The 56390-nt window shown below is 59.0% G+C and carries 52 protein-coding genes, 2 tRNA genes and 2 pseudogenes; 23 read left to right on the forward strand and 33 right to left on the reverse strand.

Annotated features, from left to right (window positions below; all coding sequences use genetic code 11):
• The first annotated feature begins 143 nt into the window (after positions 1-143).
• From AC3ZVB_RS09275 to AC3ZVB_RS09285, 3 genes are read left to right on the forward strand one after another with little or no spacing between them, the layout of a single operon-like run.
• Positions 144-803, forward strand: coding sequence for a paraquat-inducible protein A (locus tag AC3ZVB_RS09275; protein WP_162439713.1), 660 nt, complete (start codon positions 144-146; stop codon positions 801-803).
• Positions 790-1407, forward strand: a complete 618-nt coding sequence (locus AC3ZVB_RS09280) for a paraquat-inducible protein A (RefSeq protein ID WP_162439712.1) — start codon at positions 790-792, stop codon at positions 1405-1407. Before AC3ZVB_RS09275 ends, AC3ZVB_RS09280 begins: the two co-directional genes overlap by 14 nt.
• Complete coding sequence (locus AC3ZVB_RS09285) at positions 1400-3703, forward strand: PqiB family protein (RefSeq protein WP_490146360.1); 2304 nt, start codon at positions 1400-1402, stop codon at positions 3701-3703. The genes AC3ZVB_RS09280 and AC3ZVB_RS09285 overlap by 8 nt, the downstream gene beginning before the upstream one ends.
• A gap of 65 nt (positions 3704-3768) precedes the next feature.
• On the opposite strand, the gene mksF is transcribed toward AC3ZVB_RS09285, so the two are convergent.
• Genes mksF through mksB form a run of 3 tightly spaced genes read right to left on the reverse strand, consistent with a single transcriptional unit; the run spans position 3769 to position 8574 of the window.
• Positions 3769-6609 (reverse strand): Mks condensin complex protein MksF, encoded by a 2841-nt coding sequence (gene mksF / locus AC3ZVB_RS09290; protein WP_194692755.1) that lies wholly within the window; start codon positions 6607-6609, stop codon positions 3769-3771.
• A complete protein-coding gene (gene mksE / locus AC3ZVB_RS09295; protein ID WP_162439709.1) occupies positions 6606-7307 on the reverse strand; it encodes an Mks condensin complex protein MksE in 702 nt (233 codons plus the stop codon). The genes mksF and mksE overlap by 4 nt, the downstream gene beginning before the upstream one ends.
• The gene (gene mksB / locus AC3ZVB_RS09300; protein WP_162439708.1) at positions 7297-8574 is read right to left on the reverse strand and encodes an Mks condensin complex protein MksB; all 1278 of its coding nucleotides are present in this window, start codon (positions 8572-8574) and stop codon (positions 7297-7299) included. Before mksB ends, mksE begins: the two co-directional genes overlap by 11 nt.
• 207 nt (positions 8575-8781) lie before the next feature.
• On the opposite strand from mksB, the gene AC3ZVB_RS09305 reads away from it, so the two are divergent.
• Both AC3ZVB_RS09305 and rimI read left to right on the forward strand, forming a co-directional pair.
• Positions 8782-9522, forward strand: coding sequence for an energy transducer TonB (locus AC3ZVB_RS09305; protein ID WP_162439716.1), 741 nt, complete (start codon positions 8782-8784; stop codon positions 9520-9522).
• Positions 9515-9967 carry a ribosomal protein S18-alanine N-acetyltransferase gene (gene rimI / locus AC3ZVB_RS09310; protein WP_162439707.1) on the forward strand — a complete coding sequence of 151 codons (453 nt, stop codon included), beginning with the start codon at positions 9515-9517 and terminating at the stop codon, positions 9965-9967. The genes AC3ZVB_RS09305 and rimI overlap by 8 nt, the downstream gene beginning before the upstream one ends.
• A 123-nt stretch (positions 9968-10090) precedes the next feature.
• On the opposite strand, the gene AC3ZVB_RS09315 is transcribed toward rimI, so the two are convergent.
• Positions 10091-10495 carry a serine kinase/phosphatase gene (locus tag AC3ZVB_RS09315; RefSeq protein ID WP_194692754.1) on the reverse strand — a complete coding sequence of 135 codons (405 nt, stop codon included), beginning with the start codon at positions 10493-10495 and terminating at the stop codon, positions 10091-10093.
• A gap of 152 nt (positions 10496-10647) precedes the next feature.
• Between AC3ZVB_RS09315 and can the strand changes: the two genes are divergently transcribed.
• Complete coding sequence (gene can, locus AC3ZVB_RS09320) at positions 10648-11292, forward strand: carbonate dehydratase (protein WP_162439705.1); 645 nt, start codon at positions 10648-10650, stop codon at positions 11290-11292.
• A 5-nt stretch (positions 11293-11297) separates the two neighbouring features.
• On the opposite strand, the gene AC3ZVB_RS09325 is transcribed toward can, so the two are convergent.
• Together AC3ZVB_RS09325 and AC3ZVB_RS09330 are read right to left on the reverse strand one after the other, a co-directional pair.
• Positions 11298-11822 carry an SET domain-containing protein gene (locus tag AC3ZVB_RS09325; protein WP_162439704.1) on the reverse strand — a complete coding sequence of 175 codons (525 nt, stop codon included), beginning with the start codon at positions 11820-11822 and terminating at the stop codon, positions 11298-11300.
• Positions 11823-12046: 224 nt separating this feature from the next.
• A complete protein-coding gene (locus AC3ZVB_RS09330; protein WP_162439703.1) occupies positions 12047-13465 on the reverse strand; it encodes a short-chain fatty acid transporter in 1419 nt (472 codons plus the stop codon).
• Between the two features lie 181 nt (positions 13466-13646).
• On the opposite strand from AC3ZVB_RS09330, the gene AC3ZVB_RS09335 reads away from it, so the two are divergent.
• A complete protein-coding gene (locus tag AC3ZVB_RS09335; RefSeq protein WP_490146361.1) occupies positions 13647-15044 on the forward strand; it encodes an aminotransferase-like domain-containing protein in 1398 nt (465 codons plus the stop codon).
• On the opposite strand, the gene panB is transcribed toward AC3ZVB_RS09335, so the two are convergent.
• Positions 15029-15847: a 3-methyl-2-oxobutanoate hydroxymethyltransferase gene (gene panB / locus AC3ZVB_RS09340; RefSeq protein WP_490146362.1), complete on the reverse strand. Its 819-nt coding sequence runs from the start codon at positions 15845-15847 to the stop codon at positions 15029-15031. The two genes, AC3ZVB_RS09335 and panB, sit on opposite strands and share 16 nt — an antisense overlap.
• Positions 15848-16016: 169 nt before the next feature.
• On the opposite strand from panB, the gene AC3ZVB_RS09345 reads away from it, so the two are divergent.
• From AC3ZVB_RS09345 to AC3ZVB_RS09360, 4 genes and pseudogenes are all read left to right on the forward strand, one after another.
• Positions 16017-17330, forward strand: coding sequence for an MFS transporter (locus AC3ZVB_RS09345; protein ID WP_194692751.1), 1314 nt, complete (start codon positions 16017-16019; stop codon positions 17328-17330).
• A 219-nt stretch (positions 17331-17549) separates the two neighbouring features.
• Positions 17550-18236: pseudogene (locus AC3ZVB_RS09350) on the forward strand (PAS domain-containing protein); the annotation flags it as partial.
• 102 nt (positions 18237-18338) lie between these two features.
• A pseudogene (locus AC3ZVB_RS09355) lies at positions 18339-18776 on the forward strand (methyl-accepting chemotaxis protein); the annotation flags it as partial.
• A 55-nt stretch (positions 18777-18831) separates the two neighbouring features.
• Complete coding sequence (locus AC3ZVB_RS09360; protein ID WP_490146363.1) at positions 18832-19425, forward strand: flavin reductase family protein; 594 nt, start codon at positions 18832-18834, stop codon at positions 19423-19425.
• 42 nt (positions 19426-19467) lie between these two features.
• Here AC3ZVB_RS09360 and AC3ZVB_RS09365 read toward each other — a convergent pair whose 3' ends face one another.
• Complete coding sequence (locus tag AC3ZVB_RS09365) at positions 19468-19836, reverse strand: cupin domain-containing protein (protein WP_162439697.1); 369 nt, start codon at positions 19834-19836, stop codon at positions 19468-19470.
• Positions 19837-19912: 76 nt separating this feature from the next.
• Positions 19913-20725 (reverse strand): AraC family transcriptional regulator, encoded by an 813-nt coding sequence (locus tag AC3ZVB_RS09370; protein ID WP_490146364.1) that lies wholly within the window; start codon positions 20723-20725, stop codon positions 19913-19915.
• A gap of 153 nt (positions 20726-20878) precedes the next feature.
• Between AC3ZVB_RS09370 and AC3ZVB_RS09375 the strand changes: the two genes are divergently transcribed.
• Positions 20879-21520, forward strand: a complete 642-nt coding sequence (locus AC3ZVB_RS09375) for a LysE family translocator (RefSeq protein ID WP_162439695.1) — start codon at positions 20879-20881, stop codon at positions 21518-21520.
• A gap of 10 nt (positions 21521-21530) precedes the next feature.
• Positions 21531-22625: a D-alanine--D-alanine ligase gene (gene ddlA, locus AC3ZVB_RS09380; protein WP_490146365.1), complete on the forward strand. Its 1095-nt coding sequence runs from the start codon at positions 21531-21533 to the stop codon at positions 22623-22625.
• A 54-nt stretch (positions 22626-22679) separates the two neighbouring features.
• Here the strand turns inward: ddlA and ggt are convergent, their stop codons facing one another.
• Complete coding sequence (gene ggt, locus AC3ZVB_RS09385; protein WP_490146366.1) at positions 22680-24509, reverse strand: gamma-glutamyltransferase; 1830 nt, start codon at positions 24507-24509, stop codon at positions 22680-22682.
• Positions 24510-24673: 164 nt separating this feature from the next.
• Here ggt and AC3ZVB_RS09390 point away from each other — a divergent pair, with 164 nt between their 5' ends.
• Entirely contained in the window at positions 24674-25783 is a 1110-nt protein-coding gene (locus AC3ZVB_RS09390; protein WP_490146367.1) for a DUF2817 domain-containing protein, read from the forward strand.
• 107 nt (positions 25784-25890) lie between these two features.
• Here the strand turns inward: AC3ZVB_RS09390 and AC3ZVB_RS09395 are convergent.
• Both AC3ZVB_RS09395 and AC3ZVB_RS09400 read right to left on the reverse strand, forming a co-directional pair.
• Positions 25891-25967 (reverse strand) — tRNA-Met (locus tag AC3ZVB_RS09395).
• Between the two features lie 116 nt (positions 25968-26083).
• Positions 26084-28279, reverse strand: a complete 2196-nt coding sequence (locus AC3ZVB_RS09400) for a methyl-accepting chemotaxis protein (protein WP_490146368.1) — start codon at positions 28277-28279, stop codon at positions 26084-26086.
• Positions 28280-28463: 184 nt separating this feature from the next.
• Between AC3ZVB_RS09400 and AC3ZVB_RS09405 the strand changes: the two genes are divergently transcribed.
• Positions 28464-29681 carry an MFS transporter gene (locus AC3ZVB_RS09405; RefSeq protein ID WP_490146369.1) on the forward strand — a complete coding sequence of 406 codons (1218 nt, stop codon included), beginning with the start codon at positions 28464-28466 and terminating at the stop codon, positions 29679-29681.
• A gap of 84 nt (positions 29682-29765) precedes the next feature.
• Here the strand turns inward: AC3ZVB_RS09405 and ychF are convergent, their stop codons facing one another.
• From ychF to AC3ZVB_RS09445, 8 genes are all read right to left on the reverse strand, one after another.
• Positions 29766-30866 (reverse strand): redox-regulated ATPase YchF, encoded by a 1101-nt coding sequence (ychF, locus tag AC3ZVB_RS09410; protein ID WP_162439689.1) that lies wholly within the window; start codon positions 30864-30866, stop codon positions 29766-29768.
• Positions 30867-30888: 22 nt separating this feature from the next.
• Positions 30889-31473, reverse strand: a complete 585-nt coding sequence (gene pth, locus AC3ZVB_RS09415) for an aminoacyl-tRNA hydrolase (protein ID WP_008037207.1) — start codon at positions 31471-31473, stop codon at positions 30889-30891.
• 166 nt (positions 31474-31639) lie between these two features.
• Positions 31640-32242: a 50S ribosomal protein L25/general stress protein Ctc gene (locus AC3ZVB_RS09420; RefSeq protein ID WP_162439688.1), complete on the reverse strand. Its 603-nt coding sequence runs from the start codon at positions 32240-32242 to the stop codon at positions 31640-31642.
• Positions 32243-32383: 141 nt separating this feature from the next.
• Entirely contained in the window at positions 32384-33325 is a 942-nt protein-coding gene (locus AC3ZVB_RS09425; RefSeq protein WP_003208392.1) for a ribose-phosphate pyrophosphokinase, read from the reverse strand.
• A gap of 45 nt (positions 33326-33370) precedes the next feature.
• Positions 33371-33445: transfer RNA gene (locus AC3ZVB_RS09430), tRNA-Gln, on the reverse strand.
• A gap of 36 nt (positions 33446-33481) precedes the next feature.
• Positions 33482-34333, reverse strand: a complete 852-nt coding sequence (ispE, locus tag AC3ZVB_RS09435) for a 4-(cytidine 5'-diphospho)-2-C-methyl-D-erythritol kinase (protein WP_490146444.1) — start codon at positions 34331-34333, stop codon at positions 33482-33484.
• Between the two features lie 2 nt (positions 34334-34335).
• Positions 34336-34953 (reverse strand): lipoprotein insertase outer membrane protein LolB, encoded by a 618-nt coding sequence (lolB, locus tag AC3ZVB_RS09440; protein WP_490146370.1) that lies wholly within the window; start codon positions 34951-34953, stop codon positions 34336-34338.
• 4 nt (positions 34954-34957) lie between these two features.
• A complete protein-coding gene (locus tag AC3ZVB_RS09445) occupies positions 34958-36682 on the reverse strand; it encodes a tetratricopeptide repeat protein (RefSeq protein ID WP_194692743.1) in 1725 nt (574 codons plus the stop codon).
• A 336-nt stretch (positions 36683-37018) separates the two neighbouring features.
• Here AC3ZVB_RS09445 and hemA point away from each other — a divergent pair, with 336 nt between their 5' ends.
• The 6 genes from hemA to AC3ZVB_RS09475 all read left to right on the forward strand — a co-directional run bounded on the left by hemA (position 37019) and on the right by AC3ZVB_RS09475 (position 42391).
• On the forward strand, positions 37019-38308 hold the full coding sequence (hemA, locus tag AC3ZVB_RS09450) for a glutamyl-tRNA reductase (RefSeq protein ID WP_162439685.1): 1290 nt from the start codon (positions 37019-37021) through the stop codon (positions 38306-38308).
• Positions 38305-39387 carry a peptide chain release factor 1 gene (gene prfA, locus AC3ZVB_RS09455; RefSeq protein ID WP_162439684.1) on the forward strand — a complete coding sequence of 361 codons (1083 nt, stop codon included), beginning with the start codon at positions 38305-38307 and terminating at the stop codon, positions 39385-39387. The genes hemA and prfA overlap by 4 nt, the downstream gene beginning before the upstream one ends.
• A complete protein-coding gene (gene prmC / locus AC3ZVB_RS09460) occupies positions 39388-40218 on the forward strand; it encodes a peptide chain release factor N(5)-glutamine methyltransferase (protein ID WP_162439683.1) in 831 nt (276 codons plus the stop codon). It begins immediately after the preceding gene.
• Positions 40212-40967: a molybdopterin-synthase adenylyltransferase MoeB gene (locus tag AC3ZVB_RS09465; RefSeq protein WP_490146371.1), complete on the forward strand. Its 756-nt coding sequence runs from the start codon at positions 40212-40214 to the stop codon at positions 40965-40967. Before prmC ends, AC3ZVB_RS09465 begins: the two co-directional genes overlap by 7 nt.
• The gene (gene murI / locus AC3ZVB_RS09470; RefSeq protein WP_490146372.1) at positions 40960-41751 is read left to right on the forward strand and encodes a glutamate racemase; all 792 of its coding nucleotides are present in this window, start codon (positions 40960-40962) and stop codon (positions 41749-41751) included. The genes AC3ZVB_RS09465 and murI overlap by 8 nt, the downstream gene beginning before the upstream one ends.
• Before the next feature lie 121 nt (positions 41752-41872).
• Positions 41873-42391, forward strand: coding sequence for an acyloxyacyl hydrolase (locus AC3ZVB_RS09475; RefSeq protein ID WP_490146373.1), 519 nt, complete (start codon positions 41873-41875; stop codon positions 42389-42391).
• 58 nt (positions 42392-42449) lie between these two features.
• On the opposite strand, the gene AC3ZVB_RS09480 is transcribed toward AC3ZVB_RS09475, so the two are convergent.
• From AC3ZVB_RS09480 to AC3ZVB_RS09530, 11 genes are all read right to left on the reverse strand, one after another.
• Complete coding sequence (locus AC3ZVB_RS09480) at positions 42450-42755, reverse strand: YkgJ family cysteine cluster protein (RefSeq protein WP_490146374.1); 306 nt, start codon at positions 42753-42755, stop codon at positions 42450-42452.
• 53 nt (positions 42756-42808) lie between these two features.
• Positions 42809-43312 (reverse strand): DUF2878 domain-containing protein, encoded by a 504-nt coding sequence (locus AC3ZVB_RS09485; RefSeq protein ID WP_490146375.1) that lies wholly within the window; start codon positions 43310-43312, stop codon positions 42809-42811.
• Positions 43305-44576 carry an SAM-dependent methyltransferase gene (locus tag AC3ZVB_RS09490; RefSeq protein WP_162439677.1) on the reverse strand — a complete coding sequence of 424 codons (1272 nt, stop codon included), beginning with the start codon at positions 44574-44576 and terminating at the stop codon, positions 43305-43307. The genes AC3ZVB_RS09485 and AC3ZVB_RS09490 overlap by 8 nt, the downstream gene beginning before the upstream one ends.
• On the reverse strand, positions 44563-45378 hold the full coding sequence (locus tag AC3ZVB_RS09495) for a DUF1365 domain-containing protein (protein ID WP_490146376.1): 816 nt from the start codon (positions 45376-45378) through the stop codon (positions 44563-44565). The genes AC3ZVB_RS09490 and AC3ZVB_RS09495 overlap by 14 nt, the downstream gene beginning before the upstream one ends.
• Positions 45375-46622: an NAD(P)/FAD-dependent oxidoreductase gene (locus tag AC3ZVB_RS09500; protein ID WP_490146377.1), complete on the reverse strand. Its 1248-nt coding sequence runs from the start codon at positions 46620-46622 to the stop codon at positions 45375-45377. The genes AC3ZVB_RS09495 and AC3ZVB_RS09500 overlap by 4 nt, the downstream gene beginning before the upstream one ends.
• Positions 46619-47401, reverse strand: coding sequence for an SDR family NAD(P)-dependent oxidoreductase (locus tag AC3ZVB_RS09505; protein ID WP_194692737.1), 783 nt, complete (start codon positions 47399-47401; stop codon positions 46619-46621). The genes AC3ZVB_RS09500 and AC3ZVB_RS09505 overlap by 4 nt, the downstream gene beginning before the upstream one ends.
• A gap of 13 nt (positions 47402-47414) precedes the next feature.
• Positions 47415-48848: a deoxyribodipyrimidine photo-lyase gene (phrB, locus tag AC3ZVB_RS09510; protein WP_490146445.1), complete on the reverse strand. Its 1434-nt coding sequence runs from the start codon at positions 48846-48848 to the stop codon at positions 47415-47417.
• Between the two features lie 32 nt (positions 48849-48880).
• Positions 48881-49822 (reverse strand): MerR family transcriptional regulator, encoded by a 942-nt coding sequence (locus AC3ZVB_RS09515; RefSeq protein ID WP_490146378.1) that lies wholly within the window; start codon positions 49820-49822, stop codon positions 48881-48883.
• The gene (locus AC3ZVB_RS09520) at positions 49822-50781 is read right to left on the reverse strand and encodes a YbgA family protein (protein ID WP_162439672.1); all 960 of its coding nucleotides are present in this window, start codon (positions 50779-50781) and stop codon (positions 49822-49824) included. The genes AC3ZVB_RS09515 and AC3ZVB_RS09520 overlap by 1 nt, the downstream gene beginning before the upstream one ends.
• 112 nt (positions 50782-50893) lie before the next feature.
• Positions 50894-51109 carry a TIGR02450 family Trp-rich protein gene (locus AC3ZVB_RS09525; protein WP_162439671.1) on the reverse strand — a complete coding sequence of 72 codons (216 nt, stop codon included), beginning with the start codon at positions 51107-51109 and terminating at the stop codon, positions 50894-50896.
• A complete protein-coding gene (locus AC3ZVB_RS09530) occupies positions 51106-52092 on the reverse strand; it encodes an NAD(P)/FAD-dependent oxidoreductase (RefSeq protein ID WP_490146379.1) in 987 nt (328 codons plus the stop codon). The genes AC3ZVB_RS09525 and AC3ZVB_RS09530 overlap by 4 nt, the downstream gene beginning before the upstream one ends.
• 196 nt (positions 52093-52288) lie before the next feature.
• Between AC3ZVB_RS09530 and AC3ZVB_RS09535 the strand changes: the two genes are divergently transcribed.
• Positions 52289-53191, forward strand: coding sequence for a TIGR01777 family oxidoreductase (locus tag AC3ZVB_RS09535; RefSeq protein WP_194692732.1), 903 nt, complete (start codon positions 52289-52291; stop codon positions 53189-53191).
• Between the two features lie 13 nt (positions 53192-53204).
• Positions 53205-54230, forward strand: a complete 1026-nt coding sequence (hemH, locus tag AC3ZVB_RS09540) for a ferrochelatase (RefSeq protein WP_162437173.1) — start codon at positions 53205-53207, stop codon at positions 54228-54230.
• A 159-nt stretch (positions 54231-54389) separates the two neighbouring features.
• Here the strand turns inward: hemH and AC3ZVB_RS09545 are convergent, their stop codons facing one another.
• Entirely contained in the window at positions 54390-55664 is a 1275-nt protein-coding gene (locus AC3ZVB_RS09545) for a uracil-xanthine permease family protein (RefSeq protein WP_162437174.1), read from the reverse strand.
• 2 nt (positions 55665-55666) lie between these two features.
• Positions 55667-56305: a uracil phosphoribosyltransferase gene (gene upp, locus AC3ZVB_RS09550; RefSeq protein WP_162437175.1), complete on the reverse strand. Its 639-nt coding sequence runs from the start codon at positions 56303-56305 to the stop codon at positions 55667-55669.
• Positions 56306-56390 lie beyond the last annotated feature (85 nt).

Here is a 56390-nt window from a genome sequence, read left to right on the forward strand (position 1 = left end):
CCGAAACCCCTGTTTGCTAACGCGAACAGGGGTTTTGTTTTGTCCGCAGGAAAGTACTACGAAAGCGTCGGTACAAATTTGCACAGTTATTTTTGAATAAGAACACTAGAATAGGCCCAACTTTTTCGAAGTCAGAGTCTTTTATGCCAGATCCGGTTGACGCCTCAGGGCTGTCAGAATTACCACTGGACGACTTGGTGGCGTGTCATGAGTGCGACTTGCTGATGCGCAAGCCAGCACTCGCACACGGCGAGAAAGCGTTGTGCCCTCGCTGCGGTTACGAACTCTATGCCAATCGTCATAATGTCGTGCAACGAAGCCTCGCCTTAGTCATCGCCGCCCTGCTGCTTTATATCCCTGCGAACTTTCTACCCATCATGGAGCTCAATTTACTCGGGCAGTCGTCCCATGACACGGTCTGGAGTGGGGTTGTTGGCCTGTTTGATACCGGCATGCAAGGTGTAGCTGTCGTGGTGTTCCTCTGCAGCATGGGAATTCCACTGGCCAAGTTACTCTGCCAATTGGCCGTGCTATTGAGTATCCGCTTCGATATAGGTCGAAGTTACGGTTTGTTGCTCTACCGCATTTATCACCATTTGCGAGATTGGGGAATGCTTGAGGTCTACCTGATGGGCGTACTGGTGGCGATTGTAAAACTGGCAGATATGGCAGCTATTACCGTGGGCCTTGGCCTGGTGTGCTTTATCAGTTTGTTGTTGGTCCAGGTCTGTTTGGAGGTCGTCATGTCGCCTCATCAAATCTGGCAGGCGTTATCGGGAGAAGATGCTCATGCGGGCGATTGATGCGGGCATTCTGATTTGCATTGAATGCCATGAGTTGAATAAGCAGGAAGCTGACGAGCAGATTTGCACCCGTTGCGGTGCGCTGGTACATGCCCGTCGCCCGAACAGCCTGGTACGTACCTGGGCGTTGCTGATCACGGCCGCGATTCTCTACATACCAGCCAACCTGTTGCCGATCATGACTGTCAACTCGCTTGGCCAAGGTGACCCCAGCACCATCATGTCGGGTGTCATCCAGTTGGTTCAGCACGGCATGATTCCCATTGCGGCGGTGGTTTTTATCGCCAGCATTCTGGTACCGACATTCAAACTGGTGGGCATCGCGCTACTGCTGTTTTCCGTACAAAGGCGCCAGCCTCTTTCGGCCCGGCAGCGCATTGTGATGTACCGCTTTATCGAGTTCATCGGCCGATGGTCGATGCTGGATATCTTTGTGATTGCCATCCTCGTGGCAGTAGTCAATTTCGGACGGCTTGCCAGCATTGAAGCCAATCTTGGCGCCATCGCCTTCGCCAGTGTGGTGATTCTGACGATGCTTGCCGCAGTAACTTTCGATCCCCGACTGATTTGGGATAACACGGAGTCGGACGACGACCATGACTGATTTGCCTACAGCGAAAACCCGACCGGCCTCCAACTGGTCTGCTATTTGGGTATTGCCCCTGATCGCTCTGATCATTGGCGGCTGGCTCGGATGGAGGGCTTACAACGAAACTGGAATCGAAATTCTGGTGCGTTTTGAAAGTGGTGAAGGCATCCAGGCCAACAAGACCGAAGTCGTCTACAAGGGGATGTCGGTCGGTAAGGTCAAAACCCTTAAACTCGACGACGAAGGCTCTTCCAAAGGTGTGATAGCCACTGTCGAGATGAACAAGGATGTGGAGCAGTATCTGCGCACCAGCACTCGATTCTGGCTGGTCAAGCCGAGCGTGACCCTGGCCGGTATCACCGGTCTTGAAACCCTGGTTTCGGGCAACTATATCGCTGTCAGTCCCGGTGAGGGCGAGCCCACTCGCAAGTTCAAGGCACTGGCTGAGGAACCGCCATTATCCGACGCCAAGCCTGGTCTGCACCTGACGATCAAGGCTGATCGCCTCGGCTCGCTGAACCGCGGCAGCCCCGTGTTCTATAAACAGATCAAGGTCGGCCAGGTCAAAAGCTACCTGCTTTCCGAGGACCAAAGCACCGTTGAACTCAAAGTGTTCATCGAACCCACTTATGCCAATCTGGTGCGCAAACACACACGTTTCTGGAATGCCAGCGGCATCAGCATCGACGCGAATCTGTCCGGTGTAAAAGTGCGCAGCGAATCCCTTGCCAGCATTGTCGCGGGGGGTATCGCTTTCGCCACACCAGAAAACCGCAAGGACAGCCCGCCTACTGATCCAAGTTTGCCGTTCCGTCTCTACGAAGACTTCGACGCGGCTGCGGCTGGTATCCGCATCAAGGTCAAACTCAGTGATTTTGAAGGTCTGCAGGCAGGTCGTACGCCGGTTATGTACAAAGGAATTCAGGTTGGTAATCTGAAGGCGCTCAAGGTCGATCCGGACCTGACTGCTGCCACTGCAGAACTCACTTTGGACCCATTGGCCGAAGACTATCTCGTCGACGGCACGCAGTTCTGGGTCGTCAAACCCTCGATCTCGCTCGCTGGCATCACCGGCCTAGAAGCCCTCGTGAAGGGAAACTACATTGCCATCCGTCCCGGTGACAAAGGTGCCGCGCCGCAACGAGAGTTCGTAGCACGACCCAAGGCCCCCCCTCTGGACTTGCGTTCACCGGGTCTGCATTTGGTGTTATTCACCGAGAACCTGGGTTCGTTGGAAGTCGGTAGCCCGATTCTCTACAAACAGGTCAAGGTAGGTTCCGTCCAGAGCTATCAGTTCTCTAAAACCAAGAAGCAATTGGTAATCGGTGTACACATCGAGAAAGAGTACGAAGGCTTGGTTAACGCCTCTACACGGTTCTGGAACGCCAGCGGTATTACGCTCACAGGCGGATTGACCGGTGGCATTCAGGTGAAAAGCGAATCCCTGCAAAGCCTGATGGCGGGCGGCATCGCTTTTGAAACCCCTGAAGCCAAAGCGCCGCTGCAGAAGCGTATTCCACGGTTCCGTCTGTTCGCCAACCATGATGAAGCGAATCAGAAAGGCACTGTAGTGACCATTAAGGTGGATCGCGCCGATGGTTTGCGCAGCGGTACTCCGGTCCGTTTCAAAGGTTTGGATGTCGGCAAGATTGAAGACGTTGATCTGACCGATGACCTCCAGTCCGTGATGCTCACCGCGCGTATTACCGAGGTGCCCGAGCGCATCGCTCGGGCCGGCAGTCAGTTCTGGGTGGTCAAACCGGAGTTGGGTTTGATCAAGACGTCCAACCTCGAAACCCTCGTGACCGGCCAGTACATCGAAGTACAGCCAGCGCTGAAAAACCTGGGCCCACAGAAAAACTTTGTAGCCTTGTCCAACCCGCCAGAAGCGGTGAAGCAGGAACCAGGGTTGAGTCTGGTACTCAGCGCGGCTCGTCGCGGCTCGCTGAAAACCGGCGTCCCGGTGACCTATCGCGAAGTGACCGTAGGCAAGGTGACAAGTTATGAACTGGGGCAGACGGCTGATCGCGTCCTGATACATATCCTGATCGAACCGAAGTACGCGCCACTGGTGCGTAGCGGTACGCGCTTTTGGAACTCCAGTGGATTCGGTTTCGACTATGGCCTGTTCAAAGGCGCGACCATGCGCACCGAATCTCTGGAAACGTTGATCCAGGGCGGCATCGCGTTCGCAACACCGGATGGCGATCGCATGGGCAATCCTGCGCGTCCGGAGCAGACGTTCCCCATGTTCGATAAATTTGAAGACGAATGGCTGACCTGGGCGCCAAAAATCCCCCTCGGTAAATAAGCCCGACAAAAAAGGCCGCGATCCATTGGATCGCGGCCTTTTTTACGCCCATCGATTAACGCAAATCAGACTGCATCCAGCGCAGCCTCATCCGCTTCAACGCTAATGACAGCCTTCACTTCATCGTGACGACGGATGTACTTCCAGTCCGCTTCATCGATATAGATTCCGTTCGGCCCGCTACCACCTTCAAGGTCAATCGCCACACTGGCGCAGACCTGCGGCTTGACGCTCGCCAGAATCGGCACAAAGCCCAGTTGCAGACTTGTTTCGAGTAGCGCTGCCTGGTTCTTCTCGTCGATGTCAGCAGCTTCATCGAGGTAGTAAGGCAAGCGCACGCGACCGGCCTGGTCACGGTCCATCAAGTGCAGCAACAAGTACATGTTGGTCAGCGCTTTGATGGTCATGGTCGTGCCGTTGGACGCGGCCCCGTCGATGTCGGTGTGAATCACCGGTTGACCATTGACCTTGGTGATCTCGAAGGCAAGTTCAAACAAGTCCTTCAGACCCAGCTGGTTGTGGTTCGCCGCTACCAGGCGTGCCAGGTATTCCTTGGCCTCTTCGTTCTTGTTGTCCTGATCGGCACTTTGGCTCAGGTCAAAAACGGAGAGCGTCTCGCCTTCTTCGTACTGGCCGGCGCTGTGGATAATCTGATCGATGTGTTTGAGCGCTTCCTTGTTCGGCGCGAGCACGATGCGGAAGCTCTGCAGGTTGGAGACCTGACGCTTGTTGATCTCGCGGTTGAACAGCGCCAGTTGGTGCTCAAGGCTGTCGTAGTCGCTGCGGATATTGCGCAGGGTTCGGGCGATATCTGTCACGGCCGCACGGCGAGCCTTGCCGAGGGTCAGCGCTTCATCAGTGCGATGCGCGTACGCGTTGATCAGCAGCTGCAGGCGACGCTCCATATCGTCTTCGCTGTCGAACTTGGCCACGCCCTTCAGACGGACCTGAGCGTAAAGCGCCTCGATCTGGCCATCGCTGCGCTGCAAGCCCTGCCAGCTGTCCTGATAGTCATTGAGCAGCGGCAGCAGGTTGTCCATGGAATCGTCGATCGGGTCCATGAATGGCGTACCGAACGGCAGATCTGCCGGCAACAACTGGCGGCGGCGCAGGGCGTCGTCGAGGGTGCGTTGCTTGGCTTCCATGTCACCGATCTGACGACCGACCAGTTGCAGCTTGGCCGACAGTTGCTGGACGCGTTCGGTAAACGCATCGCTGGAGCGTTTCAGCTCGTCCTGCGCCGCTTCCATCTGCGCCAGTTGCTCAAGCTTGTCACCTTCTTCGGCACTCAAGGTTTGTGCGCGACGGAAATCTTCCAGGGCTTTCTGCGCATCCAGCACCTGCTGGTACAACGCTTCGGTCTGGGTCTTGCTGGCCGCGCGGTCGGCCGCGACGGCTTGCTGTGTCTTGAGTTGCTTGAGTTCTTTATCCAGACGCTCTTTCTGGTCCCGCAATGCGGCGCGATCGGCCAGCGCCTGCAGGGCTGGCGGTTCGATGTGCGACAGGTCGATGGAAAGCCCCGGCACTTCGAAGCGCTCACCCTTGAAGCCATCAAGAATCAGCTCCATGGATTTGACCCACTGACCGTCTTCATCCAGCGCGATGCCATGCTCGCCCAGCGGCAAGCTGAACAGCGCGCTGTTGAACAAGCGCATCAGGCGTTCGACATCCTGCTGAGAGAACTCTTCGCGCAGTCGGGCATAGCTGTTGTTGTCAGCGTGATCGAGCTGCTGCTTGACCGACTTCAGGCGTTTCTCCAGGTCGCGCAAACGCTCTTCAAGGTCTTCGGCGCTGAACTGCCGCGATTGTGCCAGCGCACCGGCCAGCTCATCGTGCGCGTCCTTGGCAGCCAGCAATTGCTGCTCCAGGACTTTGACGTCATCAACCAAAGCAAAGCGATGCTTGAGTACCGACAGTTCTCCGAGCCAACGCTGGATGCCGGTGATTTCCCGCTCCAGGCGCATCAGCTCCTGTGTGCCGCCACGCTGATCGTTTTGCAGCGCGTCCTGTTCATTGCGGTAGTGTTCGGCCTGAATCGTCAGCTCTTCCTTGCGTGCACCGGCGTAGTCCGCCCAAGTGCCCAGCAGGGAATCGAGCAGCGGCGAGATCCGGTGCAATTTGCCGCGCAGGATATTGCGCTGGGTAACCCCTGCGGCGAGCGCTTCAACCAGCGGACCGGCCGTCACCAGCGAGTTGTAGTCCTGCTCCATGCGTCGAACATCACGAAACGCTTCTTCGCACGCCGCGATGTAATCGACACTGCCCGAACGCAAGCTGTGTTCGAAGGCATCGAGGAACAGTTGCTTGAGCTTGGCTGCCGTGATTTCGCGCATGTGCAGCAGGTTGATGAACAATGCGCGGAAGGTCTTCAGGCTCTGCTCGCTGGTGGAACGCAACGGGATCAGCGTCAGGTCGAGCGGAATCGAGGTGTGGCCGCCGACGAGCAAACGCCGCAGTTCATCGGGCTTGAGCTCGTAGGCTTTGAGGCCTTCACGTTCAAGGTTGGTGAACAGTTCTTTCTGGCGCAGGCAGGTGTCGTTTTTCTGGTAGTGGGCCAGATCCAGTTTGCCGGCGTAGGCGAAGAACTGGTGACCGAAACCACCGCCCGGGCCGCGACCGACGACACCGATCACGTGTGGCCCATGAGGCAGCGAAACTTCGACCAGGATGTAACTGGTGTCCGACGCGAAGTAGAAACGGCGGGACTGTTCGAGGCTGTACTTGCCGAAACTCATGTCCGACATGCGCGCCAGAATCGGGAACTGCAAGGCGTTGATCGAGGCAGATTTACCGAGGTTGTTCGCGCCGTAAACCGACAGTGGTTCTTCCAGCGGGAACAGGCCGAGGCTGTAACCGGCGGTGTTCAAAAGGGCAAAGCGGCGAATGCCGTAGCGTTCCTTGCTCATGCGTCGGTCTCCTGTTCTTCGGCAATGGCGCGGGCCAGCGCGTCTTCTTCGCTGTCTTCCGCGAAGTCACTCAAGTCCAGCGGGTCATCAGTTTCCAATAGCTTTTCGTCGCTGTCGTCATCGATCAAGACCGGGACCGGCAATGGCAGCACGCTGTGCAGGCTGGCCGCCAGATCGCGGTCTTGCTGGACCGACAGGCAGACATCGAGGAATCGGTGCATCGGTGGCAGGAAACGGTAGATGCCGTTTTCTTCGCCGGCAAAACCGAGTTGGGTCATGCGACGCATGATTTTTTCTTCGAGTTCTTCGACGGTCTGCACTTCTGCCTGAATAAACAGGTCGCGGTACTTTTCAAGCAGCGAAGGCAATTCATCACGGCCGAGGCTGCCGCCATCCAGCACGGCAACCGGGTCGCGCCCCTGGTCGGCCAGATGCTCGACGAGGATAAAGGTGAACAGCGCCAGTCGCTGCGCAGTCTTGTTCACCGCCGCAGCGGCGAGGTCCGGCACGAAGTAATAGAAACCACGGGTGTCGCAGACCAGTTCAAAACCCAGCGCCTTGAACAGCGTGCGGTACTGATCCTGGAAATTCGATAATTGCGCATACAGTTCCGGGTCGCGGCGGCTGACGTGATAGCCCTTGAACAGCTCGCGGAAGATCGGCGCCAATTGAGACAGTTCGGATAAATCAAGATGCATGTGGGGTGCTCGCAGAATCCTCGGCGGCGGTATCGCGGGCCGAGAGCAGGGCGAAGGAGCGCAGGCTGACCTGGTGCTCATGAGTGTGGTAATCGCGGCGCTCCAGGCGCTCACGTGTGAAGCGTTTTTCCCGCGACAGGCGCGAGAACCAATACAGCAATTCGTCGGTGGCGCCGTCCGGTTCCTGCTCCAGCAACCAGGTCATCAGGTCCGGCATCGGCAGTGCATCTTCGCAGCGTTCGAGCATCTCCCGAACCGTGCGTGGCGCGCGCGGCGCTTCGCCTTTCTGGGTCTTGTGGGCCTTGGGGAAGCGCGCAGGTTTCGGCTCGAATCGGGCCAGCGCATAAACGTAGGCTTCGACCTGACTGGCGCTGCCGAGGAAGGTGCTTTGCGGGCGGGTGAACATCGGCATGGCTGCTTGCGGCACTGCATCGATGCCTTTACGCCGGATGGCCGCGAGGGCCAGCGCCGCGCCACGGGTCACGGCGTTGTGGCGACGGGCTTCTTCACGCAGTGGCAACAGCAGTTCGCGAGCATGACGCAATGTCAGCTGGGCACTGGTCTGCATTTCCAGGATACGTGCGTGGGTGCGCAGCAGCATGTCGTCGTCGACCAGGTGACCGATGCGTTGCTGCTCGGAGAGCATTCTCAGTAAAACATTTTCGACCTTGCGCACGCCTTGTTCGAAGGCGCCATCGGCGTTCACCAACTGGATCATCGGCTCGACGTATTCGTCCCACGTCGCCAGCACTTCGGCGTAGCGCTGGCGCAGCGGGATTTGCCGGTCGCTGGTCTTGGCGCGTTCGGCCACGGCCACCAGGGCCTGTTCGTCGTTGGCGAGTTTCTTCAATACATCTCGTACACGCATGTCGAGCAGGCGCAACTGGCGCGCCAGGTCGCTGCCGTCACGAATGTCGAAGGCATCCTGGATATAACCGGCGAGGCGCTCGAGGTGCCGCAGATAGGCCTCGATCTCCAGGCACAGACCCAGACGGTGCTCACGACGCAGGTACGCGAGGAAGTCGTGAATCTGCGCGTTGAGTTCGAACCGGTTCGGGCTTTTTGCCACGGGAACCAGAATGTCGAGACGGATCCACACATCCAGCAGGCTGGTGATGTCCTGCGGCGTACTGTCAAGTTGCTGGGCGCCCAGTTGTGTGCGCAGTTCGTTGAGGCTCAAGGTGCCTTGGTCGAAGTGCTCGCACAGTGGCTCCAGAAGTGCCCAGTGTTCAGCGAGGGCGCGCAAGACGCGCTTGGGTTCGATCATCGGAATGGCCGGCTGGTTGGCGAATAAAAGCAGCGATTGTACTGCATCACGTTGGTTGCGATTCACTCTCAAGACGGACAGTCGGCTTTCTGTCGATCAACAACGGGCGATCTTGGACGAAGGGCGGTAGAATCACCGCACTCTCAGTTATCCACAAGTGGCCGACCTTTGCTAATCGAGTCTCGTCGCCGCGCTTACTTGACCGCCATGCAGGTGGTCAACTGGCTGCCGCGCACTGAATTGCCTTTTGCTGCGCCTTCGCGGCCCGAGCTGTTGGAGCTGCCTGAGCCTTTGGTCGAGGCCCCGATTGTTCAGGCTCCCGTGGTGGACGCGCCGGTAGAACCCACGATAAAGCCCGCCGAACGGGTAAAAATCGAGGTGCCGCGACCTTCGTTGGCCAGCACTCGCACGAACGCGAAAGTTGAGGAAGAGGAGGCGCCTGCCGCCATCAAGGCGCCGGTTGTGCCGCCTCCGCGGTTCGCCCTGCAGTTGCTGCGCGCCGGTCGTTGCCTGTTGCTGGTCGAGTTACCCACAGGCGAAACGTTTCAAACCCGCGACCCTGCGTACCTGTTGCTCAAGGACATGTTGCGCGCCGCCGGCCTGCCGGACAGCCCGCAAATCGTCGGCGAGCCGGTGCGTTGGCCGCTGTTGGTGCGTGGCACCATGGACCAGGGTCCTGAAGCGGCTCGTGATTTTGTACAAGGATTTCTCTCGGCCCGACTGGAAGACGCACCCTGCGTCTGTGTGTGGCTGATTGGCTTGCCGGCAGTTCGTTTCGCCGGTGAGGCGAATGCCGAATCCTTCAACCGTGAACTCCAGGTCGAAGGCCTGGGCTCGGTCTGGGCCCTGCCGGGTCTGGAACTTTTAATGGAAGAGCCACAGCGTAAGGCTGATGTCTGGCAAGCCATGCGTCGGCTGATGGCGCGCTGGAAAGAATCAAATGAGTGACGCTGTAACGTTCCGCCCGATGGTTGAAGCGGACATGGACGCTGTCCTGAAAATCGAATACGCGGCGTATAGCCATCCCTGGACCCGCGGGATTTTTCTGGACGGGCTGGGCAAGTACCAGATCTGGCTGATGTTCGAAGGCCAGCAGCAAGTGGGGCACGGCGTTGTGCAGATCATCCTCGATGAAGCGCATCTGCTGAACATCACCGTCAAACCGGAGAATCAGGGCCGAGGCCTGGGGTTGACGCTGCTGGAGCATCTCATGTCGATTGCCTACAAGGCTGAGGCGCGTGAGTGTTTCCTGGAAGTGCGCGATAGCAATCGTTCCGCATTTCGGTTGTATGAGCGCTATGGATTCAACGAGATTGGCCGTCGCCGGGATTACTACCCGGCGGTGGGCGGGCGCGAAGATGCGGTAGTCATGGCCTGCACGTTGGTCGATTGAACAAAGCCCCGTAGGAGCTGCCGAAGGTTGCGATCTTTTGATCTTCTGAGCCGCAACCTCTCCAACATTAAAAGATCGCAGCCTTCGGCAGCTCCTACAGGGAAGTCTGGTCAGTCGAGTTGATCAGCGATTCCCATCCAGCGGATCGCGCTTCGCCAATTCAGCTTCATCCAGACCGTTACCGCCGCCAATGTCGTCTTCATCGACAATGCTCAAATCCCAATCCGCCTGACCCCCTTCACCCGCTTCCTTCGCATCACGGGCACCGTCCTCACGAATCAGCGTCTCAGGGCTCATGTCATCATCTGTGGATTCGTGGTCATCGGTGGAAGCCCCGGTCATGCCGGCTTCGCGCACACGCTCGCGGGGCATCAGTTGCTCACGCTCGTTTTCCGGAATTTCTTCGCCAATTTTTGCGCTGGGTTCATCGTCGTCGAAATCCAGCTCATGCATCGAACCCATGCGGTCTTCGTTATCATCGATGGGCTCTGGCTGTGTCGCATCGAACGGACGTCGTGAATCAGTCATGGTAATTCCTCATACTGTGGGCCTTACTAGGGTGGACCCACAGGGCTCATGAGAATTCCGCCGGCGTGCAACACCGGCTATCTGCATCTCGCGCGTGACCCCGACGGATGGTTGTCTGTCATAGAAGCGCATCATTCTCGAGGCTTCATTGCATGAACGAATTACAAGATCTGATTAATAACAACGAGCGCTGGGCTGACGCGATCACCAAAGAAGATCCTGACTTCTTCGCCAAGCTGGCCCGTCAGCAAACGCCAGAGTACCTGTGGATCGGTTGTTCCGACGCCCGCGTACCGGCGAACGAGATCGTTGGCATGCTGCCCGGCGACCTGTTCGTCCACCGCAACGTCGCCAACGTCGTGCTGCACACCGACCTCAACTGCCTGTCAGTGATTCAATACGCAGTGGACGTGCTCAAGGTCAAACACATCCTCGTCACCGGCCACTATGGCTGCGGCGGCGTGCGTGCCTCGATGCAGGACCGCCAGTTAGGACTGATCGATGGCTGGCTGCGCTCGATTCGCGACCTTTACTACGAAAAGCGCGAAGAACTGGCCAAGTTGCCGACCGAAGAAGAGCGGGTCGACCGTCTCTGTGAACTCAACGTCATTCAGCAAGTGGCGAACGTCGGTCACACCAGCATTGTGCAAAACGCCTGGCACCGTGGACAGAAACTGTCGATTCACGGCTGCATTTACGGCATCAAGGACGGCCGCTGGAAAAGCCTGAACGCGACCATCAGCGGGTTCGAGCAGTTGCCGCCGCAGTACCGCCTGCGTCCGATCGAGGCGCAGTAACGGCCTCACTCGAGCGTTCTTCGACGCCAGTGTTGGAGGAACTCTCGGCCATTGTCGTTCGGCGATTCATCGTAACCGGTGATCCAGCCACGGCAATCGGGACTTGCGCAGCGGCAGGCAAACTGTCGCTGCAGTCGGTCTTCCGTCGCGGCGAAGTCCATCGTCAGGCGATCACCTTTCCTGAGGTCCTTGAGTGCCCATAACCACAGCTCGCTCATGTCGAGAAAGACGTTAGGGTCGCAGGAATGGCTCAGCAAGCCACAGAAGCGCGGGTCATAGATATGAATCCCCGGCGCCAGCTGGCGGGTGTTTCGCGAGCGATAGGGTAGAAGTTGCCCCGAGACCCGACAGATGCGAGTGATGCGTGGAAACTCCCGTAAAACTGCGACAGCCACGGCTGATCCCTCTGCGCAGTGGATGATTTCAAAGTCGTTTCTGGACGGGAATCCAAGGCGAAGTGGCAATTCTACGAAGGGGTAGATGCCTGGGTGTGATGGCGGGGGCAATCCATGTTCGGCGAGGGTTCTCATAACATTCCTTGTCTGTTGAGTGCCGCGACTTCCACCTGCCGACTTCTTGTCAGCCCTGCTGCACGTGGGTACGTCTCAAGTCTTTAGCAAAACAATCAAACGGTCTACTGACACAAATGACAGAGGAAATGAGCCATTTTCCGCGTCAGCCTGGGCTTACGCGGCAATGCTCCTTCGACTTTGATGTGACTGCACCTACCTCACAGCAGGTGCAATCAGTGGCGTTACGGCATCACCGGCGCCGTATACACCAGCGTCGTCCCCAGCGCCCACAGCAGAAACAGCACGATCGGCGTGTGTACGAGCAGTTGCACGAACGAGAACCCGATCAAATCCCGAGCCTTCAACCCCAGCACACCCAACAGCGGCAGCATGTAGAACGGATTGATGAGGTTCGGCAGGGCTTCGGCGGCGTTGTAGATCTGCACGGCCCAGCCCAGATGGTAATTAAGGTCCGTGGCCACCTGCATGACGTACGGCGCTTCGATGATCCATTTGCCGCCACCGGAAGGAATGAAGAACCCCAGGATCGCCGAGTACACCCCCATCAACAGCGCGTAAGTGTCGTGGGACGCAATACTGACGAAGAAGGTTGAGATGTGATGAGCCAGGGTCTGGGCGTCCGTGCCTTTGACAGTGGTCATCAGCGCAGCGATCGAGCCGTACAACGGAAACTGGATCAGCACGCCCGTAGTGGTCGGCACCGCCCGTGCGACCGCGTCGAGGAAGCTGCGGGGCCGCCAATGCAGCAAGGCGCCGAGCATCAGGAACAGGAAGTTGTAGGTATTCAAGCCGGAAATCGCGCTGATCGCCGGTTTAGTCGAAAACTCATGGAACAGCCACCCCGCAGCCAGCAGCGCCAGCAGAATCGTCAGCAACGGGCTGTGCTCCAGCCATTCACCGGGACGGGTGCGCGGTTGCAGGGGGGGCAGATTGAAACTCGGGTCGATGCCGCACGCTTTCGCATCACGTGCGGTGTTCGGGCCGGGGGCGGTGGCGTAGGCAATGATCAGCGAAATAATGATCAGCGCCAGCAACAGCACGCCGGACTGCCAGAGAAAGATTGTCTGGGTAAAGGGAATCACGCCGGTGATCGACAGGATCGAGGGCGGCAGGCTGGCCGGGTTGGCCTGCAATTGCGCAGCGGATGACGAAAGACCCAGAGCCCACACTGCGCCAAGGCCCAGATAGGCAGCTGCACCGGCGGCGCGGTAGTCCATTTTCAGATCGGTGCGGCGGGCGAGGGCGCGTACGAGCAAACCGCCAAACACCAGCGACAAGCCCCAGTTGAGCAACGAGGCCACCATGGAAATCAGCGCCACCCAGGCCACGGCGGAACGGCCGTTTTTCGGGATGCGCGCCAGTCGGTCGATCAGTTTCACCGCGGGTGGCGAACTGGCGACCACATACCCGCCGATCACCACAAACGCCATCTGCATGGTGAACGGGATAAGACTCCAGAACCCGTCACCGAAGGCCATGGCAGCGTCGGTCGGTTTGGCGCCCATGGCCATCGTGGCCACGGCGACAATGATCACCGCAAGGGCGGCGAACACCCAGGAGTCGGGAAACCAGCGCTCGGCAAAGCTCGAGCAACGAAGGGCAAAGCGGGCATAGCGGCTATCGTCGATTTCAGCGGCCACGAGAGAACCTCGAATTTTTATGTTTATTGTGGTCTTCAGGGCTTCACAGGCCCGTCTGGACAGGTGCCAACAGTAAATCAATCGAGATGTTTATGCGGCGCTGTTTTGCTCTTTGGAGCGATTGCGTCGGGTCCGTCTTGGGAGGATGCTGCGCCGTGCCTCCCTCAAGGAATGACTGCGATTGAACAAGGACAGCACTTTTGCCTATCAGGCCGTGTATCGCTACCTGGTCGAGCTGATCGACTCAAGCGCAGCGGATGGCGAGATGAAACTGCCGTCACTGCGACAGTTGGCGTTGCGCCTGAGCGTCTCCGTGTCCACCACCAAATATGCGTATGCCTTGCTCGAAGACGAGGGGCGAGTTTATTCCCGACCCAAGCTCGGTTACTTCTATGCGCCGGCATCCTTCGCGCAGCCGCTACCGTCAACCAACCTGCTCGACAATGTCTACGCCAGCGCGCGTCAGCCCGGCATGCTGGCGCTGTGCAGCGATGCACCGTCGATGTTGTTGTCGCTGGAAAATCCGCTGCTGATGATGGAACGCGAGCTGTTGCGGCAATATCCGCGCACGGCGGTGCCGTTGTATCAGCCTTTCGGCGAGATCGAGTTGCGCACCGCGCTGGCTGAGCGATACACCCGATCGACCGAGCATTATTGGCGCCCGGAGCAGGTGTATATCGGTGCCGATGTGCGCAGTGTTTTGCAGATGTCGCTGGCCGCACTGCAATTGTCCGGGACAGCGGCACTGGTCGAGTCGCCGTGTTCCTGGGTGATCCTGCGGCAGTTGCAGGCGGCGAACATTCGGGTGATTGAGGTGCCTCTGCAGGCGGATGGACGCTTGGACCTGCAACGTGTCCACGAGGTATTACAGCGTGAAAACGTGGCGCTGGCGGTGTTCTCATCGGCGGTGAGCACTCCCCATGGCAGTCTGATGCCCGCTGCGGACAAACAGCAGCTGTGCAACTGGCTGAGCGAGCGGGGTGTCTGGCTGTTCGAAAACGACAGCTACGGCGAGTTCGGTTTTCACGCAGACCCGTCGCGTATGCGCGATTTTGCCGACCTCGACAGACTGCTAGTGTTTTCCACCTTCGATAAGGTGATCGGCCCGGAAGCGCCCTTTGCCTACGTGCTGGTGCGTGGGCAAGAGGTGGCAATGCAACGCCAGTGCCTCGACCGGGCGTTTCGCCTCTCGCCGATTCGGCAAAAAGCGCTCGCCCGTTTGTACAGTTCACGACGGGTCGATCAGCACACTCAGGTCGTGCGAGGTCTGCTGAGCGAGCGCATGACGCAGATGACCGGGTTGCTTCGAGCGCATGCCGCCGACCAGCTCAATGTGGTGACAGCGGCCGGGGGCGCGACGCTTTGGGCGCAGTCCGTACACCCGGTGGATATGCGCCGGGTGTACGAGCGTCTGCTGGCCAGAGGCATTGTGATCGCGCCCGGCGAGTTGTTCAGTGCGCAGGGGCTGTGGCGTGATTGCTTGCGCCTGAGCTACACCGTGGACTGGAGCAAGGACATCGGTTTGGCCGTGAAAATGCTCGCCGAGGCCATTGATCAGGAACGTCAGCTGACGCCATAGCAGTGCTGCATCTGTGGAAACTGGCCGTTGCGCACTTCGTCGGCAAAACACTCGAATGCCTGGCTGATCAGGGCACCGACATCCGCATAGGGTTTGACGAAGCGCGGCACATGTTCGCCGCCGAGTCCCAGGATGTCCTCGGTAACCAGCACTTGCCCGTCGCAGGCCGGTGAGGCGCCGATGCCAATGGTCGGCATCGCTGAAAAATCGCTGATGCGCCGCGCCAGAGGTTCGGCGACACCTTCCAGCAACAGACTGAAAGCCCCCGCCGCGAGGTGTGCGCGCGCATCTTCCTCGATGGCGGTGGCAGACGCCTCGTTCAGGCCCTGAGCCTTGAAACCGCCCATGACGTTCACGTACTGCGGCATCAGGCCAATGTGCGCCATCACTGGAATGCCACGCTGCACCAGAAACTCAACGGTGCTGGCCAAGGCCTTGCCACCTTCAAGTTTGAGCGCATCGCAGCCGGTCCGCGCCATGACTTCGGCACAGTTGCGGTAGGCCTGTTGCGGTGATTCCTGATAGCTGCCGAACGGCATGTCGGCAATCACACAGGCCAGCCGAGTGCTGGCGACGACCGCACGGGTATGGCCGATAATTTCTTCCAGGCTCATGTCCAACGTCGAGGTGCGGCCATAGCCAACCATGGCGGTTGAGTCGCCGATCAGCACGAAGTCGACGAAGGGGTCCATCAACTGCGCCATCGAGCGGCTATAGGCCGTCAGCGAAACGATCTTCTGCTGGCCTTTCATGGCCACCAACTGTGGAACGGTCAGGCGTCTACTGCGTGAATGGCTGCTCATGGCGGCTTCCCTGTGGGTTGGAAAGCGCTCGATTATTAGCTTCACGAACGCGAATTCAATGCACAGAGCACGGCTAAAAACCAACCCAGAGGGCAGTTCGGGTTGTCCGTGAGCGCTTTTGCGTAGACCATGGGCGCCTTGGTTTTTGCCTATGCCAGAGTTCTTTTACATGACTGCCCAAACCGATTCGCGCCCGACGCCCTTCACCCGTTCGGATTACAAGACCCTCGGCCTTGCAGCCCTGGGTGGCGCGCTGGAAATCTACGATTTCATCATTTTCGTGTTTTTCGCCCTGACCCTCAGCCAGCTGTTCTTTCCGCCGGAAATGCCCGAGTGGCTGCGCTTGCTGCAAAGCTTCGGGATCTTCGCTACGGGCTACCTGGCACGGCCGTTGGGCGGCATTCTGATGGCGCATTTCGCCGACAGAATGGGGCGCAAGAAAGTCTTCAGCCTGAGCATCCTGATGATGGCGCTCCCGTGCCTGCTGATCGGGATCATGCCCACCTATGCCCAGATCGGGTATTTCGCGCCGTTGCTGCTGTTGGCCCTGCGGATCCTGCAAGGCGCGGCGGTGGGTGGTGAAGTGCCGAGCGCCTGGGTGTTTGTTGCCGAGCACGCACCGGCCGGGCACCGCGGTTATGCGCTGGGGTTCCTGCAGGCGGGACTGACGTTCGGCTACCTGCTCGGTGCGCTCACGGCGACGATTCTGGCGCAAACGTTCACCCCGGCAGAAATTCTCGATTTCGCTTGGCGTTATCCGTTCCTGCTCGGCGGAGTCTTTGGTGTGATTGGTGTGTGGTTGCGCCGCTGGCTCAGCGAAACGCCGGTGTTCATGGCGATGCAAGCCAAGCGGGATGCCGCGGTCGAACTGCCGTTGCGCACGGTCCTGCGTGAACATCGTCTGGCGATGCTGCCGGCGATGATCCTGACCTGTGTACTGACGTCGGCGGTGGTGGTCTTCGTCGTCATCACCCCGACCATGATGCAGAAAACCTTCGGCATGACCGCCAGCTATACCTTCGGGCTGAGCGCCCTGGGCATCGTGTTCTTGAACATCGGGTGTGTACTCGCCGGGTTGTTGGTCGATCGCATCGGCGCCTGGCGCACCGTCATGCTGTATAGCCTGCTGCTGCCGATGGGGATCGGCGTGCTCTACGCCTGCCTGATCACCGGCGCAAACTGGACAGGGCTGGCATACGCGATTGCCGGTCTGTGTTGCGGGGTAGTGGGTGCCGTGCCGTCAGTGATGGTCAGCCTGTTCCCTGCGCGGGTTCGCGTCTCCGGCATTTCCTTCACCTACAACATTGCCTACGCCGCATGGGCGAGTATCACACCGTTGTTGCTGATCGGCTTGATGCCCTGGAGCCCATGGATCTGCGTGATCTTCAGTGCAGTAATGGGAACAGTGGGCGTGATCAGCGCCGCGTATTTCGGTGCGCGAATGCCGAGTGTCGGACGTTGCCCGGCGGCTGGTGCGGCGTAAACGGAGAAGGCGCCTCACGGGCCGCAACTATTTTTGCAGGAGCCCCCTGAAACGCTCTTCAGAAAATATCTCCAAAGCCGATGGCTAGGGCTGCAGTTCGCTTTCTACCCCTGTCCATCGGTGCATTCCATGTTCAATAAACGCATGAAGCAGGAGCTGTCGGCTCTTCGTGAAGAACTCTCCAGCCTTCAGCAAGTGAAGGACAGTCTGGAAAGCGAAATGCTGGTCCTGGCACTCGATCCTGACGGGCGAATTCAATCGGCCAACCCGAATTTCATTGATGAGATGCTCTACAAGGGCCACGACCTGATCGGTCGACACATCGACGACATCGTGCCAGCCCACGTGAAGTCGGACGAGTTCCACCACCGTTTCAAAAACGCGCTCACCCGTGGCGAGCATTTTGCCGGCGCGGTGCGTTTGTTGCGCGGTGATGGTCAGGAAGCCTGGCTGCGTTCGATCATGCAGCCGATTCGTTCCGCGGACGGTCGGATCAGGCACTTCTCGATTTTCTCCAGCGACCTGACCCGCACCATCGAGGCGTCCCGTGAACATGAAAACCTGATCGGCGCGCTGGTGCGTTCGACGGCGGTGATCGAGTTCGATCTCGCCGGCAACGTGCTGACGGCCAACGACCGGTTTCTCAGTGGCATGGGTTACAGCCTGGCGCAGATCAAGGGCAAGCATCACCGCACATTCTGCGTGCCCGAGGAGTACAACAGTGCCGGGTATCAGGACTTTTGGCGCCGCTTGAATGCGGGCGAATTCGTGGCTGACCGCTTCAAGCGCATCGACAGCCATGGTCGTACAGTCTGGCTGGAGGCGTCCTACAACCCCGTGGTCGATGCCAACGACAAGCTCTACAAAATTGTGAAATTTGCCACGGTGATCACCGATCTGGTGAACCAGGAACAAGCCGTCGCAGAAGCCGCAAACATTGCCTATAGCACCTCCCAGCAAACGGACCACAGCGCCCAGCGCGGTAACGCCGTGGTGACCCAGGCGGTTGACGTGATGCGCGACCTGGCCAAACACATGCAAACCGCCAGTGAAGGTATCGAAGCGCTGAACGATCAATCTCTAGTCATTGGCACCATTGTCAAAACCATCAGCGGCATTGCCGAACAGACCAACCTGCTGGCGCTGAACGCGGCGATCGAAGCCGCGCGCGCCGGTGAACAGGGCCGGGGTTTTGCGGTAGTGGCGGACGAAGTTCGTCAGCTGGCTTCACGCACCAGCCAGGCCACCGATGAAATCGTCGGCGTGGTACGGCAGAACCAGGACATGGCGCGTAACGCCGTTGCCTTGATGACCGAAGGCAAGCTCCAGGCGGAACAAGGCCTGGCGCTGGCGGCGGAGGCGGGCACGGTGATCGTCGAAATCCAGGACGGTGCGAAGAAAGTGGTGAGCGCGGTGGGGCAATTTGCCAATCAGCTGGCGACTTGATCGCGACAGGACAGGACCCGCTACAATCGGCGTTTTTCTTCTGGAGCAGACAACCATGACCGCTTCTCATCGCCAACCGGTTGCCCTGTCCAAAGCCTATCGCCTGCTCAACCACGGCCCGACCGTGCTGGTCAGCGCAGCTCACGACGGGCAACGCAACATCATGGCGGCGGCCTGGGCCATGCCGCTGGATTTCGAGCCGCCAAAAATTGCCGTGGTTCTGGACAAGTCCACCTGGACCCGGCAGTTGCTGGAAGCTTCGGGGACGTTTGTGCTGAACGTTCCTTGCGCGGCCCAGGCCGATATCGTCCAGACCGTAGGCTCGACGTCAGGCCTGGACATCAACCGGGACCAGGGAAAGGACAAGTTCCAGGCCTATGGCTTGCCGACCTTCAACGCTGAGTTGATCGACGCTCCGATGCTCGAAGGTTGCGTCGCCTGGCTTGAGTGCCGGCTGCTGCCAGAACCCGGAAACCACGAGCGGTACGATCTGTTCCTCGCCGAAGTCATCGCCGCTCAGGCCGATGAGCGTGTGTTCAGCGACGGCCGCTGGCACTTTGAGGGGCATGACGCCTTGCGAACCTTGCACCATGTGGCAGGCGGGCACTTCCTGACCATTGGCGACCCGGTAGTCGGCAAGACGCTATAAGCAAACGATGGGCACCAACCCGCTTGCTTCTACCGGGGACTCTTATACCCAAACGTCATTCTGAGCCGTGCGTTCACCCCCTTTGTCACCCGTGTTGAGCACGCCCTTGGGTTCGATCAGCAGGAGCTTCACCTCCTGCTCCGCGAACGGCTTGTGCTCGACGCCTTTGGGCACCACATACATCTCGCCAGCATTGACCAGCACGTGGCCATCGCGAAAATCGATGCGCAGCCGGCCTTCAAGAACAATGAAGGCTTCATCGGTATCGAAGTGGTCATGCCAGATGAAATCCCCTGACAACTTCACTACCTTGAACTGGTAATCGTTCATTTCGGCGATGACCCGAGGCGTCCAGTGCGGGCCAATTTGGGAGATTTTTTCGGCGAAGTTCAGGCTTTTGTAAGCGTTCATGAAGCAACTCTCGTGATTGATCGTGAAGCCACGATAACCAACGTATCAGCCTGCTTCTTGTACGATTGTGCGTGGCTCAAGGCCGATGCATTTTCATCCAGCGGGCCGGCGACAATCCGAAGGTTTTGGCGAAGTGACGGGTCATGTGACTCTGATCGGTGAAACCGGCAATCAACGATGCACTCACCAGTGACTGGCCCTGAATCAACAGCGAGCGCACCAGGTCCAGGCGCCGCATGGTCAGGTATCGATAAGGGCTGGTGCCGAACAACAGGCGAAAATCCCTCGATAGACTCCAGCGATCCCGACCGCTGTGGTGGGCCAGTTCGTCCAGTGTCACCGTCCGATCCAACGCGCTGTGCATGTATTCCCGCGCGCGTTCCGCTGCCACATAGTCGAAGGTGGGGCGTGTGGTGGTGGAGACTCCGGCGGCATTGTTCAGGGCTTGTGCAAGGTCGAACAGCGCGTCCAGCTCTTCCAGCGGATCGAGGGGGCAAGCCAGACTGCGCAGCAGCACTTGCGTAGCCGCGAACAAGCGCGGGTCGGTCGACAGCCCATCTTTGATGAACGGCAGTGGCTGACCGCCCAGCATCTGCTGGATCATCGCCGGCTCGATGTACATCATTCGGTATTGAAACCCGATCTCGGTCCCTGCCTCGCCATCGTGTACCTCGTCCGGGTGCAGCACCATCGTCCCGCCGGGCAGGCTATGACGCCAGCCTCCGCGGTATTGAAAGCGCTGCACACCGGCCAGTGTATTGCCGATGGCGTAAGTATCGTGACGGTGCAGCTCGTAGCCATGGCCCGCAAAAAACGCCTCGAAACGCTGAAGCCCGCCGACATCGGGGGCCCGGTGAAACCAGTCATTGTGAGGTGGGGGGCTGGCCATGGTCACGTTGTCTCAAGCTCGATGCAGAACACGTTAACCCAGTGACCGGCCAGCTGTCTTCTGGCCGATGGCTGGCTCCAATTGAGTGGAAAACCCAAGGTAATTGTTGCAATGTGTTGCGCATCCGATGAAGCCACGAAGGCGACCCACCTCATGGAACTGTCCCCCCTGAGCTACACCTCTGCGCTGTTGTCGCTTGCACTGTTGTGGACGGTTGCGGTGGTGACGCCGGGGCCTAATTTTTTCAACATCGCGCAATTGGCCGCCAGTCACTCCAAGCGCCACGGCATTGTGGCCGCCCTGGGAGTCGCGACAGGCACGGTACTTTGGGGGCTAGCGGGCGGGCTGGGAATCAAATCGCTGTTCAGCATGGCGCCGACGCTCTACCTGAGTTTCAAGATTGCGGGTGGCTGTTATCTGATCTATCTGGGCCTGAAGCAGTTCAAGCGTAAACCGCCATTGGTTACGGGCGAAAATGGCTCACCTGGCGAGGCAGTGCGCACGTTGCTGTCGGTCTATGGCCAGGGATTTTTGGGCAACATGACCAATCCAAAATCAGCCCTGTTTGTTGCGACGATCTTCGCGACCGCAATGCCCGCGTCCGTACCAACGACGTTGCTGGCGCTGGCTGTGCTGACCATGGCGACCTTGTCTTTCACATGGTATTGCAGCGTGGCGTTGCTGTTTTCCAGCCGCCGGATGGCCCGAGGCTATAACCGTTCACGTAAATGGCTGGATCGCTTTGCCGGCAGTTGTTACCTGCTGTTCGGTGCGCATCTGGTGGCGAATCGTTGAGGAGTTCCGAATGAGCAAACTGCGGGTAGGTGTTATTTTTGGTGGCCGTTCGGCTGAGCACGAAGTGTCGTTGCAGTCGGCGAAAAACATCGTCGATGCACTGGATCGTTCGCGTTACGAGCCGGTGCTGATCGGTATCGACAAGCAAGGCCACTGGCACCTCAATGACCCTTCGAATTTTTTGCTTAACCAGGAAAATCCGGCGCTGATTGCGCTCAATCAGTCCAACCGTGAACTGGCCGTCGTGCCCGGCAAGGCCCGCCAGCAACTGGTCGAAACCTCCAGTCAGGAACTGCTGGGGCATGTGGATGTGATCTTCCCGATCGTCCACGGCACCCTCGGTGAGGATGGCTGCCTGCAAGGTTTATTGCGCATGGCGGACCTGCCTTTTGTCGGCTCCGACGTACTCGGTTCGGCCGTGTGCATGGACAAGGACATCAGCAAGCGACTGCTGCGCGATGCCGGGTTGGTGGTAACACCCTTCGTGACCTTGACCCGTGCCTCCGCTGCGCGCACCGGTTTCGCCGAAGTGCAGGACAAACTGGGACTGCCGCTGTTCGTCAAACCGGCGAATCAGGGATCCTCCGTGGGCGTGAGCAAAGTCAGCGATGAAGCCGAATACACGGCTGCCGTTGAGCTGGCGCTGGGGTTTGATGAAAAAGTGTTGATCGAATCCGCCGTCAGCGGCCGCGAGATCGAGTGCGCCGTGCTCGGCAACGAGGACGCGATCGCCAGTGGGTGCGGCGAGATCGTCGTGCGCAGCGGTTTTTACTCCTACGACAGCAAGTACATCGATGCTCAGGCGGCTGAGGTGGTGGTGCCTGCCACTATCAGTGTCGAGGCCAGTGAGCGCATTCGCGCGATGGCGGTCGAGGCATTCCACGTGTTGGGCTGCTCCGGGCTGGCGCGGGTCGATGTGTTCCTGACCGATAACGGGGAAGTGCTGATCAACGAGATCAATTCCCTGCCAGGCTTCACCCGCATCAGCATGTACCCCAAGCTGTGGCAGGCCACGGGCATGACCTACAGCGAGCTCGTCAGCCGATTGATCGAGCTGGCGCTGGAGAAGCACGAAGCACGGCGGGCTTTGAAGATTTCCAGATAGTAAAAAACCCGGAGGCGTTTTTCGTCCTCCGGGTTTCCCGCGTGCTGCTTCAACTCAATCCCCCAACGCTTCCCCCTCGCGCCGTGGATCAGCCCCGCCCGCCCAAGATACGTTGCCCTGCGCATCCCTGACCCGAACAATCGCCTGGGTCCCGCTGGTCATGTCGATCTCGTTGACGCTGTGACCTTTGGCCTTCAACGCCTGAATCAGCCCAGCGCTGAATTGTCCCTGTTCCAGCTCCGTCGGGCCGTTACGGCTGCCGAAGTTAGGCAGGCTGATGGCGGCTTGCGGGTCGAGGTTCCAGTCGAGAAGGCCAATGGTGGTCTTGGCGACGTACTCGATGATTTGCGAGCCCCCGGGGGACCCGAGGGTGGCCACGAACTCGCCGCTCTGGCGATCAAAGATCAACGTGGGCGCCATGGACGAGCGGGGACGTTTGCCGGGTTCGACGCGGTTGGCGACTTTCTGCCCGTTCTCTTCGGGGATGAACGAAAAATCGGTCATCTGGTTGTTCAGCAGAAAGCCTTGCACCATCAGGTGTGAACCGAAGGCGGACTCCACGGTGGTGGTCATGGACACCGCACCGCCCTGGTCATCGACGGCCACGACTTGCGAAGTGGAGATTCGCAGTGGTGAACGGTCTGGCGCGTAGGCGACCTGTATGCCGGGTGGCGTGCCCGGTTTGGCCGTGCCCATGCTCCGATCACCGATCAGGGCCGCCCGGCTGGTCAGATAAGCCGGGTCCACCAGGCCTTTGACGGGGACGGGCACGAAGTCTGTGTCAGCGACGTATTGCGCGCGGTCGGCATAGGCCAGTCGCTCGGCTTCGGAGATCAGGTGCACGGCGTCAGGGGTGGGTTCGATACCCGCGGGTGCGGCGGTCTCAAGCGGTTTCATCGGCGCCAGGGCGAAGCGTTTATCACGAGATTCCAGGGCCTCCAGCGTGCCCAGGATTTGCGCGACGGCAATGCCTCCCGACGAGGGAGGGGGCATGCCGCAGACTTGCCAGCGTTTGTAATCGGTGCACAGCGGTGTACGTTCCTTGGCGCTATAGCCTTTGAGGTCGTTCAGCGTCAGGCTGCCGGGGTTGGCGTGCCCCTGAACCTTGGCGACGATCTCTTCGGCGACGGGACCTTTGTACAGTGCGTCCGGCCCTTCGTGGGCAATGCGTCGGAGCACGCCAGCGAGCGCCGGGTTTTGCAGTCGCGTACCAACGGCTTTCGGGCTGCCATCGGCATTCAGGAAATACGCCACCATCTCCGGTGATCGGCGAAGGGACGAATCCGCAGCAATCAAACGGTGAAGTCGCGGCGAGATGGCAAAGCCTTGCTCTGCAAGTGTGATGGCCGGCTCGAACAGCTTCGCCCAAGGCAAACGACCGTGCTTCTGATGCGCCAGTTCAAGCGCGCGCAACACGCCAGGCGTCCCCACGGAACGACCACCAATCTGAGCCTGGGTGAACGGCATCGGTGTGCCATCGACTTGGAGAAACAGCTTTTCGGTCGCGCCGGCGGGTGCGGTTTCGCGACCGTCATAGGTACGCACGTTCTTGCCGTCCCACAACACGATCAACGCACCACCACCGATGCCCGAGGATTGTGGCTCGACCAGGGTCAGCACGGCCTGCATCGCAATGGCGGCATCAATGGCCGACCCCCCTTGGCGCAACATGTCCCGGCCGGCTTCGGCTGCCAGCGGATTCGCCGCAGCGGCCATGTGTTTTGTCGCGTGGCGGGTCTGCAGGTCGGTGCGAAAACCTGAGGCGGCTTCCGGGGCGAGGGGCAGTGTTGATGAGGGTGGGGCGCAGGCGACCAGCGTCAGTGCAGTGACAATCAATGACAACGCTGAAAGGCGATAGCGGCTCAAGTGGAAAACTGAAGACACGTGGGGCACTCCGTCCGTGGGAAAAGATCCGGGGACTGTATCGACCGACATCCGGTGAAGCAAACCAAGGCCTACAGTAAAGACGCTTTTGTCCTTCATGAACCGAGCTATTTTCTGTAGGGTCGAGTTCATCAGACTGACCAGAAGATCAACAAGAGGCAGGCATGCACACCGAATTTCCCTCCCAGCCAGGCTATCGCACGCTGCGTGAACAATTCCTCGCGGCAGCGAACTCCGCCGGCGCAACGCTGACCGAGTACCCGCATCCTCTCAAGGGGCCGTTCGGTGAGCCGCTCAGCACCGATGTAGCGATACTCGGCGATCCGCACGCCAAGCGCTTGCTGATCGCGCTGAGCGGCACCCACGGCGTTGAGGGGTTCTACGGTTCGGGCTGCCAGACTCGATGGTTGCAGGAACTGGGCAAACGCTCACTGCCTGCTGATGTGGCGGTGGTGATGGTTCATTTGATCAATCCCTGGGGCACCGCATGGTTGCGTCGGGTCAACGAAGACAACATCGACCTCAACCGCAATCACCTGAACTTCGAGCGAGCGGTTCCAGACAATCAGGCCTATGCCGCGCTGCATGAGATCTATGCCTGCACCGAGCTCGAAGGGCCCGAGCGTGATCGCGCCGATGAACTGCTCGAAAAGAACATCCGCGAACACGGCTGGCCAGCGGTGATGTCGATTGTCGAAGGCGGGCAGCACCGTCATCCCGATGGTCTGTTTTATGGCGGGCTGGCACCGAGCTGGTCAAACCGGACGTTGCACCAGATCCTCCAGAAACACATCAGTCATGCCGAAGTCGCCATGTGTTTCGACTTGCACACAGGCGCCGGCGAGTATGGACATCCGATGTTGCTGACCATCACCGAAGCGGCTTACCCGGCCCTTCCCGATGCCCAGGCGATCTACGGCCCCTGGCTTTACACCCTGCTGACCGGTGCCGACACGTTGAGCGAAACCGGCGTTGCAGCAACGGCCACCGGCTATACCTCTCAAGCGCTGATCGATGCCTTGCCGAAGGTGAAGTTGATGCCTTTTGTGATCGAGTGCGGGACGTATCCGGGGCCTGAGGTTCATCGTCATTTGCGCGATGATCATTGGCTGCATCTGCATGGCGACCCGAGCGACAAGACAGGGTGCGAGATCAAACTGAATTTGCTGGAACAGTTCTATCCCGCTGACAGCGACTGGCAGGCGATGGTCTGGCTGCGGACCTGGCAGATATGGGAGAAGGCGTTGGCAGCACTGCCGACGATTCGCACCTGAAGGGAAGTGTTCGAGCCGGAGCGGGCAACGTCCGCTCCAGGTTTTACCGGGACTTTTCTCGAGGCATAAAAAAACGGCCTACCTTTCGGTAAGCCGTTTTTAGTACTTGGTGGCTACACAGGGACTTGAACCCCGGACCCCAGCATTATGAATGCTATGCTCTAACCAACTGAGCTATGTAGCCAAGTGGCGCGCATTATTCACCGGTAATGGGGATGCGTCAAGCGTAAATACAAAATATTTCTCTACGCTTTCAACCGCTTATCCTCCTGGCCCGTAAAATCGGACCGGGGGAGGGCATCAACCGAGCTGAAATCTCCCTGTATTGGCACTCAATGCCTTGCTGCCTTGACTCAAGGTGTCCGCCGCGAGGTTCACGGCTCGTGCGCCTTCAAGCAACCTGACTGCCGCCTGATCAACCTGCTGAATGTTGCCGCTGACTTCATCGGCGGTGCTGGCCTGTTCTTCCACTGCGGTTGCGATTTGCGCCAGTGTGTCGGTTACACCCTGGACGGCTTGGGCGATTTCTCCAAGACGTTCGCCCAGACCGGTGACCGATTGCGCATCACTCTGGGCCTGGCTGCACGCCGCTTCCATCAGACTCACCGCTTCATTCACCGTGTTGCGCAGGCTGTCGACCGTGTTGGCGATCTGCGCGGTTGATGATTGAGTGCGTTTTGACAGGCTGCGTACCTCATCGGCTACGACTGCAAAACCGCGACCCTGGTCACCGGCACGCGCCGCTTCGATGGCGGCGTTGAGTGCCAGCAGATTGGTCTGTTCGGCGACGCCGCGAATGGTGTCCACCACCAGCTGGATCTGCTGCCCTTGCTCGCTGACCCGACCGAGGGCTGCGGCAGTGTCGCTCAAGCGCTGATTGAGTTGCTGGATGCTCGCCGTGGTGCGTTGGCTGTCCCGGCTGCTGTCGGCGGCAATGCGCTGCGTGTGCTGGGCGCTGCCGGACGCCTGTTCGCAACTCTGGGCGACGCCTTGCGAGGTGGCGGCCAATTGCGTGGCGGCGGCGGCGATCTGGCTGATCTGCAGTTGTTGCGCTTCGACTTCGCCCAAGGCTCCGCTGGAATGTTGATTAAGCATTCGCACCGTGTTGCCCAGTTGCAAGGTTTCGTGATCGACCCCCAGCAGGCTGTTGCGCAACTGCACCACCGCGACGTTGAGCGCGGTGCTGATGGCCGCGAGTTCGTCGCGACCTTGCACCGGCACCTGCAGGCTCAAGTTGCCATCACGCAACGCTTCGGCCAACAGGGTGATACCGCTGGTGCTTCGACGGATCGAGGCCTGCAGGCAGACGAACAGATACAGCGCTGCCAACAGCAAGCAGCCGAGGATCGTAGCCACCACAATGAACTGGCGAATCGCCGAGCCATGGTAGTCGTCCAGCCGTTGATCCAGCGTCAGCAGTGACTGTTGGCGCAGCGCGGCGAGATCGGCAAGCAAGGCATCCAGGTTGCGCTCGAAGTCTTCCGGCTTGAGGGTGATGCTGCCACCGAACACGCCGTCATCGAGCACCTTCAACGTGGTATCCAGATGCTTGAGGCTGTCATGGTATTGCCCAGCCCAATTCTGCGAGGCACTGGGCAGGCGCGCCTCCAGCAGGCTTGCGGTCTTGACCAGTTGCTCATGGGCGTCGCCGATGCGGCTGCGCAAGTCGCGCAGTTGCAGACGGCTTTGCAGGGTGAACTGCCCGGAGACCACTGACGCCTGGCCGACGCTGGCAAGGCGACCGATCCGTTCGATCAGGTCCGGTGCGTGCTGGGTGGAGATCTGCGTGAGCAGATAGGTTTCCAGCCAGGGAGCGAGCGTCAGGCGGGTGTCCATGGCGATCTGTTCGCGCAGAGCCTGCAAGGCGCTCAGGGCGTTGGTGAAGCGGTCATAACCGTCCGGCCACCAGCCGACGCTGCTCAGGCTTTTCGAGTCCAGGCCGTTAAGTGCGGCTTGCAGCGCTTGATACCGGGCTTGGGTCTCGTCCTTGGCACCTTCGGCCTTCAGCGCGCTCCCCAACTCCGAGGCCGCTTGGCTGACTGCCGGTTGAGCCGCGTCAAACCCGGCCACGGCAGCGAGCGTCGCCGGGGTCGGCTGGCGATTGGTTTCCGTGGCGCGCCAACGGGCTGCGCGATCGCGTTGGGCGGCCAGCAGATTGTCCAGCGTATCCAGTGCGAGCAATTGACGAACCCCGGCGCGTTCACCAGAAATCAGGCTCAATTTGTCGCGATAATCCAGCCCGATCATCCACAGGCTGCCCGCCAGGGGCAAAATAAACAGCAAAAACAACAGCTGAAATTTGCGTGCGAAGCCAAACCGCCCCAGCAAACCGATCCCCGGTGATAAAAATGCCTGCATGCCCCATGACTCCCCTGGGCACCACGCACTATTGGCGTGCGTCGAGACCGCTGGGGTCGCGACTTGTGCCCCTTTTAAAGGCCTCGAAAGTCCACCCTCGCCAGCTCTGTAGGCCGACTCTGTAGCGAAACTTCCCATTCTCGGTCCCCTTTGTAAGAGGCCGCGTTGATGGGGTTGGTTAACGCAAGATTCAGACCATGGCGATGCGCTATTACTTTCTATTTAAGGTCGTTAGCAGGCTAAGGGGATGGCGCGGACGCACTGAAAAATGGCACATTGGCGCACCTGCCTGTTTGCACCCATTTGTAGTACGGAAACCCTTATGGCTATCAGCAATGCCCAGACCGGCACCCCGCCGGCATCAGCGACCCCGCAAAGCAGCCCATTGGTCATGCGCATCATCGGCGCGGTGGCGCTGGCGCATTTGATCAACGACCTGATTCAGTCGGTTCTACCGTCGATCTATCCGATGCTCAAAGCCAACTACGGTTTGACCTTTACGCAAGTCGGACTGATTACCCTGACTTTTCAGCTGACCGCCTCGCTGCTGCAACCGTGGGTCGGATATCACACTGATCGCCATCCCAAACCCTGGCTACTGCCGGCCGGGACCGTGTGCACGTTGATTGGCATCCTGATGATGTCCGTGGTCGGCAGCTTTCCGATGATTCTGCTGGCGGCGGGGCTGATTGGTATCGGTTCTTCGACCTTTCACCCGGAAGCTTCTCGCGTTGCGCGCCTGGCCTCTGGCGGGCGTTTCGGGTTGGCACAATCGACTTTCCAGGTGGGCGGTAATGCGGGCTCGGCCTTCGGTCCTTTGCTGGCTGCGGCGATCATCATTCCGTTCGGTCAAGGCTACGTCGCCTGGTTCGGACTGTTCGCGGTGTTTGCGCTGTTCGTGCTCTATCGGATCAGCCGTTGGTACGCCAACCACTTGAGCTTGTTCAAGCTCAAACAGGGTCAGGCAGCCACCCATGGTTTGTCGAAGGGAAGAGTCACCAGCGCGCTGGTGGTCCTCGGGCTGCTGGTGTTTTCCAAGTACTTCTACATGTCCAGTCTTACCAGCTACTTCACCTTTTACCTGATCGAGAAATTCGATCTCTCGGTGGCCAGTTCGCAGCTGCATTTGTTCCTGTTTCTGGGCGCGGTGGCGGCGGGGACGTTCTTTGGCGGGCCGATTGGCGACAAGATCGGGCGTAAAGCGGTGATCTGGTTTTCGATCCTTGGCGTCGCGCCGTTTACCTTGCTGCTGCCTCACGTCGATCTGTTCTGGACCAGCATCCTGAGCGTGGTGATCGGTTTCATCCTGGCGTCGGCATTCTCGGCCATCGTCGTGTATGCGCAGGAGCTGGTACCTGGCAATGTCGGAATGATCGCCGGTGTGTTCTTCGGGCTGATGTTCGGTTTTGGCGGGATTGGTGCGGCGCTGCTGGGGCATTTGGCGGACATACACGGCATCGAGTACGTGTACTTCCTGTGCTCGTTCCTGCCGTTGTTTGGTGTGCTGGCAATCTTCCTGCCGAGAACCAAAAAGGGCTGAACACTCCTACCCGAATCACGGGCACAAAAAAGCCGCGTATCAAACGCGGCTTTTTATTGGGCGGGTGCTACATCCCGAACAAACTCAGACGTTGAAGCGGAAGTGCATCACGTCGCCGTCTTTAACGATGTAATCCTTGCCTTCCAGACGCCATTTGCCCGCTTCTTTGGCGCCGGCTTCGCCCTTGTACTGAATGAAGTCGTCATAGGCGATGACTTCGGCGCGGATGAAGCCTTTTTCGAAGTCGGTGTGGATTACGCCTGCGGCTTGTGGCGCAGTAGCACCGACGCGGACAGTCCAGGCGCGAACTTCTTCTACACCGGCAGTGAAATAAGTCTGCAGGTGCAGCATTTCGTAACCGGCGCGAATAACGCGATTCAAGCCTGGCTCTTCAAGGCCCAGGGCTTCGAGGAACATGTCTTTCTCTTCGCCGTCTTCCAGCTCGGCAATTTCAGCTTCGATCTTGTTGCAGACCGGAACCACCATGGCGCCTTCTTCTTCAGCGATGGCCTTGACGATGTCCAGCAGAGGGTTGTTCTCGAAACCGTCTTCAGCGACGTTGGCGATGTACATGACCGGCTTGGTGGTCAGCAGGTGGAAACCACGAATTACCGCTTTGTCGTCGGCACCCATGTTCTTCATCAGCGTGCGCGCTGGCTTGCCGAGCGTGAAGTGAGCGATCAATTGCTCCAACAGGCCTTTCTGAACTACCGCGTCCTTGTCACCACCCTTGGCGTTGCGCGCGACTTTCTGCAGTTGCTTCTCGCAGCTGTCGAGGTCGGCGAAGATCAGTTCCAGGTCGATGATTTCGATGTCGCGTTTCGGGTCGACGCTGTTGGAGACGTGGATCACGTTCTCGTCTTCGAAGCAGCGGACCACGTGAGCGATGGCATCGGTCTCGCGGATGTTGGCGAGGAACTTGTTACCCAGGCCTTCACCTTTCGAGGCGCCGGCAACCAGGCCTGCGATGTCGACGAATTCCATGGTGGTCGGCAGGATGCGCTTTGGATTGACGATGGCAGCCAGGGCTTCCAGTCGTGCATCCGGCATCGGCACGATACCGGTGTTCGGCTCGATGGTGCAGAAGGGGAAGTTCTCGGCCGCGATCCCGGATTTGGTCAAGGCGTTGAACAGGGTGGACTTGCCGACGTTAGGCAGGCCGACGATGCCGCAATTGAATCCCATGGTGTTTCCCCTCGGATAAGAGTCAGGCCTTTTGGCTGTGCAGGTTTTTCATCGCGCGGTTCCATTCACCGGCGAGGATATCCGGCAGCACGCCGAGGGCAAAGTCGATGCTGGCATCGAGTTTTTCCTGTTCGGCGCGTGGCGCACGACCCAGGACGAAATTTGAAACCATACTGGCAACGCCTGGGTGGCCAATGCCAAGCCGCAAGCGGTAAAAGGTATTCTGATTGCCCAGTTGCGCAATGATGTCGCGCAACCCGTTGTGACCGCCGTGGCCGCCGCCCTGTTTGAGTTTGGCAACGCCCGGAGGCAGATCCAGTTCGTCATGCGCCACCAGGATTTCTTCAGGCTTGATGCGGAAGAATCCAGCGAGTGCCGCGACGGCCTGGCCGCTGCGGTTCATGTAGGTGGTGGGAATCAGCAGGCGAACATCCTGACCCTGATGCGAATAGCGTCCGGTCAGGCCGAAATATTTGCGATCCGCCACAAGATTTACGCCTTGTGCGTTCGCGATGCGCTCAACAAAAAGGGCCCCTGCGTTATGCCGGGTCTGTTCGTATTCAGCGCCTGGATTTCCCAGGCCAACGATCAGTTTGATGGCAGTCACGATAGGGGCCCTTCCTTGGAGTGGTGGTTAACATCGCCGCAAGCATGTGCGGCGAAAGTGGACGACAAGTGCTCATTTACCATTATGTAAACTCCGCGTTCTCGCCCGCTTTCTCGCTACGTACTAGTCCGCGATGTTACCGGTCACTCCGGCGAACAGAGTGAAATTACTCTGCTTCGCCTTCTTCAGTAGCTTCTGGAGCAACACGTGGGGCGTGAACGTTGGCAACTGCCTTGTCATCACCGTGTGCCAGAGCAACAAACTCAACGCCTTTAGGGGCTTTGAGGTCAGACAGGTGAATGATCGAACCGATTTCGGCGTCAGCCAGATCGACTTCGATGAATTCAGGCAGGTCTTTTGGCAGGCAGGTCACTTCGATTTCCGAAACAACGTGCGAAACTTCGCCGCCTTTCTTGATCGGAGCTTCTTCACCAACAAAGTGTACAGGCACGATAGCGGTCAGTTTCTGGCCAGCTACAACGCGTACGAAGTCAGCATGCAACACGTGGCCTTTGGCCGGGTGACGCTGCAGAGCTTTGATGATTACGTTTTGCTTGGTGCCGCCAACGTTCAGCTCGATGATGTGGCTGTAAGCCGCTTCGTTTTCGAGCAGTTTGGCAACTTCTTTAGCCAGCATGCTGATGGATTCAGGGGCTTTTTCGCCACCGTAAACTACAGCAGGTACCAGGCTTGCGAGACGACGCAGGCGGCGGCTCGCACCTTTCCCCAGGTCGGAACGCACTTCAGCATTCAGAGTAAAATCGTTCATGTTGTATCTCCAAAATAACCACATTCGCCCCAGCGTTTGCGACCAGCGCTAAAGGCGATATGGGCAAAAAAGCCCCGCCCCGACAGGAATGCCGGGGCGGGGCGCTTTTCGTCAACGAGACATTCGAGAAGGGCAGGGCCCTTAGCGGAACATCGCGCTGATCGATTCTTCATTGCTGATGCGGCGGACCGCTTCGGCAACTACCGGCGCGATATCCAGTTGACGGATACGCGAGCAGGCTTGAGCAGCAGCGGACAACGGGATGGTGTTGGTCACCACCAGTTCGTCCAGCATGGAATTTTCAATGTTTTCGATCGCCCGACCGGACAGCACAGGGTGTGTGCAGTAGGCGAAAACCTTGGCAGCGCCATGCTCTTTCAAGGCCTTGGCCGCGTGGCACAGAGTGCCGGCGGTATCGACCATGTCATCGACCAGAATACAGGTACGCCCTTCGACATCACCGATGATATGCATCACTTCAGAGTGATTGGCTTTCTCACGGCGTTTGTCGATGATCCCGAGATCAACACCCAGGGATTTGGCAACGGCACGTGCACGCACGACGCCACCAATGTCCGGGGATACAATCATCAGGTTTTCGAAGCGCTGATCTTCAATGTCATCCACCAGTACCGGGGAGCCGTAGATGTTATCTACCGGAATATCGAAGAAACCCTGGATTTGGTCAGCATGCAAATCAACCGTGAGAACACGATCGATGCCGACTACGGTAAGCATGTCAGCGACGACTTTCGCGCTGATAGCCACACGTGCGGAACGCGGACGGCGATCCTGACGGGCATAACCAAAGTAAGGAATTACAGCAGTGATACGAGTAGCCGAGGAGCGGCGGAAGGCATCAGCCATCACTACCAGTTCCATCAGGTTATCGTTGGTCGGAGCGCAAGTCGGCTGAATAATGAAAACATCTTTACCGCGGACGTTTTCATTGATCTCGGCTGTAATTTCGCCGTCGGAAAACTTGCCGACAGAGATGTCACCGAGAGGGATATGCAGCTGACGTACGACACGTCGAGCCAGATCGGGGTTAGCGTTCCCCGTAAAGACCATCATCTTGGACACGCGCAGTACCTAGAGGCTGAGGGTAACCTGGATGAGTATAGAAAATGGCAGGGGCGGCTGGATTCGAACCAACGCATGGCAGGATCAAAACCTGCTGCCTTACCGCTTGGCGACGCCCCTGTATCTGTTGCAACGAGTACCCAGTACTCGATTCCTTTAGAGCAGACTTTGCAGCTTGCGATGCAACATCGAAACGTTGCTTCCTTTCGCTACAAACCCTGTAAGGGTCTCTGTAAGAAGGGCCGAGACTTTATCAGCTTCAGCTTTGCTTGGGAAGCCCCCAAACACACAACTTCCAGTTCCGGTGAGTTTTGCTTCGGTAAATTTACCTAACAAATTCAATGCGTTACGTACATCTGGATAACGCCTTGCTACCACCGGTAAGCAGTCATTTCGACTGTTTCCCTTGGGAACGGGGCGCACTTTAATGGGAGGAGTGTTACGTGTCAACAGCGGATCTGAAAAAATTTCTGCTGTACTTACAGATACTTGCGGCACCAGCACTAGATACCACGGTTCTTCGGGGTCTACAGGGGTCAGTTTCTCGCCCACGCCTTCGGCAAAAGCCGCGTGACCGCGCACGAAAACCGGGACATCAGCGCCCAGCGTAAGACCCAGTACAGCCAACCGATCCTCGTCCCAACCCAGTTGCCAGAGATGGTTCAAGCCGAGCAGTGTCGTCGCGGCATTGGAGCTGCCGCCACCGATGCCGCCACCCATGGGCAGAATTTTTTCGATCCAGATGTCGATGCCAAGCGAGCAACCCGATTGCTCCTGAAGTTTTTTCGCGGCCCTGACGATCAGGTTGCTGTCATGGGGGACGCCATCGAATTCGGTGTGCAGTCGAATCACGCCATCGTCGCGCACGGCGAAGGTGATCTCATCGCCGTAATCGAGAAACTGAAAAATAGTCTGCAGCTCGTGATAGCCGTCTTCACGGCGACCGAGGATGTGCAGCATCAGGTTGAGTTCGGCGGGGGAGGGCAGCGTCAAGCGCGGAGCAGTCATGTTCACTGCCCCAATTTGCGTGGCTGCCATTCCTTGATCACCAGCGTGACGTCAAGGTCGGTGCCGTGCAGCTTGATGCGCTCAGGCAGCCAAAAGCCGTTTTGTTCCGCGTAGCTCAAATATTCCACCTGCCAGCCATCCTGTTCCAGATTGGCCAGGCGGCTGTCCGCGTCCAGGGTCAAACGGCTTTTACTATCAGGTGCGGGGAGCCCGCGGACCCACCAGGCCAGATTGGACACCGGCAGCTTCCAGCCCAGCTGTTCTTCCAGCAGGATTTCCGGGTTCGGCGCTTCGTAGCGGCCCTGATTAGCAACTTCCAGCGAGACTTTTCCGGGGCGACCCGTCAAGCGAGCCGCGCCGCGACCCAAGGGGCCGGAGAGGCGAATGTCGTAATAATCCTGACGCTGTAGCCAAAACAGGGTGCCGCTGCCCGAATCTTTAGGCGCGCGAATGCCGATCTTGCCATTGATCTGCCAGCCATCAAGGCCAGTCAATTGCTGTTTGTGTTCACGCCATTGGGCGGTGTTGCCGTGACCCTCGACCGACTCGCGGGCGCCGAAACCCGCGCAACCGGCGAGCAGGGCGATAAAACTGAAAACAATGAAATGGCGCAAAAACATAATCTTAAAGAGTCTCTGATCCGGTCAGGCGCTTGATGGTACCGCGCAGAATTGGGCTGTCGGGCTGTTCCTTGAGGAACTTGCCCCAGATTTGCTTCGCTTCCCGTTGCTTGCCATTGGCCCACAGGACTTCGCCAAGGTGAGCTGCGACTTCCTGATCGGGGAAGCGCTCCAGTGCCTGACGCAAATAGCGCTCGGCTTCATCGAGGTTGCCCAGTCGGAAGTTCACCCAGCCGAGGCTGTCGAGCACTGCCGGGTCATCCGGATTGATCTGGTGCGCCTGTTCAATCAGGGCCTTGGCTTCGGTGTAGCGCGTTGTACGGTCAGACAGGGTGTAGCCGAGGGCGTTCAACGCCATTGCATTGTCCGGGTCGCGTTTGATGATCAGCCGCAGGTCTTTCTCCATCTGCGCCAGGTCATTACGCTTTTCCGCCTGCATGGCGCGGGTGTACAGCAGATTCAGATCGTCCGGGTATTGCTGCAAGGCTTTCTGCAACACGGCCCACGCCTTGTCCGGTTGTTTGTTGGCGGACAGGGTCTCCGCTTCGATCAGGTACAACTGAATCGCGTAGTCCGGCTGCTCGTCACGCTGGGCTGCCAGGCGACTTTGAGCTTCAGCCGTCTTGCCGTTGTTCATGAGGATGTCGGCCTGACGCAATTGCGCCGGCAGGTAATCATTACCCGGGCCCACTTGTGCGTATTCGATCAGTGCACCCTGTGGATCGTTGCGCTCTTCAGCGATGCGCCCAAGGTTCAGGTGCGCCGAATCGACGTGGCTGTCCCGGGCAATCAAGTCCTCAAGATAACCTTTGGCCTCTTCCCAGGCCTTGGCTTCCAGGCACACCAACGCCAGGGAATAGCGCAGTTCATCGTCTTCGGGGTACTGCTGGACCAGGCTCGAAAACTCGACTTTGGCGTCTTCCATGCGGTCCTGTTCAACCAGCATTCGTGCGTAAGTCAGGCGCAGGCGTTTGTCGTCCGGGTACTTCTTGATGCTTTTTTGCAGCAGCGGCAAGGCTTCATCGCCACGATCGAGAGATTGCAGCAAGCGTGCCCGCAGCAGAATCGGGGCTATCTCGCCATCTTCCGGTGGATTGTCTTCGAGCAGGGCCAATGCGCCCTTGGCATCGCCGTCCTGTTGCAACAGCAAGGCCTTGCCGAAAATCAGCTGGCCGTTGTTGGGATGACGCTGCAACAAACGATCGAAACTTTTCATCAAACCATCGCGGGTGTCCTGGTCCGTGTCGGCCGCGGACAAGGCGAGGAAGTCGAAATGCGTGTCGCCTTTGCCCTGCAGGACCTTCTCCATATAGACCATGGAGTCGTCGTAGCGCCCGGCGCGAGCCAGTTGCACTGCGGCGGCCCGTTGCGCTTCGAGGTCATCCGGGGCGTTTTTTGCCCAGATGAGTGCAGTGTCCAGCGCCGCCTGATCAGCGCCCAGATACTCGGCAATACGGAATGCCCGCTCGGAAATTCCCGGATCCTGAGTGTTGATGGCCTGGGTCACGTAGTTGTCCAGGGCAATGTCGAAACGATTGCGCTGGCCAGCCAGTTCCGCACTCAACAGGCTGAAGACGGTTTCTTCGCTGAACGAGCCATAGACCTTGGGTTTTTCAGGGGCGGGGGTGCTGTCTTCAGTCGGCGGCGTACCGTCCGACGAAACGGGTGCCATGGCCTGGCAGCCGCTGAGGAAGACAAAAGCGAGGAGCAACGCGGAAGATCTATTCATATAGGAAGAGGACGACTAACCTGCGGTCAGATCATCATGACACAAGCCTTCGGCCAAACATAACCGGCCCGGCAATTTACCGATGCGCCGTGCCCTGTGGGAGCTGGCTTGCCAGCGATGGTCGTTAACGATGACGAGTTTTCACAGGGAGCCAGCGGTGTCTGTCAGTCCATCGCAGGCAAGCCAGCTCCCACAAGGACCGGTGTACGCTTCGTGTAAACGAGAAGCGCTCGCAGTTTCGGGTGATGCCTACCAAGGCGATAGAGATCGAGTAGTTGTTCTCGTTGTGTCGAAGTAGGACAATTGCCGGCTTCACGTCACCATCTGCGACTTTGAATGGCCTTCCTTGCACTCGGTATCAACCACAAGACTGCTTCAGTAGACGTCCGCGAGCGCGTGGCCTTTACCCCTGAGCAGCTGGTGGAGGCCTTGCAGCAGCTCTGCCGACTTACCGACAGCCGCGAAGCTGCGATCCTCTCCACCTGCAATCGCAGTGAACTCTATATAGAACAGGATCACCTTTCGGCTGACGTCGTGTTGCGCTGGCTGGCCGATTACCATCATTTGAGCCTCGACGAGCTGCGTTCGAGCGCTTACGTGCACGAAGATGATGCGGCAGTTCGTCACATGATGCGGGTCGCCTCCGGGCTGGATTCGCTGGTACTGGGCGAACCGCAGATTCTCGGTCAGATGAAGTCCGCCTACGCCGTGGCCCGCGAGGCCGGCACTATCGGTCCATTGCTCGGGCGTCTGTTCCAGGCGACGTTCAATGCGGCCAAGCAGGTGCGTACCGACACTGCCATTGGCGAAAACCCTGTTTCCGTGGCGTTCGCCGCAGTCAGCCTGGCGAAACAGATCTTCAGCGATCTGCAGCGCAGCCAGGCCCTGCTGATTGGCGCCGGCGAGACCATCACCCTGGTCGCCCGTCATCTGCACGAACTGGGTGTGAAACGTATCGTGGTTGCCAACCGCACACTGGAACGCGCGAGCATCCTGGCCGAACAGTTCGGCGCTCACGCCGTATTGCTGTCGGATATCCCGGCAGAACTCGTGCGCAGTGACATCGTTATCAGCTCTACCGCCAGCCAGCTGCCGATCCTGGGCAAGGGCGCCGTCGAAAGTGCCTTGAAGCTGCGCAAGCACAAACCGATTTTCATGGTCGACATCGCCGTGCCTCGGGATATCGAGCCGGAAGTCGGCGAGCTTGACGACGTTTACCTCTACAGCGTCGACGATCTCCATGAAGTCGTCGCCGAGAACCTCAAAAGCCGTCAAGGCGCTGCCCAAGCGGCGGAAGAGATGGTCTCGATCGGCGCTGAAGACTTCATGGTCCGCCTGCGTGAACTGGCCGCAGTGGATGTGCTCAAGGCCTATCGCCAACAAAGCGAGCGCATGCGCGACGAAGAATTGCAGAAGGCCCAGCGGATGCTGGCCAATGGCAGCAGCGCCGAAGACGTGCTGGTGCAATTGGCGCGGGGCCTGACCAACAAACTCCTGCACGCCCCGAGCGTGCAGTTGAAAAAGCTTTCTGCCGAAGGACGCCTCGACGCACTGGCAATGGCCCAGGAACTCTTTGCCCTCGGTGAGGGCTCATCGGATAGCTTTTCGGATAAAAAAACGCAATGAAAGCGTCACTGCTCAATAAGCTGGATATCCTCCAGGACCGTTTCGAGGAACTGACCGCCCTCCTTGGCGACGGTGAAGTCATTTCCGACCAGACCAAATTCCGCACCTATTCCAAGGAATACGCGGAAGTCGAGCCGATCGTCGAAACCTATAAACAGTTGCTCAAGGTACAGAGTGATCTTGAAGGTGCTCAGGCGCTGCTCAAGGACAGCGACCCGGACATGCGCGAAATGGCCGTGGAAGAAGTCCGCGAAGCCAAAGAGCAACTGATCGAAATCGAAGCCAATCTGCAACGCATGCTGCTGCCCAAGGATCCGAACGACGGTCGCAACGTGTTCCTCGAGATCCGTGCCGGTACTGGCGGTGATGAGGCGGCGATTTTCTCGGGCGATCTGTTTCGCATGTATTCACGCTACGCCGAGCGTCGCGGCTGGCGGGTGGAGATCCTTTCGGAGAACATCGGTGAGCACGGTGGCTATAAAGAAGTCATCGCGCGAGTTGAGGGCGAAAATGTCTACGGCAAACTGAAATTCGAGTCCGGCGTCCACCGCGTACAGCGCGTACCGGCCACCGAATCCCAGGGCCGCATCCACACCTCGGCCTGCACCGTAGCGGTGTTGCCTGAACCGGACGAGCAGGAAGCGATCGAGATCAACCCGGCGGATATCCGGGTCGATACCTACAAATCCTCTGGCGCGGGCGGTCAGCACGTCAACAAGACTGACTCTGCTATTCGCATCACGCACATACCGTCCGGTATCGTCGTGGAGTGCCAGGAAGAACGTTCCCAGCACAAGAACCGCGCGCGGGCGATGGCCTGGCTGTCGGCCAAGCTGAACGACCAGCAAACCAGCGCTGCCGCCAATGCCATCGCCAGCGAGCGCAAGTTGCTGGTGGGTTCAGGGGATCGTTCAGAGCGGATTCGTACCTACAACTTTGCGCAGGGCCGGGTGACTGATCACCGGGTCAACCTGACGCTGTACTCCCTTGATGAAATCCTCGCCGGTGGCGTCGATGCGGTGATCGAGCCGTTGCTGGCCGAGTACCAGGCCGACCAACTCGCAGCGATAGGTGAGTAAATGACCATCATTGCCAGTTTGTTACGCGCCGCCGATTTGCCCGACTCGCCCTCTGCACGTCTGGATGCCGAGTTGTTGCTGGCGGCTGCGCTGGGCAAGCCCCGCAGCTTCCTGCATACCTGGCCGGAACGCATCGTGCCGAGCGAAGCGGCGCTGAAGTTCGCCGAATTCCTGCAACGTCGTCGCGGCGGGGAGCCGGTGGCCTACATCCTTGGCCAGCAAGGTTTCTGGAAGCTGGACCTGGAGGTCGCCCCGCACACCCTGATCCCGCGTCCGGACACCGAATTGCTGGTAGAGACCGCGCTGGAATTGCTCCCGGCCACCCCTGCCAGGGTTCTCGACCTCGGCACCGGCAGCGGCGCGATTGCCCTGGCCCTGGCCAGTGAGCGCCCGGCATGGAAGGTCACCGCGGTGGATCGCGTACTCGAAGCCGTTGCCCTGGCCGAACGCAATCGCCAGCGTCTGCACCTGAACAATGCCACTGTGCTGAGCAGCCATTGGTTCAGTGCCCTGGAAGGTCAGCGCTTCGAACTGATCATCAGCAACCCGCCTTACATCGCCAGCGCCGATCCGCATCTGGTCGAAGGCGACGTGCGCTTCGAGCCGGCCAGCGCCCTGGTTGCCGGTATCGACGGGCTCGACGATCTGCGTTTGATCGTCGCCCAGGCGCCGGACTACCTTGAAGCGGGGGGATGGCTGATGCTCGAACACGGTTACGATCAGGCCTTGGCAGTGCGCGATCTGCTGCTGACCCGTGGTTTTGAAGAAGTGCACAGCCGCACCGATCTGGGCGGTCACGAACGTATCAGCCTGGGACGCTTGCCGTGCTAAATGATCAGGAATTGTTGCGCTACAGCCGTCAGATTCTGTTGCAGCACGTCGATATCGACGGTCAGCTGCGACTCAAAGCAAGCCGTGTCCTGATTGTCGGCCTCGGCGGTCTCGGTTCGCCGGTTGCGCTGTACCTGGCGGCTGCCGGTGTTGGCGAGCTGCATCTGGCGGACTTCGACAGCGTCGACCTGACCAATTTGCAACGCCAGATCATTCATGACACCGACAGCGTTGGTGTCAGCAAGGTCGACTCGGCCATCCGCCGATTAAGCGCCATCAATCCCGAGATTCAGCTGATCGCCCATCGCACTGCGCTGGACGAGGATTCCCTCGCTGCTGCGGTAGCGGCGGTGGACCTGGTGCTGGACTGTTCCGATAATTTCTCCACCCGCGAAGCGGTCAACGCCGCGTGTGTGATGGCCGGTAAGCCTTTGGTGAGCGGCGCCGCCATTCGCCTCGAAGGGCAATTGTCGGTGTTCGATCCACGGCGCCCGGAAAGCCCTTGCTACCACTGTTTATACGGACACGGCAGCGAAGCCGAGCTGACCTGCAGCGAAGCCGGCGTAATCGGTCCCTTGGTCGGTTTGGTCGGCAGCCTCCAGGCCCTCGAAGCGCTGAAACTGCTGGCAGGTTTTGGCGAGCCGCTGGTGGGTCGATTGTTGTTGATTGATGCCCTGGGCACACGGTTTCGGGAATTGCGCGTCAAGCGAGATCCGGGTTGCGGCGTTTGTGGGTCGAAACATGCGTGAAGCGCCGATTGGCGTGTTCGACTCCGGTGTCGGTGGACTCTCGGTGCTGGCTGAAATCCAGCGTTTGCTGCCTGACGAGTCCCTGCTGTACGTCGCCGATTGCGGGAACGTTCCCTATGGCGAGAAAACCCCGGAATTCATCCGCCATCGTTGCAGCGTAATGGCCGGCTTTTTTCAGCAGCAGGGCGCCAAGGCGCTGGTGCTGGCCTGCAACACCGCGACGGTGGCAGGTGTCGCAGATTTGCGCCGCGATTACCCCGAGTGGCCCATCGTTGGCATGGAGCCCGCAGTCAAGCCTGCCGCAGCTGCAACGCGCAGTGGCGTGGTCGGTGTCCTCGCCACCACCGGGACATTGCAGAGTGCCAAGTTCGCCGCGCTGCTCGACCGCTTTGCCACCGATGTGCGCGTGATTACCCAGCCATGTCCCGGTCTGGTGGAGTTGATCGAGAACGGTGATCTGCACAGTCCGGCCTTGCGAACGTTGCTTGGCAGCTATGTCGCGCCGCTGCTGGCCGCAGGGTGTGACACGATCATTCTCGGCTGCACGCATTACCCCTTCCTAAAGCCTTTGCTAAAGCAGATGATCCCAGAGCACATCAGCCTGATCGACACCGGTGCTGCGGTAGCACGGCAACTTCAGCGCCTGTTGGCAGAACGTGAGTTGCTCGCTGATGGGCCTGCTCGCGCCGCACAGTTCTGGACGAGTGCCGATCCGGAACATTTTAGTAATGTGTTGCCGGTACTCTGGAATTCCACCGGCATTGTGCGTAGCTTCGACTTGTAAAAAAAATGTGAAAAGTCCCGAAACCGTCTGAACTTCTGACTAATCGTCGACTTCTATAGCTTTGAATGTTGAGCTGCACCCAAAAAACCATACGAAAATCGTTCGGAAAAGGATGTTTCTAGTGAAGCGACTATTCTGCTTGGCCGCGATTGCGGCCGCACTGATGGGGCAAAGTATTACTGCACAGGCGGCAGGCGTGGAGTTCGCAGTCGGCGCGACCAGCGACTCAACCATGACCTACCGGTTGGGCATGCAGTTCGACTGGGACAAGAGCTGGTGGCAGAGCGATGTGGGTCGCCTGACCGGTTTCTGGAGCGGCGCCTATACCTATTGGGAGGGCGACAAGACTTCCAGCAACAACAGCCTGTCGTTTGCTCCGGTGTTCGTTTACGAATTTGCCGGTCAAAACGTCAAGCCTTACATCGAGGCAGGCATTGGGGTTGCGTTCTTCTCCGATACCCAGCTGGAAGACAACAACATCGGTCAGTCTTTTCAGTTTGAAGACCGTCTAGGTTTCGGTCTGCGCTTTGCGGGCGGTCATGAAGTCGGGATTCGGGCTACACACTATTCCAATGCCGGACTGGCCAACCACAACGACGGCGTAGAAAGCTACGCCCTGCATTACACAATGCCGTTGTAAGCACTGATCACTGTGGGAGCAGGTCAGCTCCCACATATGATCCACGGTGGGCCAAAAATCACCGATACGCCGTCGTAATGCCCTGTCTTTCCTCGATGCATTCCGGTGCACCCATCTCGAATTCCCGGCAGATCAGCGGACGCTTTTCGTAGATCGTGCACATCATGGTGTTGCGATCCAGCGCGGCACACCAGCCGTCATCCAGACGCAGCATCACTTCCCCGCCCCAGTCATCGGTATCGATAAAACGTTCAGGCACGCCCGTGTCCGTGATCAGCATGACTTCGAGCTGACAGCAGCACGCTGCGCAGGTCGAGCATGCGACCGCCGGCTCGGCGATTTGCGTATGGGGAATGGTCTTCATGGCGCGCAGTGTAAGGCAGTGTGCCTTGTGAGTGTAAAAGGCCTGACAGACGTTTAACGATGGGTGTCCGAAGCCAGTCGCTGGGCCATGAAATGCAGCGTGGGAAATAGCATCGCCCACAGTAAGCCGAGGCCGATCAGTGTCACCCATGGTCCGTAGGGAAATTGCACTCCCGCCAGTTGGCTGCCTGCGTAATATGACAGCGGCCCACCGATCGCGCCCAATGCACTGGCGAGCCACCACGGATGGGCGCTCCAGGCCAGGCAATGGCGCAAGGTCGTCGCGAGCAGCGCCCATAGCAGCATCAGCCATAGCGGTATGAGGGGTGCCACATCGGCGAAATCGAACACCCCCAACCAGCGCAATGTACTGTCCACGGTCGTGCCCAACAGAACCACGCTGAGGATCAGTCGGCCTTCATCCGCCCAACGACTTATCCACAGCAGATGAATCACTAACGCTGCCAACGGCACCAACAACCAAAGACTGTCGCCACCAACCACGCACGCGAGCCAGCCCAATTGAAACAACGCGGCGTTGGTCAGGCGTTCAAGCATCGAAACGGCCCAGCAGCGGCGCGGTGATTGCTGATGGTTTGGCCAGCAGCAATTGCGCCGTGCCGATGGTGCGCTCCAGGAAGCCACCTTCGCAGTAACACAGGTAAAACTCCCACAGGCGCAGGAAATAATCGTCGTAACCCAATTCGCTCAGGCGGCCGTGGGCCCGGCGAAAGTTCTCGTGCCACAGGCGCAGTGTCCTGGCGTAATGCAGGCCGAAATCTTCCATGTGCAGCAGGTTCATATCGGTGTCGCGGCTGACGATCTCGAGCATCTTTTGCACGCAGGGCAGGGCGCCGCCGGGGAAGATGTAACGCTGAATGAAGTCGACGTTGCTCTTGGCCTGTTCGTAGCGTTGATCGCGAATGGTGATGGCCTGCAACAGCATCAGTCCGTTGCTCTTGAGCAAATGCGCGCATTGCTTGAAGTAGGTCGGCAGAAAGCGATGCCCGACGGCTTCGATCATCTCGATCGACACCAGCTTGTCGTATTGGCCCGTCAGGTCGCGGTAATCGGACAGCAACAGCGTCACCTGATCTTGCAGCCCGAGCGCTTCAATACGTTGCGCAGTGAAGGCGTATTGCTCTTTGGAAAGCGTCGTGGTGGTGACTTTGCAGCCATATTGCTGCGCGGCATACAGCGCCATGCTGCCCCAACCTGTGCCGATTTCCAGCAAGTGATCGGTCGGCTTGAGCGCCAGCTTCTGACAAATCCGCTCCAGCTTGTTCAGCTGCGCTTGCTCAAGGCTGTCTTCGGGCGTCAGGAACTGGGCGGCCGAATACATCATGGTCGGATCGAGAAACTGTTCAAACAGGTCGTTGCCGAGGTCGTAATGGGCGGCGATGTTCTTTTGCGAACCCTTGCGGGTATTGCGGTTCAGCCAGTGCAGTCCTTGAACGAAGGGCCGGCCGAGTTTCGCCAGGCCACCTTCCAGCGCGTCCAGCACGTCAAGGTTGCTGACAAACACCCGCACCACCGCCGTGAGGTCGGGCGAACTCCAGTAGCCATGAATAAACGCTTCCCCGGCACCGATCGAACCGTTGCTCGCCACCAATCCCCACGCTGCGGCATTGAGGATCTGAATCTCTCCCAGCAAGTGACTGCCCTGGGTGCCGAAAACGTGGCGTTCGCCGTCTTCAACCACCACCAGTTGCCCGTGCTTGAGGTGTGCCAGCTGACGCAGTACGCCCCGACGCAACAGCGTTCCGGTCAGGCCGTTGGTACTGAGCAGGGGGGCTTTGGCCGTGACGCTAGAGGATTTCATGGCGGCGATCCTTGGGGGGAACTGTGGCGATTTTAAAGCTGCCGTCGGCAGGTCGATGAGCAAAAATCGGTGTGCCCTTGAGCAGCAGGCGAAGGGCTTGCCAGTAAATCGCCAGGCAGGTTTTCGCGGTCATCCACGGAAAACGCCGCAGGTAACGGTGCAGGCTGGCGCGATCCAGGGCCTCACGTTGCAGATTGAGCGTGGCGTCGAAGAGCTTCAGTTCGCCCTGCCAGTCAGCCATGTGCACGCCGAGTTTTTTCGCGGCCGGGCTGAAGCTCATTCGGTATTCAAGGTCCCGGGGCAAAAACGGCGAGACGTGAAAGGCCTTGGCCACGGCGAAGTGCTGATGGAAGTCGCCCAGATCTTCCGGGGTCTTGGCCGGCAGCACGTAGTGATAGCGTTCGCGCCAGGGCGTGTTGCTGACTTCGCAGAGAATCGCTGCCAGTTGACCGTCCGCTTCATGGCAATAGAAAAAGCTCACCGGATTGAACGACAGGCCCCAGCTACGGGCTTGAGTCAGCAGGCAGATCGAGCCTTGGGGAACATGTCCGAGTGCTTCCCCGACCTGTAGGCGCACCGCATCAATCAGACGCATGCCGCGGCGGGTGTAGGTTCTGAGGTAATCGGTTTCGCGAAATGAGAATGGCGAAAAGCGACTATTGCCCGACATCGGCGATAACCCCAGTACTTCGTCCTGTTCGTCGAGGTCCAGGTACAACAGACCGATCCGGTAGCGGAATTCATGACGCCGCGGGGCGAATCGGCGATGGGCGATCCAGCCGCTGTAGAGGGCGCTGTTCACAGCTGCTCTCCAAACGCATGGGCAACCCGCAACGCACTGACTACGCCATCCTCGTGAAAACCGTTGGCCCAATACGCGCCGCAATACCAGGTGTGCTCAATGCCGTTCAATTCTTCCCAACGCCCCTGTGCGGTAACGGCAGCCAGGCTGTATTGCGGATGCGCGTAGGTGTATTTGGCGAGAACCTTGAAGGGGCTGATGCCCGCGCTCTGGTTCAGGCTGACACAGAACGTGATGTCGCTCTGGATGCCTTGCAGGATGTTCATGTCGTACGTTACGGCGGCCCGTGTATGGCCTGGGCCACCGAGGCGGTAATTCCAGCTGGCCCAGGCAAGTTTGCGCTGGGGTAGCAGACGCGTGTCGGTGTGCAGCACCACCTCATTGTCGGCATAGGGCAGGGCGCCGAGGATCGATTGTTCGGCGTCGCTCGGTGCCGCCAGCAGTTTCAGTGCCTGATCGCTGTGGCAAGCGAACACCACTTTGTCGAACCGCTCGATACCGGCGGCGCTGTGGATAACCACACCCTCCTCATCGCGCTCGACCCGGGTCACGGCGCAATTCAACCGAATGCGTTCACGGAACGAAGCGGTCAACGGCTCGATGTAGGCGCTGGAGCCGCCTTCGATCACCTGCCACTGCGGCCGATTGTTGATGGACAGCAAGCCGTGATTCTTGAAAAACCGTACAAATAACTGCAACGGAAAACCGAGCATGTCGGCCATGGACATCGACCAGATCGCCGCGCCCATCGGGACGATGTAATGCAGGATGAAACGCTCACCATAGCCACCGGCTTTGAGGTAATCATCCAGCGTGGTGGTGCTGTCGATCCGCTCTTCCTGGAGGTCGCGTAGCGCCTCCTTATTGAAGCGCTGGATGTCACGCAACATGCCCCAGAACCCAGGTGACAACAGATTGCGCCGCTGGGCGAAGAGGCTGTTGAGGTTGTTGCCGTTGTACTCCAGGCCACTGTCCGGATCGGTGACCGAGAAGCTCATCTCGGTGGGTTTGAAGCCCACGCCAAGCTGTTCCAGCAAGCGAATGAAATTGGGGTAGGTCCAGTCATTGAATACGATGAACCCGGTGTCCACGGCGTAGCTTCGACCCTCGACCGTCACGTCCACGGTGTGGGTGTGCCCGCCGACCCAGTCGCTGGCTTCGAACACAGTGATCTCGTGACTGCGGTTGAGCAGGTAGGCGCTCGTCAGCCCCGAGATACCGCTGCCGATGATGGCGATGTTCACGGTGTGTCCTTGATGGGCGGATTGCTGCGCACCATGCGTTTGCCGATCTCAAGCTGAATGCGATTGGGCAGTTTCGACAGCGGCCACAGGGCGGCCATGAACAGCGCCGGAAACGCGATCTCCAGTGGACGGTTCGCAAGTTTGGCAAAAATGTGCCGCGCGGCTTTATCGACAGGCCAGCTGAGGGGCATCGGGAAATCGTTTTTGGCCGTGAGCGGTGTATCGACAAAGCCCGGGCTGACCACCGTGACCTCGATGCCCTCAGACGCCACATCAATGCGCAGCGATTCGAACAGGTAACGAAGGCCCGCCTTCGAAGCGCCATAGGCCTCGGCTCGGGGCAGCGGAAGGTAAGTCACCGAGCTTGCCATGCCGACCAGATGCGGCGCAGTCCCGGCGCGCAACAAAGGCAAGGCCGCTTCGATGCAGTAGGCGCTGGCGAGCAGATTGGTCCGCACCACGTGCTCGATGATCGAAGCATCGAACTGCTGGGCATCGACGTATTCGCACGTACCGGCGTTAAGAATCACGGTGTCCAGAGATCCCCAGGCTTCAGCAATCTGTTCGCCGATCTCTCGCACTTTCTGGCTGTTGGTCAGATCACCAGGCACGACCAGCACTTGCCCCGGATAGCGTTGGGACAAGACTTTCAACGGCGCCACCGAGCGTGAGCTCACGGCCAGGTGTGCGCCAGTCTTAAGTATCTCTTCAGCCAGCGCGGCACCGATACCGCTGCTGGCACCAGTCAACCAATACCGTCGTGGAGGTGTAAGACTCATCCCAATCTCCTTTTCAATCTTGCGCCTGCCGCGAGGGCAGGTTTTTGAATGCGGCCAGGGCACGCTGTCGAGACGTGCTCAGGTTGACGATGGGCGATGGATAATCCGCCACGCCGAACAATCCGCCGACGTCTGCCGGGTTGTGCACTTGCTTCTTGTCCAGTCCGGCCAGCTCAGGCAGCCAGTGCTTGATGAACACGCCTTCGGCGTCGAATTTCTCGGACTGGCTCAGCGGGTTGAATATCCGGAAGTAGGGCGCCGAGTCGGTGCCGGTGGATGAGCTCCACTGCCAGCCACCGTTGTTTGCCGCCAGGTCGCCATCAATCAGGTGGCGCATGAAAAAGCGTTCGCCTTCGCGCCAGTCGATCAGCAGGTTTTTGGTCAGAAACATCGCCACCACCATGCGTAGGCGGTTGTGCATCCAGCCGGTTTCAAGCAGTTGGCGCATGGCTGCGTCGATGATCGGCAGCCCGGTGCGGGCCTGCTGCCAGGCCAACAGTTCATCCGGGGCGTCGCGCCACGCCAGCGCTTCGGTCTCCGGGCGAAACGCACGGTGACGAGAAACCCGTGGGTAGCCCACCAGGATGTGTTTGTAGAATTCACGCCACAGCAGTTCATTGATCCAGGTAACTGCGCCAACTTTGCCGCTTTCGAATTCCCCTTGATTGCTTTGCAAGGCCGCGTGCAGGCACTGGCGAGGGGAAACGACCCCGGCCGCCAGATAGGCTGACAGTTGACTGGTGCCCGGTTTGGCGGGGAAGTCGCGCTCGTTTTTGTAGTAATCGATCTGGGCGTCGGCGAAGGCATCGAGACGCAGGCGGGCTTGCGCTTCGCCGGCAGGCCAGAGTGCTCGCAGCTGTTCGCCGGGCGTTTCGAAACCCTCGACACTGGCAGGAATCTTGTCGCTGGCAATGTCTAGCGAATCCTGCGCTGCGGGTTTCACGACCATGGCGGGTATCGAGCGGTGCAGACGTTCGTAGCAGACCTTGCGAAATTGACTGAAGACCTGAAAGTAGGTCCCGGTCTTGGTCAGCACGCTGCCAGGTTTGAAAAACAGCTGATCGAGATAGCTGTAAAAGCCGATGCCTTCGGCCTTCAGAGCTTCGCCAACCTGCTCGTCACGCCGGCTTTCATTGATGCCGTACTCCTCGTTGACGTGGACCGCTTCGACCTTCAATTGCTGGCAGAGATCGAGCAAGACCTTCGGTGCGTCATCCCACCGTGACGCCTCGCGAATCAGCAGGGGGATGTTCAATTCGCCCAATGCGCGGCTCAATTCGCTCAGGTTGCGCAGCCAGAAATCCACTTTGCACGGCGCGTCGTCATGCTCCAGCCATTGCTGCGGGCTCAACACATACACCGCCACGCACGGGCCGCGCGCCGCAGCCGCGCTGAGCGCCGTGTTGTCGAGTAGGCGCAAGTCGCTGCGCAGCCAGATCAATTGCATGGTGGTGTCCGTACTTTTATTAAGAGTCGCCATTAAATGAGCCCCTGCTGCACGAGGTTCTGGTGAGCCGACAAGGGATCTTCGGCCAGAAACAAATCAGCGATCTCAGAGGTTCTTACGGACAACTCGGCGCAATGGATGCATACCGTTGGGCCGGCAATGATTTTTGGGCAACTCACGCCGCTCAATAGTTTCACCAGCTGCGGCAGGTTCATGGCTTTGCTGGAATACAGCAGCACGCCGCGAGCCTTCAAATGATCCACCGCCAGCGCCAGTTCACCCGCCGGCAGCGGCCAGTCGAACACCTCGACCGGGCAATCGGCGCTACTGACCAGCCAGGCGGTGAGCCACAGGTCAGGCTCCAGCGGCAGGTCCGAGTGATTGATCAACAGCAGCGGCGCGGTGCGTAGTTGACGGTTGTTGTGGTAAATGCGCGCGCCAAACTTGCTGCGCAGCCAGGAATAAAAAAACACGCGTTCCATTTGCGCGCCGAACTGGCCCTTCCAGCGTTGCTCCAGGTCCGCCAACAGCGGCATCAGTAACTGCTCGCACAAGGTGCGTGGCGGGTACAGCGCCATTGCCTGATTGACGGTGTCGTCCAGGGTGCGCTCGTTAAGCTGCGTTACGGCTTGCAGCAACGTATGCCGCAGTACGTGCCAATCGCTTTCGACGGGTACGTTCAAGGCTTGTGGGGTATCGAGCAGTTGCTTGACCTGACTGACGGCCACGCCACGATTGAGCCAGGTGAGAATCGTCAGGATGCGTTGCACGTGCTCGGCCGAGAACAGCCTATGACCTTTGGGCGTGCGTTGGGGCACGATCAGTCCATAACGACGTTCCCAGGCACGTAAGGTGACGGCGTTGACGCCGGTCTGCCGCGCGACTTCACGGATGGGCAGCCAGCCTTCGTCGAGCGCTTTTTTGAAATCATCGCCCAGGTCTTCGCTGGCGCTGGTGTCGAGTCGGTCGTTCATTAGATCGCGTTTCGCAGGCTGAGGTTTTCCGGGTGCGGTTGCAGGTAAACCTGTTGCGCAATGTAGGGATCCGGGTGTTGGCGGAAGTAGTGTTTGAGCAGCGTCAAAGGCACCACCAGCGGCACGATGCCGTGGCGGTATTGGCCGATAACGTGCTGCACTTCCTGTTTGTCTTCAGCGCTGATCACCTGCTTGAGGTAACCACTGATGTGTTGCAGGACGTTGCTGTGGGTGCGTCGCGTGGCGCATTTCTTCAAGGCCGCCATCAGCTCGCTGAAATAGCGCGGGCCCAACTCGATCGGGTCAGTCTGACCCATGTTCCCCAGCAAGTTGCCCAGGGTTTTGTACTGCACCGGGTTGTGGGCCATCAGCAGGTATTTGTAGCGCGAGTGAAAGTCGGTGAGGCCGCGGCGGGTCAGGCCTTCTTTCAACAGTTGTTGCCAGGCGCTGTAGGCGAAAACCCGCGTCAGGAAGTTCTCTCGCAGCACTGGATCATTCAGCCGCCCGTCTTCCTCCACCGGTAAATCCGGGTGCCGTGAGCAGAAAGCCTGGGCGTAGATACCGCGTCCACCGCCATCCACAGGTGCACCGTTGGCGTGGTAGACCTTGACCCGGTCCAGGCCGCAGGAAGGGGATTTCTGCATGAAAATGTAGCCGCAGATGTCCTCCAGTTCCGCCGCCATTTTTTCACCGTATTCAGCCAGTGGCCGAGTGACGTTGAGTTCTGGAAGGACGGTGCCGACGGCTTGAGGTTGTTCAGGATCACCGACCAGACGGATCGGTTGGCGAGGAATGCCGAGGCCAATGGCGACTTCCGGGCAAACCGGGACGAAATCGAAGTATTCAGTGAGGGTGCGACTGCACAGGCGAGATTCTTTGTGTCCGCCGTTAAAGCGTACTTCGGCGCCCATCAGGCAGGCGCTGATGGCAATCTTCGGTTTCACGGTGGCAGGGATCATCGGAACACCTCGAATCTAAACTTGTACAGATGCGAGGTTCTGTACAACATAAGCTCATCATAGATTCGAAGCTGTACAAGTCAAATTATTTGTATAGGTTTTTACCGGCCTCCTACAACCAACCCATTTTCCACTGGTCCTGATTGCGAAGGCCCTGCCATTCAAACCGTTCGCTGCGCTTGGTCAACACCGCCTGGATTTCAACTTCCAGCACGACGCCTTCCTCATCACGGAACAGCTCGGTCACCAAAAAATGTTTTTCACGGTTTTGCGGGTGGGCTGCTGTCCACTTCGACAGCAGCAATTTGCCTGGATTAATGCGGTTCACTGCAGGTGCTCGTGCAAGCGGCGGGCGGCTTCCTGACCGCTGAGCCAGGCGCCTTCGACGCGGCCAGACAGGCACCAGTCGCCACAGGCATACAGGCCCAGGTCAGCGTCGGCCAGCGTGCCCCATTCGTGACTGGTGGCGGGGCGGGCGTAGAGCCAGCGGTGGGCCAGGCTGAACGTCGGCGCAGGCATGGCGCTGTGCAGCAGCTCGGCGAAGGCCCCATGCAATTGTTCGATCACGGCTTCTTTGGACAGGTCGATGTGCTGTCGGCTCCAGGCGCTCGTGGCATGCAGTACCCACGTGTCCAGTGTGTTGTCACGCCCGGGTTTACTGCGGTTGCGGGCCAACCAATCGAGCGGGCTGTCTTGCACGAAGCAACCTTCCATGGGGGTATCCAGTGGCGTATCGAAGGCCAGGGCAATCGCCCAGGTCGGGTCCATCTTCACCCCGGCAGCCGCCCCGGCAAGCTTCGGCGCAGAGGCCAGCAATGCCGTCGCCTGAGGGGCTGGCGTGGCGATGACCACATGACTGAACGGGCCGTGAGTGAAGCCTTCGGCGTCTTGCAAATGCCAGTGCTCTTCTCCGCGATAGACCTCGGTGATGCGACAGGCGAATTGCACTTCAAGATTGCCGAGCAGGCCACGGGTGATCGCGCTCATGCGCGGCGTGCCGACCCAGCGAGTCTGTTCATCCGGTGACAAATTGAGCTGCCCACCGTGATAGGTATAAAGCTGCGGCGTCCACTCGGCGACCCAGCCAAGGGTTTGCCAACGCTGGACCTCTGTAACGAACCGACGGTCACGCGCCGTGAAGTACTGCGCGCCCATGTCCAGAGCACCAGCGTCACTGCGCTTGCTCGACATGCGTCCGCCGCTTCCGCGACTTTTATCGAAAAGTTGAACGACATACCCGAGCTCTGTCAGGGCTTGGGCGGCTGAGAGCCCGGCGATGCCGGTGCCGATGATTGCGATAGGTACAGTCATAGGGGCCTCGTTTACCTTTCTGTACAGACTACGCTGGGGTTGAAACCTGTACAATATTGTTTTTTGGTATAACTTTTAGCGTTCTAGTTCTGACAGGTTGGCCTATTGTTAAACACAGACACTGCCCGATACCAAAGATCCCTGCTTATAAAAATAGACTAGTGAGCAGGATAAAAGGCCACGCGAGGAAGAAGTCATGCACATATTGCTGACCGGCGGTACTGGTTTGATAGGACGTCAGCTCTGCCGACACTGGCTGAGCGAGGGACATAGCCTGACGGTCTGGAGCCGCGAGCCGGAAAAAGTCGCGAAAATCTGTGGTCCCAAGGTGCGCGGAATTTCCCGATTGGAGGACATCGGCCAGGAAACGGTAGACGCCATCATCAATCTTGCCGGCGCGCCAATTGCAGATCGTCCATGGACGACCAAGCGCAAGGCGTTGTTGTGGAGCAGCCGGATTACGCTGACCGAACACCTGCTGGCCTGGCTCGAGACCCGCGAGCAGAAACCCGACGTGCTGATTTCCGGTTCTGCTGTCGGTTGGTATGGCGATGGGGGCGAACGGGAATTGACCGAGGAATCGGCACCGGTCATCGATGATTTCGCCAGTCAGCTGTGCATCGCCTGGGAGGAAACCGCACAGCGAGCCGAGGCCTTGGGTATTCGCGTGATCCTGGTTCGTACGGGGTTGGTGCTATCGGCCGATGGCGGCTTTTTGTCGCGCCTGTTGCTGCCATTCAAACTGGCGCTGGGCGGGCCTATCGGCAATGGTCGGCAGTGGATGCCGTGGATTCATATCGACGATCAAATCGCCTTGATTGATTTTCTTCTGCATCAGAAAAATGCCAGCGGTCCTTATAATGCCTGCGCACCGAAACCGGTGCGCAACAGCGAGTTCGCCAAGACCCTGGGTGCTGTGCTGCATCGTCCCGCGTTCATGCCGATGCCGGCCCTGGCATTGAAGGTGTGCCTGGGTGAGCTGTCATTGCTGTTGTTGGGCGGCCAAAAGGCCATGCCGGTCCGCTTGCTGGAAGCGGGTTTCACTTTCCGGTTCACTGATTTGCGCGCGGCTCTGGACGACCTGTCCAGCCGCCTTTGAAATAGGACGTTGCATGACCGATCACGCATTGCTTCTGGTCAACCTGGGCTCACCGGCCTCCACTTCGGTGGCGGATGTGCGCAGTTACCTCAATCAATTTCTGATGGACCCGTATGTGATCGACCTGCCGTGGCCGGTGCGCCGTTTGCTGGTATCGCTGATTCTGATCAAGCGGCCGGAGCAGTCGGCCCATGCCTACGCGTCCATCTGGTGGGAGGAGGGCTCGCCGTTGGTGGTGCTCAGCCGTCGCCTGCAACAGGCGATGACCCCGCAGTGGACACATGGGCCTGTTGAGCTGGCGATGCGTTACGGCGAGCCGTCGATTGAGACCAAATTGTTGGAGCTCGCCGCTCAAGGCCACAAACGCATCACCCTCGCGCCGCTTTATCCACAGTTCGCCGACAGCACCGTGACCACGGTGATTGAAGAAGCCAAACGCGTCGTGCGCGAGAAGAAACTCGACGTGCAGTTCTCGATTCTCCAGCCGTTTTACGATCAGCCGGAATACCTTGATGCGCTGGTCGCCAGTGCCAAGCCGTATCTGGCGCAGGATCACGATCACCTGCTGCTGAGTTTTCATGGTTTGCCGGAGCGACATCTGACCAAGCTCGACCCCACCGGCCAGCATTGCTTCAAGAATGAAGATTGCTGCAAGAACGCTTCGCCTGAAGTGTTGGCCACCTGTTATCGCGCGCAATGCCTGCGCAGCGCTGCCGAGTTCGCCAAACGCATGGGGCTGCCGGACGGTAAATGGTCGGTGTCGTTCCAGTCGCGCCTGGGCCGGGCGAAATGGATCGAGCCCTACACCGAAGCCCGTTTGCACGAACTGGCCAAAAGCGGCGTGAAGAAAATACTGGTGATGTGCCCGGCGTTCGTTGCCGATTGCATCGAGACGCTGGAGGAGATTGGCGATCGCGGGCTGGAGCAATTCCGCGAAGCGGGAGGGGAGGAACTGGTGCTGGTGCCTTGCCTCAACGATGACCCGCAGTGGGCGCGGGCGTTGACTGCCTTGTGTGAGCGAGCGCCGCTCTCGTTGTAAGAACACAAACTGTGGCGAGGGAGCTCGCTCCCGCTCGGCTGCGAAGCAGTCGTCAATCCTGCAAATACGGTATGTCTATAAATTCGCGGTTGCAGGGGTTGGGGCCGCTTCGCGGCCCAGCGGGAGCGAGCTCCCTCGCCACAGGGGGTGTGTGCGCTGTTAAAGCAGCGGCTCATCCGCCTTTTTGTGCTTCCAGCTGTCATTGCCTGGCAGCAGCAGATTCAGCGCAATCGCCACCACCGCGCACAGCGCAATGCCTTTGAGACCGAAGTCGTCCGGGCCTGTCCCGGTACCGACCAGCACACCGCCAATCCCGAACACCAGGGTCACCGAAACAATCACCAGATTGCGTGCCTCGCCCAGGTCGATCTTGTGGCGAATCAGCGTGTTCATGCCCACCGCCGCAATCGAACCGAACAACAGGCAGAGAATCCCGCCCATCACCGGCACTGGAATGCTTTGCAGCAGCGCACCGAACTTGCCCACAAACGCCAGGCTGATGGCAAAGATCGCCGCCCAGGTCATGATTTTCGGGTTGTAGTTCTTGGTCAGCATCACCGCGCCAGTCACTTCGGCGTAGGTGGTGTTGGGTGGGCCGCCGAACAGACCGGCTGCGGTGGTCGCAATCCCGTCACCGAGCAGGGTGCGATGCAAACCAGGTTTTTTCAGGTAGTCGCGACCGGTCACGCTGCCGACGGCAATCACACCGCCGATGTGTTCGATCGCTGGCGCCAGGGCCACCGGAACGATAAACAGAATCGCCTGCCAGTTGAATTCCGGCGCAGTGAAGTGCGGGATGGCGAACCAGGGTGCCGCGGCGATCTTGGCGGTATCCACTACACCGAAGTAGAAGGCCATGGCGAAACCGACCAGCACGCCGGAAATGATCGGCACCAGGCGGAAAATGCCTTTGCCGAACACCGCTACGATCAACGTGGTGAGCAATGCCGGCATCGAGATCAGCATCGCCGTCTGGTAATGAATCAGTTCAGAGCCATCGTCAGCCTTGCCCATCGCCATGTTGGCGGCAATCGGTGCCATGGCCAGGCCGATGGAGATGATCACCGGACCAATCACCACCGGTGGCAGCAGCCGGTCAATGAAGCCGGTGCCTTTGATCTTCACGGCCAGGCCGAGAAAGGTATAGACGAAGCCTGCCGCCATGACGCCGCCCATGGTCGCCGCGAGCCCGAACTGGCCCTTGGCAAGAATGATCGGGGTGATGAAGGCAAAACTCGATGCCAGAAATACCGGTACCTGACGGCCGGTGACGATCTGGAACAGGATCGTCCCCAGCCCTGCGGTAAACAGCGCTACGTTCGGGTCGAGACCGGTGATCAGCGGCATCAACACCAGGGCGCCGAACGCTACGAACAGCATCTGTGCGCCGGACAACACCGTGCGCCAGAGCGGATCGTTGAACTCTTCCTGCATGCTCAAGCGTCCTTCTGCTTGGTGCCGAAGATCTTGTCACCCGCATCGCCGAGGCCCGGAATGATGTAACCGTGCTCGTTCAGTCGTTCGTCGATGGATGCGGTGTAGATGGTCACGTCCGGGTGAGCCTTCTCCACGGCGGCAATGCCTTCGGGCGCGGCAACCAGCACCATGGCGCGGATGTCGCGGCAACCGGCTTTTTTCAGCAGGTCGATGGTGGCAACCATGGAGCTACCGGTGGCGAGCATCGGGTCGATGATCATTGCCAGGCGCTCGTTGATTTCCGGGACCAGTTTTTCCAGGTAGGTGTGTGCCTGCAACGTTTCTTCATTGCGGGCCACGCCCACGGCGCTGACTTTGGCGCCCGGGATCAGGCTCAGCACACCTTCAAGCATGCCGATGCCGGCACGCAGGATCGGCACGACGGTAATTTTCTTGCCGGCGATTTTCTCGACCGACACGGTTCCGCACCAGCCTTCGATATCGTAGGCTTCCAGCGGCAAGTCTTTGGTGGCTTCATAGGTCAGCAGGGCACCGACTTCCTGAGCGAGCTCACGGAAATTCTTGGTGCTGATGTCTGCGCGGCGCATTAGGCCTAGTTTATGACGGATCAGCGGATGGCGGATCTCGAGGATGGGCATGGGAAAAGCTCCGGCGGCGGGCAAAAAAAGCGGCCTAGATTAATCTATCCGAGAGTGTTGTCCTATAGACATAGAGTACGTTAGT

Source organism: Pseudomonas sp. MDV22-iso1 (genome assembly GCF_058145095.1).

Coding starts and splice junctions, on each gene's coding strand:
- AC3ZVB_RS09275 (WP_162439713.1), top strand. CDS start 144: ATGCCAGATCCGGTTGACGCCTCAGGGCTGTCAGAATTACCACTGGAC.
- AC3ZVB_RS09280 (WP_162439712.1), top strand. CDS start 790: ATGCGGGCGATTGATGCGGGCATTCTGATTTGCATTGAATGCCATGAG.
- AC3ZVB_RS09285 (WP_490146360.1), top strand. CDS start 1,400: ATGACTGATTTGCCTACAGCGAAAACCCGACCGGCCTCCAACTGGTCT.
- mksF (WP_194692755.1), bottom strand. CDS start 6,609: ATGAGCAAGGAACGCTACGGCATTCGCCGCTTTGCCCTTTTGAACACC.
- mksE (WP_162439709.1), bottom strand. CDS start 7,307: ATGCATCTTGATTTATCCGAACTGTCTCAATTGGCGCCGATCTTCCGC.
- mksB (WP_162439708.1), bottom strand. CDS start 8,574: ATGATCGAACCCAAGCGCGTCTTGCGCGCCCTCGCTGAACACTGGGCA.
- AC3ZVB_RS09305 (WP_162439716.1), top strand. CDS start 8,782: ATGCAGGTGGTCAACTGGCTGCCGCGCACTGAATTGCCTTTTGCTGCG.
- rimI (WP_162439707.1), top strand. CDS start 9,515: ATGAGTGACGCTGTAACGTTCCGCCCGATGGTTGAAGCGGACATGGAC.
- AC3ZVB_RS09315 (WP_194692754.1), bottom strand. CDS start 10,495: ATGACTGATTCACGACGTCCGTTCGATGCGACACAGCCAGAGCCCATC.
- can (WP_162439705.1), top strand. CDS start 10,648: ATGAACGAATTACAAGATCTGATTAATAACAACGAGCGCTGGGCTGAC.
- AC3ZVB_RS09325 (WP_162439704.1), bottom strand. CDS start 11,822: ATGAGAACCCTCGCCGAACATGGATTGCCCCCGCCATCACACCCAGGC.
- panB (WP_490146362.1), bottom strand. CDS start 15,847: ATGAGCAGCCATTCACGCAGTAGACGCCTGACCGTTCCACAGTTGGTG.
- AC3ZVB_RS09345 (WP_194692751.1), top strand. CDS start 16,017: ATGACTGCCCAAACCGATTCGCGCCCGACGCCCTTCACCCGTTCGGAT.
- AC3ZVB_RS09360 (WP_490146363.1), top strand. CDS start 18,832: ATGACCGCTTCTCATCGCCAACCGGTTGCCCTGTCCAAAGCCTATCGC.
- AC3ZVB_RS09365 (WP_162439697.1), bottom strand. CDS start 19,836: ATGAACGCTTACAAAAGCCTGAACTTCGCCGAAAAAATCTCCCAAATT.
- AC3ZVB_RS09370 (WP_490146364.1), bottom strand. CDS start 20,725: ATGGCCAGCCCCCCACCTCACAATGACTGGTTTCACCGGGCCCCCGAT.
- AC3ZVB_RS09375 (WP_162439695.1), top strand. CDS start 20,879: ATGGAACTGTCCCCCCTGAGCTACACCTCTGCGCTGTTGTCGCTTGCA.
- ddlA (WP_490146365.1), top strand. CDS start 21,531: ATGAGCAAACTGCGGGTAGGTGTTATTTTTGGTGGCCGTTCGGCTGAG.
- AC3ZVB_RS09390 (WP_490146367.1), top strand. CDS start 24,674: ATGCACACCGAATTTCCCTCCCAGCCAGGCTATCGCACGCTGCGTGAA.
- AC3ZVB_RS09400 (WP_490146368.1), bottom strand. CDS start 28,279: ATGGGAAGTTTCGCTACAGAGTCGGCCTACAGAGCTGGCGAGGGTGGA.
- AC3ZVB_RS09405 (WP_490146369.1), top strand. CDS start 28,464: ATGGCTATCAGCAATGCCCAGACCGGCACCCCGCCGGCATCAGCGACC.
- ychF (WP_162439689.1), bottom strand. CDS start 30,866: ATGGGATTCAATTGCGGCATCGTCGGCCTGCCTAACGTCGGCAAGTCC.
- AC3ZVB_RS09420 (WP_162439688.1), bottom strand. CDS start 32,242: ATGAACGATTTTACTCTGAATGCTGAAGTGCGTTCCGACCTGGGGAAA.
- ispE (WP_490146444.1), bottom strand. CDS start 34,333: ATGACTGCTCCGCGCTTGACGCTGCCCTCCCCCGCCGAACTCAACCTG.
- lolB (WP_490146370.1), bottom strand. CDS start 34,953: ATGTTTTTGCGCCATTTCATTGTTTTCAGTTTTATCGCCCTGCTCGCC.
- AC3ZVB_RS09445 (WP_194692743.1), bottom strand. CDS start 36,682: ATGAATAGATCTTCCGCGTTGCTCCTCGCTTTTGTCTTCCTCAGCGGC.
- hemA (WP_162439685.1), top strand. CDS start 37,019: ATGGCCTTCCTTGCACTCGGTATCAACCACAAGACTGCTTCAGTAGAC.
- prfA (WP_162439684.1), top strand. CDS start 38,305: ATGAAAGCGTCACTGCTCAATAAGCTGGATATCCTCCAGGACCGTTTC.
- prmC (WP_162439683.1), top strand. CDS start 39,388: ATGACCATCATTGCCAGTTTGTTACGCGCCGCCGATTTGCCCGACTCG.
- murI (WP_490146372.1), top strand. CDS start 40,960: ATGCGTGAAGCGCCGATTGGCGTGTTCGACTCCGGTGTCGGTGGACTC.
- AC3ZVB_RS09480 (WP_490146374.1), bottom strand. CDS start 42,755: ATGAAGACCATTCCCCATACGCAAATCGCCGAGCCGGCGGTCGCATGC.
- AC3ZVB_RS09485 (WP_490146375.1), bottom strand. CDS start 43,312: ATGCTTGAACGCCTGACCAACGCCGCGTTGTTTCAATTGGGCTGGCTC.
- AC3ZVB_RS09490 (WP_162439677.1), bottom strand. CDS start 44,576: ATGAAATCCTCTAGCGTCACGGCCAAAGCCCCCCTGCTCAGTACCAAC.
- AC3ZVB_RS09505 (WP_194692737.1), bottom strand. CDS start 47,401: ATGAGTCTTACACCTCCACGACGGTATTGGTTGACTGGTGCCAGCAGC.
- phrB (WP_490146445.1), bottom strand. CDS start 48,848: ATGCAATTGATCTGGCTGCGCAGCGACTTGCGCCTACTCGACAACACG.
- AC3ZVB_RS09515 (WP_490146378.1), bottom strand. CDS start 49,822: ATGAACGACCGACTCGACACCAGCGCCAGCGAAGACCTGGGCGATGAT.
- AC3ZVB_RS09520 (WP_162439672.1), bottom strand. CDS start 50,781: ATGATCCCTGCCACCGTGAAACCGAAGATTGCCATCAGCGCCTGCCTG.
- AC3ZVB_RS09530 (WP_490146379.1), bottom strand. CDS start 52,092: ATGACTGTACCTATCGCAATCATCGGCACCGGCATCGCCGGGCTCTCA.
- AC3ZVB_RS09535 (WP_194692732.1), top strand. CDS start 52,289: ATGCACATATTGCTGACCGGCGGTACTGGTTTGATAGGACGTCAGCTC.
- hemH (WP_162437173.1), top strand. CDS start 53,205: ATGACCGATCACGCATTGCTTCTGGTCAACCTGGGCTCACCGGCCTCC.
- AC3ZVB_RS09545 (WP_162437174.1), bottom strand. CDS start 55,664: ATGCAGGAAGAGTTCAACGATCCGCTCTGGCGCACGGTGTTGTCCGGC.
- upp (WP_162437175.1), bottom strand. CDS start 56,305: ATGCCCATCCTCGAGATCCGCCATCCGCTGATCCGTCATAAACTAGGC.